This is a genomic window from Pseudomonas sp. SMN11 (assembly GCF_052041945.1).
Classification (GTDB): domain Bacteria; phylum Pseudomonadota; class Gammaproteobacteria; order Pseudomonadales; family Pseudomonadaceae; genus Aquipseudomonas.
Map to the genome: position 1 here is coordinate 1 of NZ_JBKGGW010000004.1, position 55757 is coordinate 55757.

Sequence of the window (55757 nt, forward strand, 5' to 3'; positions counted from 1 at the left end):
CCGTTTCTTTCCCCCCCCCCCCCCCCCCCCCCCCCAGGCCCTTACAGGCTCCTGAAGCATCAGAACTGATGTCCACCCGTGATTGTTTAGGTAGTCAATTGCTACTTTCTCCGCGTATGCGCGACATCTCACGATCGCTGGGGGTGGTTGAGCTCATCTTGTTTTGCCTGGGGTTACCTACGTTGACAATAGTAAAATCTTTGTCATTGGATACCGAGAGAGGTGCAACATTACTGGAACCATGTTTAGGTGAGCTTTCAGGTGATACCGAAGGGGCGCTAACGCTCATCTGCACACTTGGTGTTGAAATTACGGAGATGTTCTCTTGTTGGTGAGCCGCAAGTGTTTCGGGTGTAGGGGCTTTCAAACTCCCCAAACGGTTCCGTAAATTAGTAATTGCTCTTTGGGCAAATTTGGCGGCAGCAGGTCCTACCATAGTTACGTATCCAGCAGCCGCCATGGTGCTGTTTCCAGTCAAGTGGCCGGCGGTCGCCAAGCCGACACCACCCAACGCCACGACCGTGCCTGTTGCGTTCGCTACATTTTTAAGCGTCGCAAATTTAAAAAAAGAGTGCCCGGTGGGATCAATCCTGTTTACCGGATCACCTCCACAATACGCATAAGCATTAAGCCCTCCTGCCCCAAAGGGGCTTGAATTATCTGGGCTGCAGAATCTCTGTAAAACGGGGCTAAACAGGCGATAGTGACCGAGCATGTAACAGCCAGTTACCGAGTCTAATTGCTCGCCGTTGAATGCCAAGGGGTTAATCGATTCGCTCCGTGCCGGGTGTCCAGCATAAGGGGTGTAGGTAAAATGGGCCTTGCTGGCATTCCCCAGCTCGGTCATGACGGTGTTGGTGTTGTTCACCGTCATGATTGAGCGTGATGCCTCAGCACTTGACCTACATTGCGCCAGCAGGTCACCTGCATGCCGAAAGGTGGAGCGTGTCAGGGATTTGCTGAGCTCGGTGGCAACACGGCCGCTGTGGTAGAACCGAATTGTTTTTTCTGCTCTGTCCATGAAACCTTCCTGTCGTTCGAGGTTAAGCAGGCCAGATACCTGGTCATCGGTGTGGTGATGAAAATCAACATGAGAACAAACAATGCAGCCTACGCAAGCGCCTGGATACTGGCAGAACTAACAGGTCCCCGATGGATCAGCCGTGCTGAGTCTGCTGTGTATCGCATAGGCGGCATGTCTCCCTTCGGCACCTTGCCAGTGATGTTTATCGAACCCTGAACTACGCTGACAGTCGCATCCCACAAATCATTTGTGCGCAAGCAAGGAGCCTGCATGACGTTGATGCGTCCGCTGTCGGTCGTTTGCCTGGGGCTGCTGTATCTGCTCACTGGTTGTAGCAAGGAAGAGGTCCCCGAGACCCTGCCTCGGGTGGGTGTGCAACAGGTTCAGCCCACCGATTTCGCTGCCAGGGTCACCCTGACTGGCGACGTGCAGGCGCGGGTGCAGACCGACCTGTCGTTCCGCGTCGGCGGCAAGATCATTTCCCGTAGCGTTGATGTGGGCGACCACGTCAAGGCTAACCAGGTCCTGGCGCGGCTGGACCCGAAAGACCTGCAGAACAATGTCGACTCGGCCAAGGCCGAGGTGTTCGCTGCCCAAGCACGGGTCACCCAGACCAGCGCCGCCTTCGTGCGCCAGCAAAAGCTGCTACCCAAGGGCTATACCAGCCAGAGCGAATACGATTCCGCCGAGGCCGCGCTGCGCAGCGACCAGAGCGCGCTCAAGGCTGCCCAGGCGGAACTGGCCGATGCCAAAGAGCAACTGGGCTACACCGCGCTGGTGTCTGAAGCCGATGGCGTGATCACCGCGCGCCAGGCCGAGGTCGGTCAGGTGGTGCAGGCGACCATGCCGATCTTCAGCCTGGCCCGCGACGGCGACCGTGATGCGGTGTTCAACGTGTACGAATCACTGTTGGTGGCGCCGCCGAGTGATGTCGGTGTCATCGTAAGCTTGCTGGACGACCCCAAGGTCCAGGCTCACGGCTTTGTTCGCGAAATCACCCCTACCGTGTCGGCACAAAGCGGCACCGTGCAGGTCAAGGTGGGGCTCAAGGACGTGCCGCCGGGCATGCAGCTGGGCGCGCCGGTCACGGCCAGCACCAATGCGGTGGGGCGGCCCAGCATCGAGCTGCCGTGGTCGGCGTTGACCAAGGCGCTGCATGAGCCGGCAGTCTGGGTGGTGGGCGAGGGCGACAAGGTCGAATTGCGCAAGGTTGAAGTCAGCCGCTACCTGACCGGCAAGATCGTGGTCGCCAGCGGCCTGAAGGCCGGCGAGACCGTGGTGGTGACCGGTAGCCAGCTGCTGCACCCCGGTATGCAGGTGCAGAAGGTCGATGCCAAGGCTAAGGGGGGGGTGCTATGAAGCGCCTGCTGATGCTGTCGGCCGGCCTGCTGCTGGCTGCCTGCGGTAGCGAGGAAGAAGCGCCCGAGCCGATCCGGCCGGTGCTGTCGGTCAAGGTGGAGCCACAGGTGCAGTCGCAGCTTGGCCGCTTCGCTGGCGTTATCCAGGCGCGCTTCGAAAGCACCTTGGGCTTCCGGGTTGGCGGGCGCATTGCCCGGCGTTGGCTGGATGTGGGTGCCCAGGTGAAGCCGGGCGACACCCTGGCCACGCTCGACCCCACCGACCAGCAGAACCAGCTGCGCGCCGCCGAAGGCGATCTGGCCAAGGTGCAGGCGCAGTGGATCAATGCACAAGCCGATGCCCGCCGCCAGCAGCAGCTGTACGACCGAGGCGTTGGCGCCCAGGCCCAGCTGGACATTGCCCAGACCAACCTGAAAACCACCAGCGCAGCGCTGGAACAGGCGCGCTCTGCGCTTAGCCAGGCCCGTGACCAGCTCGACTACAGCACCTTGCGCACCGACCACGCCGCAGTGATCACGGCTTGGCAGGCCGAGGCCGGGCAAACCGTTACCGCAGGCCAGTCTGTGGTCACCCTGGCCCGACCGGACGTGAAAGAGGCCGTGATCGACTTGCCCATCAGCCTGGCCGAGCAGTTGAACAAAGACCTCACCTTCACCGTCGCCTCGCAACTCGACCCGACCATCAACACCACGGCCACCCTGCGCGAACTGGAGCCCCAGGCTGATGCCGCGACCCGTACCCGCCGCGCCCGGCTGACGCTGGCGTGCACACCGGCCGCCTTCCACCTGGGCACTGCGATCAGTGTGACCCTGAGCTCGCAAGTGTCCCCGCGCAGCGAGCTGCCGTTGAGTGCCTTGTTGGAGCGTGACGGCAAGACCCAGGTCTGGGTGATCGACACCCAGCAGAAGACCGTGGGCACCCGTGACGTCACCCTGATCGATCGTACTGCCGACAGCATCGTCCTGGCTTCGGGCGTGCAGCCTGGCGAGCGTGTGGTGACGGCGGGCGTGAACAGCCTCAAGCCTGGCCAGAAGGTCACCTTCGACGAGGATGCGCAATGAAAGGAAGCTTCAACCTGTCCGAATGGGCACTCAAGCATCAATCGTTCGTCTGGTACCTGATGTTCGTCGGCCTGCTGATGGGCATTTTCTCGTACTTCAACCTCGGCCGTGAGGAAGACCCGTCGTTCACCATCAAGACCATGGTGATCCAGACCCGCTGGCCGGGCGCGACCCAGGACGAAACCCTCTACCAGATCACCGACCGTATCGAAAAGAAGCTCGAAGAGCTGGACTCTCTCGACTACACCAAGAGCTACACCCGCCCGGGCGAATCCACGGTGTACGTGTACCTGCGTGACACCACCAAGGCCAAGGACATCCCGGAAATCTGGTACCAGGTGCGCAAGAAGATCCAGGACATCCGCGGCCAGTTCCCACAGGGCATCCAGGGCCCCGGGTTCAACGACGAATTCGGTGACGTGTTCGGTACGATCTACGCCTTCACCGCCGACGGCCTGACCCTGCGTCAGCTGCGGGACTACGTGGAACAGGCGCGGGCCGAAGTGCGCGATGTGCCCAACATCGGCAAGATCGAGTTTGTCGGCACCCAGGACGAAGTGCTGTACCTGAACTTCTCGACCCGCAAGCTGGCAGCCCTGGGCATCGACCAGCGCCAGGTCATGCAGGCCCTGCAACAGCAGAACGCGGTGACCCCGGCCGGGGTGATCGAAGCTGGCCCCGAGCGGATTTCGGTACGCACTACCGGGCAGTTCGCCTCGGAAAAGGACCTGCAGACCGTCAACCTGAAGATCAACGACCGCTTCTTCCGCCTGGCCGACATCGCCGACATCCAGCGCGGCTATGTCGACCCGCCGTCACCGATGTTCCGCTACAACGGCCAGACCGCCATCGGCCTGGCCATCGGCATGAAGGCCGGTGGCAACATGCAGGTGTTTGGCGCGGCGTTGAAAAAGCGCATGGACCGGGTGATCCAGGACCTGCCGGTGGGCGTTGGCGTGCACACCGTGTCGGACCAGGCTGTGGTGGTCAAGCAGGCGGTCGGTGGCTTCACCAGCGCGCTGTTCGAAGCGGTGGTGATCGTACTGGCGGTGAGCTTCGTCAGCCTGGGCATGCGCGCCGGCCTGGTGGTGGCCTGTTCGATTCCCCTGGTGCTGGCGATGGTGTTCGTGTTCATGGAATACAGCGGCATCACCATGCAGCGTATTTCGCTGGGGGCGCTGATCATCGCGCTTGGCTTGCTGGTGGACGATGCGATGATCACAGTGGAGGTGATGGTCACGCGGCTGGAGATGGGTGAAAGCAAGGAGCAGGCGGCGACCTTTGCTTATACCTCGACGGCATTCCCTATGCTGACCGGCACCCTGGTAACGGTGGCCGGCTTCGTGCCGATCGGCCTCAACGCCAGTTCTGCCGGCGAGTACACCTATACTCTGTTCGCGGTCATCGCCGTAGCCTTGTTGGTGTCGTGGATCGTGGCCGTGTTCTTTGCTCCAGTGCTGGGTGTGCACATTCTAAGCAGTAGCAAACTGAAAGCTCACGAAGCCGAGCCCGGGCGGGTCGGCAGGGCATTCGAAGGGGGGCTGGTGTGGTGCATGCGCCATCGCTGGCTGACGATCATCGGCACCATCCTGCTGTTTGCCCTGTCGCTGTTCAGCATGCGCTTCGTGCAGAACCAGTTTTTCCCCTCTTCGGACCGCCCGGAGATCCTGGTCGACCTGAACCTGCCGCAAAACGCCTCGATCGAGGAGACGCGCAAGGTGGTCGACCGCTTCGAGGCGCGCATCAAGGACGACCCCGACATGGTGCACTGGAGCACCTACATTGGCCAGGGCGCCATCCGCTTCTACCTGCCACTCGACCAGCAGCTGCAGAACCCGTATTACGCGCAGCTGGTGATCGTCAGCAAGGGCTTCGAAGAGCGCCAAGGCATGATGGAGCGCTTGCAGAAGATTCTGCATGAAGAGTTCGTTGGCATCGGCACCAACGTGCAATCGCTGGAAATGGGTCCGCCGGTGGGCCGGCCGATCCAGTACCGGGTCAGTGGGCCCAGTATCGACGAGGTGCGCAAGCATGCCATCGACCTGGCCACCCTGCTCAACCAGAACGAGCATATTGGCGAAATGATCTATGACTGGAACGAGCCGGGTAAGGTGCTGCGCGTGGAAATCGCCCAGGACAAGGCGCGCCAGTTGGGGCTGTCGTCGGAAGACGTGGCCAATGTGATGAACAGCATTGTCAGTGGGGTGAATATCACCCAGGTCAACGACAACATCTACCTGGTCAACGTGGTCGCCCGCGCCGAGGACAGCGAGCGCGGTTCGCCCGATACCCTGCAGAACCTGCAGATCCTCACCCCCAACGGCACCTCGATTCCACTGCTGTCGTTCGCCACCGTGCGTTACGAGCTGGAGCAACCGCTGGTGTGGCGCCGCGATCGCAAGCCGACCATCACCATCAAGGCCTCGGTCAACGGCGATATCCAGCCCACCGACCTGGTGGCCCAGCTGAAACCGAACATCGATGAGTTCGCCAGCAAGCTGCCAGTCGGTTACGAAGTGGCCACTGGCGGTACGGTGGAGGAAAGCGGCAAGGCCCAAGGGCCGATCGCCAAGGTCATCCCGTTGATGCTGTTCCTCATGGCGACCTTCCTGATGATCCAGTTGCACAGCGTGCAGAAGCTGTTCCTGGTGGTCAGCGTGGCACCGCTGGGTCTGATTGGCGTGGTGCTGGCGCTGGTGCCTACAGGTACGCCGATGGGCTTTGTGGCGATCCTCGGTATCCTGGCGTTGGCAGGCATCATCATTCGTAACTCGGTAATCCTGGTGACCCAGATCGACGAGTTCGAAGCGCAGGGCTACACCCCTTGGGACGCGGTCATGGAAGCCACCAACCATCGGCGCCGTCCCATCTTGCTGACGGCGGCGGCGGCGAGCCTGGGCATGATCCCGATTGCCCGCGAGGTGTTCTGGGGGCCGATGGCCTACGCGATGATTGGCGGCATCATCAGCGCAACGCTGCTGACGCTGCTGTTCCTGCCGGCGCTGTATGTGGCCTGGTACAAGATCCGCGAGCCACAGAAACAGGCCTGAAGCCCTGTACCAAACCCTGTGGGAGCGGGTTTACCCGCGAATGCAATGGTGGAGCTACCGCCGCATTTGCGGGTGAACCCGTTCCCACAGGGTTATTTTTTGTGTTCAGAATAGTTGTTTTAATTTGGTTATATAAACATTCTTAAACAGTATTTTTAAGAATAACCCTGCCTCACTACTATTGCCTTCAAGCCAGGCAATAACCCCCCTTCAGATCCCTGCCCGGCACCCTCACTCCAAGGAGAACGAGCATGAGTGCATCGCTGCGTAGCATCGACGGTCAGGACGAAGCCACCATTCTGCGGGAGATCCAGAGCGCCTTGCGCGACCTTCGTTTCGGTGCGGTGGAAATCACCGTGCACAACGCCCAGGTCGTTCAGATCGAACGCAAGGAGAAGTTCCGCCTGCAACAGCCCGGCAACAAGACCGGCTGATTCGCGCCACAACATCCAAAACTAGAAAAATGCCAATCGGGAGCTTCACCATGTCCATCCGCCGTTATGCGCTCGCCGCCCTGGCCAGTGCTGTTTTTGCCGGTTCCGCCATCGCCAAGGACTACGAACTGCTGAACGTGTCCTACGACCCGACCCGTGAGCTGTACCAGCAGTACAACGCCGAGTTCATCAAGCACTGGCAACAGGCCCATCCGGGCGACAAGGTGAAGATCCAGCAATCTCACGGCGGTTCGGGCAAGCAGGGACGTGCGGTGATCGACGGCCTGCGCGCCGACGTGGTGACACTGGCCCTGGCCGGTGACATCGACGAAATCGCCAAGCTCGGCAAGACCCTGCCGGACAACTGGCAGACCCGCCTGCCGGATGCCAGCACTCCGTACACCTCGACCATCGTGTTCCTGGTGCGCAAGGGCAACCCGAAAGGCATCAAGGACTGGGGCGACCTGATCAAGAAGGACGTCTCGGTCATCACCCCCAACCCGAAAACTTCCGGTGGCGCCCGCTGGAACTTCCTCGCCGCCTGGGCCTACGGCCTGAAGACCGGCGGTAGTGAAGAGAAGGCCAAGGCCTACGTGCAGGAGCTGTTCAAGCACGTGCCCGTGCTGGATACCGGCGCTCGCGGTTCGACCATCACCTTCGTCAACAACGGCCAGGGCGACGTGTTGCTGGCCTGGGAAAACGAAGCCTTCCTGGCGCTGAAGGAAGACGGTGGCTCCGACAAGTTCGACATCGTCGTGCCTTCGCTGTCGATCCTCGCCGAGCCACCAGTGGCAGTGGTCGACAAGAACGCCGAGAAGAAGGGCAATACCGAGATTGCCACCGAATACCTCAAGCACTTGTACAGCCCGGCCGGGCAGAAGATCGCCGCCGAGAACTTCTATCGCCCGCGTGACGAGAAAGTGGCTGCCGAATTTGGCAAGCAGTTCCCGAAACTGGACCTGGTGACCATCGACAAGGACTTCGGTGGCTGGAAGACTGCACAACCGAAGTTCTTCAATGATGGCGGTGTGTTCGACCAGATCTATCAGGCACAGTAAGGGCCAAGGGAAAGCGGGGGCTGCTGCGCAGTCCTTTCGCGACGCAAGGCCGCTCCTACAGGGAAACGCGATCCATGTAGGAGCGGCCTTGCGTCGCGAAAGGGGCGCAGAGCGGCCCCAGGATTCAGAAGCCTGCACCGGCCCGGCATTGCTCCGGGCCAGGTGCGTTCAACCAGGGATATTTATGTCACGTCGCATCTCCCCCGTCATACCCGGCTTCGGGCTGACGCTGGGCTACACCTTGGTGTACCTCAGCCTGATCGTGCTGATACCGCTGGCGGCCATGTTCATCCATGCCTCGCAGCTGACCTTCGAGCAGTTCTGGAACGTCATCAGCGCGCCGCGGGTGATCGCCGCGCTCAAGCTGAGTTTCGGCACCGCCCTGTTCGCCGCCATCATCAACGGTGTCATCGGCACCCTGCTGGCCTGGGTGCTGGTGCGCTACACCTTCCCCGGGCGCAAGGTCATCGACGCTATGATCGACCTGCCGTTCGCCCTGCCCACCGCCGTTGCCGGTATTGCCCTGACCGCCCTGTACGCGCCTGCGGGCTGGGTTGGCCAGTTCGCCACCGACCTCGGTTTCAAGATCGCCTACACGCCGCTGGGCATCACCCTTGCGCTGACCTTCGTCACCCTGCCGTTCGTGGTGCGCACGGTGCAACCGGTGCTGGCGGATATTCCGCGTGAAGTCGAAGAGGCCGCGGCATGCCTGGGCGCGAAACCGTTGCAGGTGTTCCGCCATATCCTCGCGCCAGCGCTGCTGCCTGCCTGGCTGACCGGTTTCGCCCTGGCCTTTGCCCGTGGCGTTGGCGAGTACGGATCGGTGATCTTCATCGCCGGCAACATGCCGATGAAGACCGAGATCCTGCCGCTGCTGATCATGGTCAAGCTCGACCAGTACGACTACACCGGCGCCACTGCCATCGGCGTGTTGATGCTGGTGGTTTCCTTCATCCTGCTGCTGCTGATCAACCTGCTGCAGCGCCGCATCGAAACCCCTTGAAGGAGGCCGCATGTCCAGTTCAACCCTGAGTGCAAGCGCCGCCGCCAACGCCGCCCGGTGTGGCAGCGCCACCTCGCGGCGCGTCCTGATCGGCCTTGGCTGGCTGGTGTTCGCGCTGTTCCTGCTGCTGCCGCTGGTGATCGTGGTGTCGCAGGCGCTGAAGAACGGCTTCGGCACCTTCTTCGAAGCGATCTTCGAGCCTGATGCCTTGTCGGCGCTCAAGCTCACCTTGCTCGCCGTGGTCATTTCGGTGCCGCTGAACCTGGTGTTCGGTGTCAGCGCCGCCTGGTGCGTGAGCAAGTACAGCTTCCGCGGCAAGAGCATCCTGGTGACCCTGATCGACCTGCCGTTTTCGGTGTCGCCGGTGATCGCCGGCCTGGTCTACGTGCTGATGTTCGGCGCGCAAGGCCTGTTCGGCCCGTGGCTGCAGGACCACGACATTCAGATCGTATTTGCCTTGCCGGGCATCGTCCTGGCGACCATCTTCGTCACCGTGCCGTTCGTGGCCCGCGAGCTGATCCCGCTGATGCAGGAGCAGGGCACGCAGGAGGAAGAAGCCGCGCGCTTGCTCGGCGCCAACGGCTGGCAGATGTTCTGGCACGTGACGCTGCCGAACATCAAATGGGGCCTGATCTACGGCGTGGTGCTGTGCACCGCGCGGGCCATGGGCGAGTTTGGCGCGGTGTCGGTGGTGTCGGGGCATATCCGTGGCGTGACCAACACCTTGCCGCTGCACGTGGAGATCCTCTACAACGAGTACAACCACGTCGCGGCCTTCAGCGTGGCCAGCCTGTTGCTGATCCTGGCGCTCTTCATCCTGCTGCTCAAGCAGTGGAGCGAGAACCGTATTAACCGCCTGCGCCACAGCGCCGCGGAGGAATGATTCATGTCGATCGAAGTTCGTAACGTCAGCAAGCGCTTCAACAGCTTCCAGGCCCTGAACGCCATCAACCTGGACATCAACAGCGGCGAGCTGGTGGCCCTGCTTGGCCCGTCCGGCTGCGGCAAGACCACACTTCTGCGCATCATCGCTGGCCTGGAAACCCCGGACCAGGGCAACATCGTGTTCCATGGCGAGGACGTGTCCGGCCATGACGTGCGTGATCGCAACGTCGGTTTCGTGTTTCAGCACTATGCGCTGTTCCGCCACATGAGCGTGTTCGACAACGTCGCCTTTGGCCTGCGCATGAAGCCCAAGGGCGAGCGCCCGAGCGAAAGCAAGATTGCCGAGAAGGTCCACGAACTGCTGAACATGGTGCAACTGGACTGGCTGTCCGACCGCTACCCCGAGCAGCTGTCCGGTGGCCAGCGCCAGCGTATCGCCCTGGCCCGCGCCCTGGCGGTGGAGCCCAAGGTGCTGCTGCTGGACGAGCCGTTCGGTGCGCTCGACGCCAAGGTGCGCAAGGAGCTGCGCCGCTGGCTGGCGCGGTTGCACGAGGACATCAACCTGACTTCGGTATTCGTCACCCACGACCAGGAAGAAGCCATGGAAGTGGCCGACCGTATCGTGGTGATGAACAAGGGCGTGATCGAGCAGATCGGCTCGCCAGGCGAGGTGTACGAAAAGCCGGCCAACGATTTCGTCTACCACTTCCTCGGCGACTCCAACCGCCTGGCCTTGAGCGAGGGGCACCATGTGCTGTTCCGCCCGCACGAGGTGTCGCTGTCGCGGCATGAGACCGAGGGGCACCATGCGGCCGAGGTGCGCGATATCCGGCCATTGGGTGCCACTACGCGGGTAACCTTGAAGGTGGAAGGGCAGAGCGAGCTGATCGAGGCCGAGGTGGTCAAGGATCACGACAGCCTGACCGGGCTGGCGCGTGGGGAGACACTGTTCTTCCGGCCGAAGGTCTGGCAGAAGGTGGCGGATATCTGAGTCGCTTTGAACAAGGAAAAGCCCGGGCATGGTCCCGGGTTTTTTATTGACCGCAAGATCGCTGGGGCTGCTTTGCAGCCCTTTCGCGACACGAGGCCGCTCCTACAGGACTGCGCGATCCCTTGTAGGAGCGGCCTTGTGTCGCGAAACGAGGGCGCAGCCCTCGCGGCAATCTGATGCCTTGCGCGAATATTTCATATGCCCGCAAAGCATCACATGGTCGCTCTTACCTCACACCCCACGAAACCCGCGGTCTAGAGCCAACCCTTCAAAACAGATATTCCTGAATGCTCTAACTTTAACTTGAAACATTACTTTCAGAGATAAGGCCCTGCCCCCGATGATTCAGCCACACACCTGAATCAAGAACCCCAGGAGTTTGATCAATGGGTAATGTCCAGTCGGCCGTCAGGGCCTACGACCAGCCATGGCGCCCGAGCCCGGGTGATCTGGTCGAGCTTGGACGGACGCTTCGCCTGCCACTGGGCCAGCTGCGCCTGCAACGCACCCCGGTCAGCGGCCTCAAGCGCCGTGACAAGCTGGCGCTGGGCCTGCTGGTGCTGGTCCTGCACGGTGCCGCCGCCTATTGGGTGAGCCAGGCCCCCACGCCCGCGCTGCCCGTGGTGCCGCCACAGATCCCGGCGATGACAATCGAGTTTGCCGCGCCTGCGCCGCCGGTGGTGCAACCACCACCGCCCGCCCCGGCACCGCCGGTGGTCGAGTCACCGCCTCCGGTGATCGACGAACTGGCCGCCAAGCCCAAGCCGAAACCGAAACCCGTGCCCAAGCCGGTCGCCAAGCAGTCGCCCAAGCCGCAGCCCAAACCGGTCGAGGCGCCGCCACCTGCTCCGGTGGCTGCCCCGGCACCGCCTGCGCCACCCGCACCGGCGCCGGTCACGCCGCCATCGGCCAACGCGGCGTACCTGAAGAACCCGGCACCGGAGTATCCGCAGATGGCTATGCGCCGTGGCTGGGAAGGCACCGTATTGCTGCGCGTCGAGGTACTGCCCAGTGGCAAGCCCGGGCAGATCCAGATCCAGCAGAGCAGCGGCCGCGATGCCCTCGACTCCGCCGCGCTGGCTGCGGTCAAGCGCTGGAGCTTCGTCCCCGCCAAGCAGGGCGACGTGGCCCAGGCCGGCTGGGTCAGCGTGCCGATCGATTTCAAGCTTCGCTAACTTTTTCGCAGAACACAGGAAGACATCATCATGAGCCTGCTGGCATCCCCCCTCGAGTCCGTTGAAAGTGCAGTCATCTGGCTGCTGGTCGGTTTTTCCGTCGTCACCTGGGGCCTTGCCCTGGTCAAGGTCGCGCAGTTCGTGCGGCTGAAGCACCAGGACAAGCGCTTCCACCAGCAATTCTGGGCCGCATCGAGCCTCGACTCGGCGGCGGAAATCAGCCACGAGCTGCCTGGCCCGGCTGCCCGCGTCGCTCAGTCCGGCTATGCCGCGATTGCGGTCGGTGACACCCACGCCAGTGACCTGAGCCACGCCATCAACCATCAGGACCGCCTTGAGCGTGCCCTGCGCCAGCAGATCGTGCGTGAACGCCGCTCGCTCGAAACCGGCCTGGCTGTGGTCGCCAGTATCGGCAGCACCTCGCCCTTCATCGGCCTGTTCGGCACCGTGTGGGGCATCATGGAAGCGCTCAAGGGCATCAGCGCAGCCGGTTCCGCCAGCCTGGAAACCGTGGCCGGGCCGATCGGCGCGGCGCTGGTTGCCACCGGTGTGGGTATCGCCGTCGCGGTGCCGGCGGTGCTGGTCTACAACTACTTCCTGCGCCGCCTCAAGCTGACCGCGGCCGACCTCGATGACTTCGCCCACGACTTCTACAGCCTGGCGCAGAAGAGTGCCTTCCGCGTACTGGTGCACCCGGCTGTGCACAAGGCCCAGAGTGGTTTCACCCAGCCGGTGAAGGAGGCGTCCTGACATGGCCTTTTCGACCCAGGACAGCGACGAAGTTCTCAGTGAAATCAACGTCACGCCGCTGGTGGACGTCATGCTGGTGCTGCTGGTGGTGTTCATCGTCACCGCGCCACTGCTGACAAACGCCATCCCGATCAACCTGCCCAAGACCGAGGCCGTGGCCCCGGTGGAGCAGAAAGACCCGCTGGTGGTGAGCATCGACGGTGGCGGCAAACTTTTCATCAACAAGGACGAGATCCAGCCGGACCTGCTGGAAAGCAACCTCAAGGCGGCCAAGGACAAGGACGCCGACGTGCGTGTGCAGTTGCAGGCGGACGATGGCGTGAACTATGGCGAAGTCGCGCGGGCCATGGCCGCGATCGAGCGCGCCGGGATCAGCAAACTGGCGGTAATAACTGCACGGTAATCTTCATCCTCTTCAGGCAAGTGCTTAGGGGCCACATCTCTTGGCAGGGGTTGGCCCTTTCTTTTGTCTGTCATCTTTGAGTGTTTTTGGTTATTAATAAATAGCTTCTTATTCCTTTACGAATATAACTGCCTCCCTATACTGGTCCCCAAGCACGCAAACTTACTGGAGGCGTCCCCATGCGCAATGAGTCGATTCGTTACCTGATTGTGCCGGGCTGGCAAGGATCGCCAGACAATCATTGGCAGAGTCACTGGCAGCGCACGCTGCCCAACAGCGCCCGGGTCGAACAGCGTGACTGGCTTACTCCACAGTGCCGCGATTGGGTGCAGGCGCTGGAGCAGGCGATTGTCGCCGAACGCTCGCCGGTGATTCTGATCGCGCACAGCCTGGGCTGCGTCACCGTCGCCCACTGGGCCGCACAGGCCAGCCCGGCGCTGCTGCGTCGGGTGCGCGGCGCGTTGCTGGTGGCCCCGGCGGATGTCGAGCGTCCCACCTGTGCGCCGGCCTTGCGCAACTTCGCGCCGATCCCGCTGCAGGCGCTGCCGTTCCCCAGCCAGGTGGTCAGCTCCGACAACGATCCGGCAGTGAGCGTGCCGCGTGCCTTGTACCTGGCCCAGGCCTGGGGTGCTGAAGCGGGCCTGCTGAGCAATGCCGGGCACATCAACGTGAAGTCCGGCCACGAGCGCTGGGAACAAGGCTTCGCCTACCTGTATCGCCTGCAAAGCCGGGTCGAGCAGCGCGCATTGCGCCGCGCCTGATCGGCCCCGACCGTTCACCGTTTGCCTGACGCCCGGCCACCCATGGCCTCGGGCGGGAGTTCGTCATGACTTTTCAAAGCCCGTTCGGCCAGCCGCTGCTGACCTTTCCTGAACTGGACAAGAGCCCCCTGAGCATCCGTGCCAAGGCGCTGGTGTTCATCGACCCGCGCTCGCAGCAGTTGCGCCAGACCCTGGAGCAGCTGGCGCCGCAACCGGTACCGGTGCTGATTCGCGGCGAGACCGGTACCGGCAAGGAACTGCTGGCACGGCAGATCCACCGGGCCAGCGACCGCCCCGGCCTGTTCGTCTCGGTCAACTGCGCGGCCATCAGCCCGACCTATGCCGACGCCGAGTTGTTCGGCTATAGCGCTGGCAGCCAGGGCGGCACGGCCAGCAGCCGCGCCGGCTGGTTCGGCTCGGCAAATGGCGGCACCTTGTACCTGGACGAGATCGCCGACTTGCCGTTGGCGATCCAGAGCAAGCTGCTGGCGGCCTTGGAAAACCGTGAGGTCACCCGTGTCGGCTCGCAGCAACCGCAGCCGGTGGACGTGCGCCTGGTGGCTGCGACCAGCATCGACCTGGCGCGGGTAGTGAAGGCTGGCCGCTTCAACGAGCGCCTGTACCAGTACCTGCGCGAGGGCGCGCTGGAGCTGCCGCCGCTGCGCGAGCGCCCGGGCGACATCCTGCCATTGGCCGAGTATTTCCTGGGCATCTACAGCGTACGCCTGCAGCGCCCGCTGGCACTGATCAGCGAGGCCGCGCAGCAGGTGCTGGAAGCGCATGCCTGGCCGGGCAACACCCGGGAACTGGAGAACGTGATCCACTTCGCGCTGTTGGTGAACGTCGGGGACGAGCTGCTGCCGGAGGACCTCGACCTGCTCAATCCCGCAGGCTAGAGGATTTAATAAGCAAACTGGATGGTGGCAGATTGTTTATGGAATAAGCAGCTAATTAAAAGATATTGTTACGGAATAAAAAATCTCGGTATCGTCCGCCTCACGCCCGCCAGTGAAACGGTTGGGCACCCGAATTCGCCATCCGTGATGGCTCAGATCCAGAATAAGGAACACCATGAAGAAGACCCTGCTGACCACTGCCCTGGCCGCCGCCCTGTCGTTCGCTGGCCTGGCCTCTGCCGCCGAGAAACTGGTGGTTGCCGCCACCCCGGTACCGCACGCCGAGATCCTTGAACTGATCAAGCCGACCCTGGCCAAGGAAGGTGTGGACCTGCAGATCAAGGTCTTCACCGATTACGTGCAGCCGAACGTGCAGGTTGACCAGAAGCGCCTGGACGCCAACTACTTCCAGACCCTGCCTTACCTGCAGAGCTTCAACGAAGGCAAGGGCACCCACCTGGAAACCGTGGTCGGCGTGCACGTAGAACCGTTCGGTGGCTACTCGAAGAAGGTCAAGAGCCTGAGCGAGCTGAAAGACGGAGCTACCGTTGCTATCCCGAACGAAGGTAGCAATAGCGGCCGCGCACTGATCCTGCTGCAGAAGGCCGGCCTGATCACCCTGAAGGACCCGAAGAACGCCCTGGCGACCCCGAAAGACATCGCCGAGAACCCGAAGAAGCTGAAGTTCCGCGAACTTGAGTCGGCCATGCTGCCGCGCGTGCTGGACCAGGTCGACCTGGACATGATCAACACCAACTACGCGCTGGAAGCCGGCCTGAACCCGGCCAAGGATGCGCTGGTGATCGAAGGCAGCGACTCGCCATACGTGAACTTCCTGGTTGCCCGCCCGGACAACAAGGACAGTGAGGCCATCCAGAAGCTGGCCAAGGCGCTGACCAGCCCTGAGGTGAAGGCATTCATTGCCAAGAAGTACCAGGGCGCGGTGCTGCCTGCGTTCTGATTGTTGATGGCTTCATGAAAACGCCGACGCATTTGCGTCGGCGTTTTTGTGTGTGGCTGGCAGCCGGTCAGCGCGGATTGCCCAGCGCCCGGCGCAGTGCCAGTAGCCACAGCAGTTGTTCGTTCGAATCAGGCGAGCAGGGGCTGTTCATCATTATCGTCCTTGTTGGTGATGGCCTTGCAAGTCACAGTCTGAAGCGCTTTGAGTCGCGCGTTGCAGGAAGGTTCAGGCGTTTCGTTTATCTCAGGGGTTGCGCGGTAGCCAGTCCCGCAGAAACGCGTTTACCACCTGCGGGTTCTCCAGGCTGGAGATATGCCCCGCAAACGGTATCTGCGCCGCCAGGCAGCCAATGATCCGCGACATCTCGTTGGACTCTTCAGGCGGCCGCGGAATGTCCTGGTCACCGCAGATCACGATGGTCTTGTCACCTTTCAGCTCGCCCAGCTGCCCTAGCAGGTCGGGCCGCCCGAAGATAACCCGCCCCATCGGGTCGAGGCTGTTGCGAATCACCTCGGCGCTGGTTGCCTTCAATGCCGCCCGAAAGCTTTCACGAATTTCGGGCACTGTCTGCCCGCCAGCATGGAAGAAGATCGGCACGATGATATCCAGCAGTGGGTCCGGGAAGAAACCTGCCTCGCTCGCCGCATCCAGCATGGCGAAGTACTTCAGCCGGGTCGCCTCCGGTTCGGCGCCGAGGTACGTATCCATCAGCACCAGGCGATCGACCCGTTCGGGGTTTTCGATAGCCAGCTGAGCACCCCACATGCCACCGACCGATAGGCCAACGAGGTGGCAGGTGGCGATGTCCAGCGCGTCCAGCAATGCCAGATGCTGACGGGCCAGTGCGCTCATGTCGGTGGTGGTGGCGGGTGGAGCATCGGAGTCGCCGTGGCCCCAGAGCTCGGGGACGATGACCCGGAAGTGCTGTGACAGGGCCTCGATCTGGGGCTGCCACATTTCGGCCGACCACAGGTAGCTGTGGCCGAGCAGCACCGGGAAGCCCTGGCCCTGCTCGACATAGCTCATGCGTGCGCCGTCGATTTCGATGAAGTGTTTTTGCATGGAAAAGTCTCTGCAGCAAGTTTCAAGGGTTTTCAAGGTTACTGACGGGTGCCGGGAACAAGCCTGAGGGTGCTCTGTGCCGGGATCATGGCCATCTGCGCTCGCTGGTACTTCCCTTCAACATACCCTTCGGCCTGGTCCGCAAAATGTCGGTCGAACGGCACGCCACTCTGCCCGACCGGGTTGCTGGTCAGCGCCTGCCCGGCATCGGTGAAGTCGATCAGGCGCCGGGTCGATGGCCCATAAGTCACAGGCCACGGCGCCGGGCCAATCTTCGCCGACAGATTGTTGGGAACCTCGTGGGTGCCGGGGGCGGCAAACGGGCCGACATTGAACAGCAGGTTCAGTGGCTTTTTCGCACCCAGTGGATGGTTGTGGGTCAGGGTGTGGGCCTTGCCCCATTGCCAGCTGGCCGGGTCCTTGCCGAGGGTCTCACGCAAGTGGTCAAGGCTCTTCTGCCAGGCCACGTGCACGATGGCAGTGCGGTCAGTGCGCTGGCTCGCGCCGCGGGTGTTCCACCAAGGCGAAGCGGCGTCGGCGGCCAGGCGCGGCAGTGCGGCATCGATGGCGCGGGTGCTGATCAGCACCGGGAACCAGGTGTCGCCCAGCTCGTCATGCAGCGCGGCATAGGCCAGTTCGTAGAGGAACTGGTTGAACAGGGTGGCGCTGGTGGAGTCCAGCGGATAGTCGCCGCGCCAGGCCGCCAGCTGTTCGACCAGTTCCTTTTCCTCGTCACCCTGGGCGATCTGGCGCAGGGTCGCCAACAAGGGCGCCAAGGTACGGGGACCGTAATCGCTTGCCGTATCGAGCTGCAACGCCTGGCTGTTCTGCAAGTCCCACTTCACCTCCGGGTTGGCCAGCTGGCGATCGAGCTGGCGGCCACGGTCTGGGAGGTTGTAGTAGCCGGGTATCGGCACCACGGTCGGTGGTTGGTAATTGGCCGAGACGATATAGCCGCTGGCCGGGTTTTCCTGCTGCGGGTTGACGCTGAACGGGTAGAAACCGGGTTTGTCGGCCTGGCTGCTGGCGCCATCGAGGATGAACGCCGGGTTCACACCGTCCGGGCGGATCGGCAACTTCGCCGCCGCCCACCAGCCAATATCGCCACGGGCATTGGCCCAGACGAAGTTCAGCCCCGGCGCCTGCACCTTGGCCGTCGCTTCGCGCATCTTGCCCAGGGTGTCGGCGCGATTGAGCTGGTAGAAGCCTTCGAGTATCGGGTTCTCGGTTTCGAGGAACGCCCACCACATGGCAATCGGCGTGGTCCCGGCCGTGGCGCCGAGGACTTCGTTGACGATCGGCCCGTGGGGTGAGCGGCGCAGGTTGATGGTGACCGGTTGCTCGCCTTTGACTGCAATCTGCTGCTCGGTCTTCTCCAGTGTGTGCCACTGGCCATCGACCATGACCTGGTCAGCGTTGGCAGGGTTGGTCTTTTCCGCGATCAGGTCGACGTCATCGTTCTGGAACATGGTCAGGCTCCAGCCGAAGTCACGGTTGTGCCCCAGCATCGCGAACGGGTTCAGCGCCTGGAAATAGCCATAAAGGTTGAAGCCGGGCGCCGAAAGTTCAGCCTCGTACCACACGGCGGGCACGGCAAAACTGATGTGCGGGTCGCCGGCCAGCAAGGGTTTGCCGCTGCGGGTGCGGCTGCCGGAAACGGCCCAGGCGTTGCTGCCCTCGAACTGCGGGATGCCGGCTTCCACCAAGGCCTCGTGGCCGGCGCGGGCCACGGCTTCGAGGCTTTGCCAGTCGGCGGCAGCCAGTGGCGTGCCCAGTGCGCCCTGCGGCTGCCAGTCGAGGTCGAAGATCTTCAGATATTGCGGGCCGAGTTGATCGCGGATGTAGGTCAGCGCAGGTTCGGTGCGGAAGGCGGCCGCGAAGCTGTAGGCCAGGTAGCCGGCGATGCTCAGGGTGTCTTCGGCAGTGAACGGCCGTGGCGTGATGCCGATCAGGTCGAACTCCATCGGCTTGGGGTGACTGGCCTGCCAGGCATTGACGCCCTCAAGGTAGGCCTGCAAGGCCTGCCATGCGGGTGACTGGTGGTCCTGGCGCTGAGCCATCAGCGCGGCCTGTTCGCGGATACGCAGGCTGCGGAACAGGGTATCGGTGGGCAACAGCTTGTCGCCCAGCACTTCGGCCAGCTCGCCACGGGCCAGGCGGCGCATGATCTCCATCTGGAACAATCGGTCCTGGGCATGCACATAGCCCAGGGCGCGGTACAGGTCCGTTTCGCTCTGCGCTTGCAGGTGGGGCACGCCACGGGCGTCGTAGCGCACGCTGACCGGCGCCTGCAGGCCGGCCATGGTCACTTCCCCCTCGCGCTGCGGCAACTTGCCGTGCACGTACCAGTAACCGGCACCAGCGGCCACGGCGACGACTACGGCCAACAGGGTCAGGCTGCGCTTCATCGAGACTCCTTGTGCATTCGAGCGGAAACTGTGGTCCGATCATCGACGGATTCGCGAACAGAGCATAGCCCCCTGGAAGGAGTTTCCATGTCCCTCAGCGAAAAACAGAAAATGCTCACAGGCCAGCTCTACCACGCCGGCTGCCCCGAGCTGCAGACCGAGCAGATCGCCAACAAGCACTGGATGCACCGCTACAACAACAGCGTCGAATTGCTCAATGACGCGCGCAACGGCCTGCTGGCCGAGCATTTCGGCCATGTCGGTGAAGGCGCGGTAATCCGCCCACCGTTCTACTGCGACTACGGCTACAACATCAGCGTTGGGCGCAATACGTTCATGAACTTCAACTGCGTGATACTCGACGTGGTGCCGGTACGCATCGGCGACGACTGCCAGATCGGCCCCAACGTGCAGATCTATACGGCTGACCACCCGCTCGACCCCGAGGTGCGCCGTAGTGGGCTGGAGAGCGGACGGCCGGTGACCATTGGCAATAACGTGTGGATCGGCGGGGCGGCGATCATCCTGCCGGGGGTGACCATTGGTGACAACGCCATCGTCGGTGCAGGCAGTGTGGTGACCCGTGATGTGCCGGCGGGGGCGACTGTAATGGGCAATCCGGCACGTGTGCGTCAGCCGGCCCAGGGGCAATAGCAGCCCACGGCCAGCGTATTGGAGGCGTTGACGGTGCGGCCAGCCAGCAGCGCCTTGATGATCGGCTCGATGAAACTGTTGCTGGCATTGCACACCGCGCCTTCGCTGTAAGGGCCGAAGTAGGCGAGGTTGCCCTGGCGGTCCCAGATGGCTACGGCGGGGGAGGCGGGCAGGTGTTCGCTGCCTGGCAAGTGGGTGATGGGTTGCAGGCTGCTCAGGTTGGCGGGTAGTTGGCCGTGGCTGCCAGCCTTCTGCACGACGTGGAAGGTCACGCCCTGGCCTGCGAACTGGGTAATCAGGTCGCCAAGGTGCTGCTGATTGCCGACGTTGCATGGGCAGGCCGGGTCCCAGAAGTGCACCACGCGGATCGGACCGGGGCCGGCCAGTTCGGGGGGCAGTTGCAGCTGGCTGCCGTCGAACAGCGTGGTCTGGTTGTCGAATGGGCGCAGGTAGCGGGACTGGAAGGTGGAGTAGGCCTGCCAGAGCATAATGGCGCAGAGCACGAGCACGAACACCATCAGTGTCCGTTTGATACGGTTCGACATGAGTTATCCACAGTGTCGGAGGGGCTCATCGCCGGCAATGCATCTGCCTGATGAAAAAGTGCCCAAGCTTGCCACGATGCGGCCAACAGCTGAATATCCCAGATCAATACTCGCTCCGCCTTGGATGTACCCGATGCCCGCTGCCTTTCACCCCGATACCCTGCGTGCCAGCCTCGCCCCTTTGGTCAAACGCCAACCGTTGTCCACGCAGGCGCAGGACTATCAGCGCTTCTATGGCCTGAACCTGTCGACGCAGAGCTGGCTGGGCGGCTTCCAGGCGGCGGGGTTCGAGCTGGTCGGGCAGGTCTGGCTACCGGAAAAGCCAGTTGCGACGCTGTTCCTGCTGCACGGCTACTACGACCACATGGGCCTCTATCGGCATGTGATCGAGTGGGCGTTGAGGCTCGGTTATGCAGTGATCAGCTGTGACTTGCCAGGCCACGGACTGTCCAGTGGCGAGCGCGCCAGCATCAGTGATTTCGCCGTGTACCAGCAAGTGCTGGAAGCCTTGTTCGAACAGGCGCGTGGCCTTGAACTGCCACGCCCCTGGCACCTCTGCGGGCAGAGCACCGGTGGCGCCATCGCCGTGGACCATTTGCTGCACCAGGGTGACCGCAGCCCAATCAATGGCGAGGTGATCCTGCTGGCGCCGCTGGTGCGGCCGCGCTCGTGGCGCTGGTCGAAGTTCAGCTATCGGGTGCTGCGCCACTTCGTCAACGGCATCGAGCGGCGCTTCAGCGAGAACACCAACGACCCGACGTTCCTGCCCTTCCTCGAAGCCGACCCGCTGCAACCGCGGCGGCTGCCCACGGCCTGGGTCGGCGCGTTGATCGCCTGGGTCAAGCGCATCGAGGCGGCGCCGCACTGCGCGCGGCGGCCCTTGATCGTGCAGGGGGAAGCGGATGGTACGGTGGACTGGCCGCACAACCTCGAAGTGCTCAAGGCCAAGTTCAACGAGCCGCAGATCCTGATGCTACCCGAAGCTCGCCATCACCTGGCCAACGAGCTGCCGGACATTCGTCGGCGCTACTTCGACTTCATCAAGCAGCGCCTGGGCTGATCACTTGAGGTCGGCGCTGTTCTGGCCCACCGCCAGGCCGGCACGCACCGCAGCCACGGCGGCCTGGTAATAGGCCTTGCCGTCCGGCGACTCGGCGAAGGTGGCAAACTCTTCCAGTTCGTCGTCAGACAGGTCGCGGTAGACGTAGAGCAGAGTGTTGTTCAGGTCTTCGCCGATCTGCCCCATGAGACGCTGGCGCTGGCCGTCGAGCAGGCCTTGGGCCTGGCTGGCGCCGAACAGGCCGGGGATCATCGAACTCAGGCTGTCGGCGGCCACCCCGGCGATCGCCAGGCTGACTTCGGCACCGGCTTCGCGGGCCGGCAGGGCCTGGGCCAGGTGGCCGATGACCAGCATGCGGTTGTCGCTGGCCTGCATCTTCGGCAGGCCCTTGGCGTTCTTGGCCAGCTGGTCCTTGCGCGTAGCCAGCAGTTCGGCGGCGACAATCTTGCGCCCCAGCGGCGACTGGAAGAAGGCCAGTGCCGGCGCCGGGTTCGCCAACGTGCTGCGCAGTTTGGCCAAGGCGCGGTTGTCCATTGCCTGGGCCTGGAAGCGCTGGTTGCTGTTGTTGACCAGCGCCTGGTAAACCGCAGGCGGCAGGCTATTGCGGTAGCGCTGTTGGGCGGCGCTCACGGCATCGGAAAAATGGGCGCGCTGGTCGGGCCAGCCGGCGGCCTTGTACAGTTGATCGAGGCTGTCTGCCCAGACAGGCATGGTGCAGATCATCAGCAGAAGCATGGAAAACAGACGGTGCATTCAGGACTCCTGTCGGCAGGTGGCTATTGTCCTAGTCCCGGCGCCATTTTGTCGAGCAATCCGAACGCTTCTCAGCCAAGTGGCGCTGTGCGCCGACAAGGTGAATGGATATGATGCGCGCCATGCACATCTCCCCTGAAAACCCGATGCTTGCGGCCGTCGTCGACGATCTGGCCACCCATGGCTGGTCGCAGCAGGCGCTCTTTCTGCCTGCCGACCTGGTGCGCGCGCTGGCGGCCGAATGCCGGCGCCGTGATGCCGAGGGCGAACTCAACCCGGCAGGGGTTGGACGCGGTGATGCCCAGGAGGTGCGCGAGAGCATTCGCGGCGACCAGATCCAGTGGATCGACCCCGGCCAAGCCGAGGCCTGCGACCAGTACCTGGCGGCCATGGACCAGTTGCGTCAGGCCATCAACCAGGGCCTGTTCCTGGGCCTGGAAGATTTCGAATGCCACTTCGCCCTGTACCCGCCGGGGGCGTTCTATCGCCGGCACCTGGACCGCTTCCGTGATGATGACCGGCGCATGGTGTCGGCGGTAATTTACCTCAACGAAGACTGGCAGCCAGAAGACGGTGGGCAACTGCGCATGTTCCTGGCGGATGATGTCGAGCACGATGTGCAGCCGGTGGCGGGCTGTCTGGCCATCTTTCTGTCCGGTGAGGTGCCGCACGAGGTGCTGCCGGCCAGGCGCGAGCGCCTGTCGTTGACCGGTTGGTTTCGGCGCCGTGGCAATGACCCGTTCTGATCTGCCCAAGGTCTTGGTGAGCGCCTGCCTGCTGGGGCAGCCGGTGCGTTATGACGGCCGGGCCAGTGGGCATCCCGATTTGTTGCAGCAGTGGCAGGCCGAAGGGCGTGTGGTGCCACTGTGCCCCGAGGTGGCTGGCGGCTTGCCGACACCGCGCCCGCCAGCGGAGATCCCCGGTGGCCAGGGCGCGCAAGTGCTAGATGGCGGGGCGCAGGTGCTGACGGTGGCTGGTGAGGACGTCACTGCCGAGTTTCTGGCCGGGGCGCAGCAGGCGCTGGCGCTGGTGCGGCGCCATGGCATTCGGGTGGCGGTGCTGAAGGCGGGTAGCCCTTCGTGCGGCAACCGGTTGGTCTACGATGGCACCTTCAGTGGGAAGAAAGTGCCAGGCGAAGGGGTTGCCGCAGCCCTGCTGCGGCGTGCAGGGGTACAGGTGTTCAGTGAGTTGGAGTTGGAACAAGCGCAGCAGGCGTTGGCTGATCTGCCTGCAGGTTGCTGAACCACTTCTGTTCCAGCTCCGCCGTACGGCCACTGTTCTTCAGGCGATCAAGTGCATTGTTCACTGCGCTTTCGAACGCCGGGTTGTCCTTCTGGAACGGAATCACCAGCTTCTTCTCGCCAAATGCCTGGCTCACGTCGAACGGGCCATCGGCCTTGGGCGACTCGCTCGACGGCATCAGCGAGACGTCATACTTGCCACTTTCCACACCCGGCAATACTTCCGCTGGCGTCGCCTCGACAAACTCGGCGCGCAGGTCCAGTTCACGGGCCAGGTCCTGGCCGAATTCGATTTCGAAGCCGGTCAGGCGGTCGTTTTCCTTGAACGAGTAAGGCGCGTTATCGGCCTGTACGGCAATGCGCAATTCGCCCCGGTCGGCAATTTCGTCTATCAGCTCGGCCTGAGCCAATGGAATGATCAGTACTGCCAGCAGTACGCCTATGGTCGAACGCATGTAGTGCCCCTTTTTCTTAAGCAGATGAATAACTTTCGCCGCGACTTTCTTCCTCGTCGCGGTCGAGCGCAGCCTATGACCTTGAAGCCTTGGCGAGGTTTAACCCTAACTGAAATATTTCTCTTTGTGGGCTATCGTGAACTACCGCCGCCGTTCGTTTTACTGGCAGCGGTCAATAAGTGAATCACAGGAGAAGTGAATGAACAGCCTATTTTCGCGTGCTGCCGTTGCCGGTCTGCTGATGGGTGTCTCGGTGCTCGCCAGCGCCGCAGATGCCCTGAAGAGCCAGGAGCCGCCCGCGGGTGCCAAGGTTTCCATCCTTTCCCCCAAAGATGGCGAGCAGGTCGCCGCGACCTTCACCGTCAAGTTCGGCATCGAGGGCATGGAGCTAAAGCCTGCGGGAGACCAGACCCCGCATACTGGCCACCACCACTTGCTGGTGGATGTGGACAAGGAACCTGCGGCCGACATGCCGCTGCCGACCAGCCTGATGCCCGCAGCGGGTACCGCGTTGCCCGCCGGCCCGCAAGTGCTGCACTTCGGCAAGGCGCAAACCGAAACGACCATCACCCTGACGCCGGGCAAGCACACCCTGCAACTGGTGCTGGGTGACCAGTATCATGTGCCGTTCAAGCCGAGTGTCGAATCGAAGAAGATCACGGTTGAAGTGAAATAAAAAAAGGGAGGCCACCAGGGCCTCCCTTTTTCATACCGCCAGCGACCTTAGAACAGGACGCGCGAACGGATGGTGCCTTTTACCTGTTGCAGTTTCTCCTGCGCCAGGTCGGAGTACTCGGCGTCAACGTCGATTACCACGTAACCGACTTTCTCGTTGGTCTGCAGGAACTGACCAGAGATGTTGATGCTGTTTTCGGCGAAGACTTTGTTGATCTCGCTGAGCACGCCCGGGATGTTCTCGTGGATGTGCAGCAGGCGGTGCTTGCCTGGGTGCGCCGGCAGGGCAACTTCCGGGAAGTTGACCGACGATACCGAAGTACCGTTGTCGCTGTACTTAACCAGCTTTTCGGCCACTTCCAGGCCGATGTTGGCCTGGGCTTCGGCAGTGGAACCACCGATGTGCGGGGTCAGGATCACGTTGTCCAGGCCACGCAGCGGGCTTTCGAACTCTTCGTCGTTGGAGCGCGGCTCGACCGGGAACACGTCGATGGCGGCGCCGATCAGGTGCTTGTCCTTGATCGCTGCGGCCAGGTGGTCCAGTTCGACCACGGTGCCACGAGCGGCGTTGATCAGGATCGAGCCCTTCTTCATCGCACGGATTTCTTTCTCGCCGATCATCCACTGGGTGGATGGCAGCTCAGGCACGTGCAGCGAAACGATGTCGGCCAGGCCCAGCAGTTCGTTGAGGCTGGTGACCTGTACGGCGTTGCCCAGCGGCAGCTTGGTCAGCGGGTCGTAGAAGTACACCTGCATGCCGAGGTTTTCTGCCAGGACCGACAGTTGGGTACCGATCGAGCCGTAGCCGACGATGCCCAGCTTCTTGCCGCGGATCTCGAACGAGTTGGCCGCGCTCTTGATCCAGCCGCCACGGTGGCAGGAAGCGTTCTTCTCAGGGATGCCGCGCAGCAGCAGGATGGCCTCGGCCAGCACCAGCTCGGCCACCGAACGGGTGTTGGAGTACGGGGCGTTGAAGACGGCGATACCACGCTCGCGAGCAGCAGCCAGGTCGACCTGGTTGGTGCCGATGCAGAAGCAGCCGACGGCGACCAGCTTCTTGGCGCAGTCGAAGATTTCTTCGGTCAGTTGGGTGCGCGAGCGGATGCCGATGAAGTGGGCGTCGGCGATCTTTTCTTTCAGCTCGGCATCCGGCAATGAACCGGTGAGGTATTCGATGTTGGTGTAGCCGGCAGCCTTGAGGGTATCGACTGCGTTCTGGTGCACACCTTCAAGAAGAAGGAACCGGATCTTGCTCTTGTCGAGAGAAGTCTTGCTCATCTGCGTAAACCTGTATCCCGGAGAAAAAATGGCGAGGACTGATGCCAGGCGCTAGGGCAGCCTTAGCATGAACAGCGGGAGGGCTATGCTAGCATACGCGACACAATCTGAGCTTATCCCGACAGGTGAAGAGTGCTCAGGGTGACTATGAATAAGTCGAGAGTTCCAGCGATGACCCACCCCGCTGTAATTGAAGAACTGATGACCCTTGTCGACCCTGGCAAGGTCCTGACCGACCCCGCTTCCCTGGAGGCCTACGGCAAGGACTGGACCAAGCATTACCCGCCTGCGCCCACGGCCATCGTGTTACCCAAGACGGTAGAGCAGGTGCAGGCCATCGTGCGCTGGGCTAACCAGCACCAGGTCGCGCTGGTGCCGTCTGGCGGGCGCACCGGGCTTTCCGCCGGGGCCGTGGCGGCCAATGGGGAAGTCGTGGTCGCCTTCGACTACATGAACCAGATTGTCGATTTCAATGCCTTCGATCGCACCGTGGTGTGCCAGCCGGGGGTGATCACCCGCCAGCTGCAAACTTTTGCCGAAGAGCATGGCCTTTATTACCCGGTGGATTTCGCCTCCAGCGGCTCCAGCCAGATTGGCGGCAACATCGGCACTAATGCTGGTGGTATCAAGGTCATCCGTTACGGCATGACCCGCAACTGGGTGGCCGGCCTGAAAGTGGTCACCGGCAAGGGCGAGCTGCTGGAGCTGAACAAGGACCTGATCAAGAACGCCACCGGTTACGACCTGCGCCAGCTGTTCATTGGCGCTGAGGGCACCCTGGGTTTCGTGGTCGAAGCGACCATGCGCCTGGACCGCGCCCCGCGCAACCTCACCGCCATGGTGCTGGGCACGCCGGACTTCGACTCGATCATGCCGGTGTTGCATGCCTTCCAGGGCAAGCTCGACCTGACCGCCTTCGAGTTCTTCTCCGACAAGGGCCTGGTCAAGATCATGGCCCGTGGCGATGTACCGGCCCCGTTCGAGACCGACTGCCCGTTCTATGCCTTGCTGGAGTTCGAAGCCAGCACCGAGGAGGTGGCCAATGAAGCGCTGGCCACCTTCGAACACTGCGTCGAGCAGGGCTGGGTGCTGGATGGGGTGATGAGCCAGAGCGAAACACAGCTGAAGAACCTGTGGAAGCTGCGTGAATACTTGTCCGAAACCATCTCCCACTGGACGCCGTACAAGAACGACATTTCCGTCACCGTTTCCAAGGTACCGGCGTTTCTGCGCGATATCGATGCCATCGTCAGCGAGCATTACCCGGACTATGAAGTGGTCTGGTACGGCCACATTGGCGACGGTAACCTGCACCTGAACATCCTCAAGCCCGAGCACATGAGCAAGGATGACTTCTTCGCCTCGTGCACCAAGGTCAACAAGTGGGTGTTCGAAATCGTCAAACGCTACAACGGCTCGATCTCGGCCGAGCATGGCGTGGGCATGACCAAGCGCGACTACCTGGGCTACAGCCGTTCGCCTGAGGAAATTGCCTGCATGAAGGCAATTAAGGCCGTCTTCGACCCTAACGGCATCATGAATCCGGGTAAGATCTTCGCTCCTGAACAAAAGCAGTAATCATAGGAGTCGGCCATGAGTTACCAGCACCAGTACGTAGACGGCACGCGCATTCATTTCCCGCTGGGCAAGGTGGTGTGCATCGGCCGCAACTACGCCGAACATGCCAAGGAACTGGACAACCCCATTCCTTCCGAGCCGCTGCTGTTCATCAAGCCGGGTAGCTGCGTGGTGCCGCTGGAAGGCGGGTTCAAGATCCCGACCGACCGTGGCTCGGTGCACTACGAGGCCGAGATTGCCGTGCTGCTGGGCAAGCCGCTGTCGTCCACTGCGTCCGAGGAAGAAGTACTGGACGCCATCTCCGGTTACGCCCCAGCGCTGGACCTGACCCTGCGCGACGTGCAGGCCAAGCTCAAGGAAAAGGGCCTGCCGTGGGAGCTGTGCAAGAGCTTTGACGGCGCTTGCGTGCTGCCACCGTTCGTTTCCGCAGCATCCTTTGAGGATGTGACCGATATTCCGGTGCGCCTGACCATCAATGGTGAAGTGCGCCAGGACGGCAACAGCGCGATGATGCTCAACCCGATCGTGCCGATCATCCAGTACATGGCGGCGCACTTCTCGCTGCAGGCGGGGGATGTGATCCTGACCGGCACCCCGGCGGGCGTCGGGCCGTTCAATGTCGGTGACGAGCTGGTGCTGGAACTGCCGGGTGTGTGCCGCTTCGAGAGCCGGGTGCTCTGACTCCGAGCTTGGCGCGACCCTTGTAGGAGCGGCCTTGTGTCGCGAAAGGGCCGCGGAGCGGCCCCAGGGTTTGAGCGTCTTGGCCAAAATTGCTGGGGCCGCTTTGCGGCCCATTCGCGACACAAGGCCGCTCCTACAAACAAGCGAGCCTTGGCGACATTTACCGATTTTTCACACCCCATCCGGATAATGCGCGGATCTTTGCCCATATCCCCAGGAATCTCGCATGCCAGCATCCTCCAGCGCATCCGCATCCCCCAAGCGCCGCTTCTACCTGCGCTGGCCCTTCGGCTTGGCCGTTGCGGCGGTGATCGGCTACGGCGTGGCCGTAGTCATGCACTGGGATGACCGCGGCATGCTGTGGGTCAAGGAAGGCTTCGAGACCAGCGCCGAGCGCAGTGAGAGCGTGTGGCTCCCGGACTATCAGGTCGACATCGACGCCAAGGTGCTGCCGGGCATGGAAGAGGACGAAGCCTCGGACGTCGCCTTCAACCCACATACCCGCACGCTGTTCGCGGTGATGGGCAAAAACCCGTTCCTGGTCGAACTCAGCCTCGACGGCGACGTGCTGCGCAAGATTCCGCTGGTAGGCTGGAGCAACCCTGAGGGCGTCGCGGTGCTGGAGGATGGGCATCTGGCGATCACCGATGAACGGCTGCACGGCCTGACGCTGGTCAAGGTGGATGCGCAGACCAAGACCTTGAATCATGCCGACTTCCAGAGCCATGACCTGGGCGAGTCGGTGAAGAGTAACAAAGGCTTCGAAGCCGTGGCCTGGGACCCTATGCGCCAGCGTCTGGTGATAGGCGAAGAGCGGCCGCCGAAGCTGTACACCTGGAGCACCGACGGGCGCAGCCCGCTCATGGGTGACAAACAGGCACTGGCCAGCGACGAACTTGACCTGCGCAACCTGTCGGCGCTGGGGGTCGATCCGCGCACGGGTCACCTGCTGGTGTTGTCGGCCGATTCCAACCTGTTGCTTGAGCTTGACGAGCAAGGCCAGCAGGTCAGCTTCATGACCTTGCTGGGCGGCTTCAACGGTCTGGAGCACACCATCCCGCGTGCCGAGGGCGTTGCCATGGACGATCAAGGCAACCTTTACATGGTCAGCGAGCCGAACCTGTTCTATCGCTTCAAGAAAAGTCAGTAGCCATATCAGCACTTTCAGACATTAAGTTTCACTTCAGTCGACCATGGTTAGCTTCGCTTCCTACATGTCGGGTCTGTTGTCATGCGTCGCTTTATTCGTCTGCTTGTGCTCCTTGTCTTCGCCGGGCTGCTGTTGCTGGGCCTGGCCGCTCAAGAGTTTCGCCTGTTCGAGCGGGGCTGGTTCAACTTGAAGACGTGGTGGCAGCCCGCCGAGCAGGGCATTGGCCTCGATCGTTACCGTGTAGTGGTCTAGGCGCAGCCGGTCGAAGGGCTGGACGATGACCTTTCCGCTCTGACCTACGACCCCGATCGCAAAACCCTGTTCACCGTCACCAATGCCCGCTCGGAACTGATCGAGCTGTCGCTGGAAGGGCGCATTCTGCGTCGTGTGCCGCTGACCGGTTTTGGCGACCCGGAGGCCGTGGAATACGTTGGGCCCAACACCTACGTGATCACCGATGAGCGCCAACAGCGGCTGATCCGCATACGCCTGGACGATGACACATTGTTCCTCGACACCGCAGATGCCGAGCAGTTGAGCCTGGGTATCGGCCTCAACGGCAACAAGGGCTTTGAAGGCTTGGCCTACGACTCGGCGGGCCAGCGTCTGTTCGTGGCCAAGGAGCGCGACCCGATGTTGATCTACGAAGTTCGTGGCTTCCCCCATCAGAATCCGGAGCAGCCTTACGCGGTGCATGTGGTGCAGGACCGCAAGCGTGATTCACGGTTGTTCGTGCGGGACCTGTCGAGCTTGCAGTTCGATGAGCGCAGTGCGCATCTGCTGGCGCTTTCGGATGAATCGCGGCTGGTGCTGGAGCTGGATGTAGAGGGGCGGCCGCTGAGTACCTTGTCGTTGCGCAAGGGGTATCAGGGGTTGACGGCGACAGTGCCACAGGCGGAGGGGATTGCGATGGATGAGGCGGGGACCATTTACCTGGTCAGTGAGCCGAACCTGTTCTATGTGTTCAAACAGCCGGCAAATTGAGTGTTTGCAGGCCCGTTCGCGGGGCAAGTCGGGTCGCCGCACCGCCGCTCCTACACGGTTCCTGTAGGAGCGGCGGTGCGGCGACCCGACTTGTCCCGCGAAGAAGTTTACTCGGCCTTCAGCGTCTTCACGCCTTCCGAGGTACCCAGTAGCAGCAGGTCTGCCGGACGCGCCGCGAACAGGCCGTTGGTCACCACGCCGACGATGGCGTTGATCTGTGCTTCCAGCTCCACCGGGTTGGTGATCTGCAGGTTGTGCACATCCAGGATCACGTTGCCGTTGTCGGTCACCACGCCTTCACGGTACACCGGGTCGCCGCCCAGCTTGACCAGTTGACGTGCCACGTGGCTGCGGGCCATCGGAATGACCTCGACCGGCAGCGGGAAGGCGCCCAGCACCGGCACCAGCTTGCTGCCGTCGGCGATGCAGATGAAGGTCTTGGCCACGGCCGCGACGATCTTCTCGCGGGTCAGGGCCGCGCCGCCGCCTTTGATCAGGTTCAGGTGCGCATCGCTTTCGTCGGCGCCGTCGACGTAGAACTCCAGTTCGCTGACGCTGTTCAGCTCGTAGACCGGGATGCCATGGCCCTTCAGACGCTGGGCGGTGGCCTCGGAGCTGGCGACTGCGCCATCGAAGGCGGTCTTGTGCTGGGCCAGGGCGTCAATGAAGAAGTTGGCAGTCGAACCAGTGCCGACGCCGACGACGCTTTTTACATCCAGCTTCGGCAGAATGAAGTCGACAGCGGCCTGGGCGACGGCCTGTTTGAGTTGGTCCTGGGTCATGCGGGCTCCGGAAAGGGGCAGGGCGGTAGTGAAAGGAGCCTAGTATAACGGCTCGGGCGGCTTTGCTGTGGTCGCCCGACGTAGCGCTGGGGTAGACTCGCAGCCCTTGTCCCGCGGCCAGTGATGCTTTCCCGATGCTCGAACAGTACGTCAAGAAGATCCTCACCTCGCGCGTCTACGACGTCGCTGTCGAAACCCCGTTGCAGAGCGCCGGGCAACTGAGCAAGCGCCTGGGCAACCAGATTCTGCTCAAGCGCGAAGACTTGCAGCCGGTGTTCTCGTTCAAGATCCGCGGGGCGTACAACAAGCTGGCGCAGCTGACCCCGGAAGAACTGGCCCGCGGCGTGGTGACTGCCTCGGCCGGCAATCATGCCCAGGGTGTGGCCCTGGCGGCCCGCGAGCTGGGCATCAAGGCCACCATCGTGATGCCCAAGACCACCCCTGAGATCAAGGTCGAAGGCGTGCGCTCGCGCGGCGGCAAAGTGGTGTTGCATGGCGACTCGTTCCCCGAAGCGTTGGCCTACTCGCTGAAGCTGGTCGACGAGAAAGGCTTCGTCTACATCCACCCCTACGACGACCCGCACACCATTGCCGGCCAGGGCACCGTGGCGATGGAAATCCTCCGTCAGCACCCGGGGCAGCTGGATGCGATCTTCGTCCCGGTGGGCGGCGGTGGCCTGATTGCCGGCATCGCGGCCTATGTGAAATATCTGCGCCCGGAAATCAAGGTGATCGGCGTCGAACCGGACGACTCGAACTGCCTGCAGGCCGCGATGGCGGCTGGCGAGCGCGTGGTGCTGCCGCAGGTCGGGCTGTTCGCCGACGGTGTGGCGGTGGCCCAGATCGGCCAGCACACCTTCGATATCTGCCGCCACCATGTGGATGAGGTGGTGACGGTCAGCACCGACGAAATCTGTGCTGCGATCAAGGATATCTACGACGATACCCGCTCGATCACCGAACCTGCTGGCGCGTTGGGCGTGGCGGGCATCAAGAAGTATGTCGAGCTCAAAGGTGTGACCGGGCAGACCCTGGTGGCCATCGACTCGGGCGCCAACGTCAACTTCGACCGCCTGCGCCACGTCGCCGAGCGTGCCGAGCTGGGCGAGAAGCGCGAAGCCATCATCGCCGTGACCATCCCCGAACGCCCGGGCAGCTTCAAAGCCTTCTGCGAGGCCATTGGCAAGCGTCAGATCACCGAGTTCAACTACCGCAAGCACACCTCCGATGAGGCGCACATCTTCGTCGGCGTGCAGACCCACCCGGAAAACGACCCACGGGCCGCGCTGGTGCAGAACCTGATCGATCAGGGTTTCCCGGTGACCGACCTGACCGACAACGAACTGGCCAAGCTGCACATCCGCCATATGGTCGGTGGCCATTCGGCCGGTGCCAGCGACGAGATCGTGCTGCGTTTCGAGTTCCCCGAGCGGCCGGGGGCGCTGTTCAACTTCCTCACCAAGCTGGGCGGGCGCTGGAATATCTCGATGTTCCACTACCGCAATCACGGCGCGGCTGACGGGCGTGTGGTGGCAGGCTTGCAAGTGCCTGAGGACGAGCGCCACCTGGTGCCGGCGGCGCTGGCCAAGATCGGCTACCCGTACTGGGACGAGACCGATAACCCGGCGTACAAGCTGTTCCTGGGTTGAGCGGCTAAGCTTGGCCTATCGCTCAAGGATGTGAAGACATGGAACACCTGACCACCCTCAAGGCCCTGCACATCATCGCCACCGCGCTGTTGCTGCTGGGCGCCCTGGGCCTGGCGGCCTGGACTGTGCGGGCCCGCCGCCAGGGCGATGCCGAAGCCTATGCCAAGCTGCTGCGCCGGCCACTGGTGTTCGTCTGGCTGGTGATGGGCGTGTGCCTGGTGAGCATGCCGTTCACCGGCTGGTGGCTGGTGCATCTGGTGGGTTGGCCGCTGGGGCAGACCTGGGTGCTGGCTTCCAGTGTCATTTATACGCTGGGTGTGTTTGCCGGGTGGTGGCTGCTGGTGCGGCTGAACCGGCTGCGCAAGGCTGAAGTGGTGGGGTTGCGCTTTACCCTGGTGCTGGCGGTGTTCAGCGGGGTGTGCTTCCTGTCCATCGCCGGGCTGATGGGCGCCAAGCCGGTCTGAGGCCAGGGGAGGGCTTCGCCCTCCATCGCGACACAAGGCCGCTCCTACAGGAAACGCATTCCCCTGTAGGAGCGGCCTTGTGTCGCGAAAGGGCTGCAAAGCAGCCCCGACATTCTCAATCCCTTAGAGAGATCAGCGGCCAACCACGCTTCAGGGCCTCGGCCCGCAGGTTCGGGTCCGGATCCACCGCCACCGCATGGGTTACCCGCTCCAGCAACGGCAGGTCATTCATCGAGTCACTATAGAAATAGCTGTTCTCCAGGTCGAACCCGTTCTCCAGCATCCAGCGCTCCAGCCGCGTCACCTTGCCTTCACGGAAACACGCTATATCGGTACTACGCCCGGTATAGCGGCCGTCGTGCGTCTCGCATTCGGTTGCCAGCAGCACGCGCACACCCAGGCGGCGAGCAATCGGTGCAGTGACGAAGCGGTTGGTGGCGGTGATGATCACCAGCTGGTCGCCGGCCTCGCGGTGTTGCTGCAGCAAGGCCAGGGCCTTGGGCAGGATGATCGGCTCGATGCAGTCACGCATGAACTCGCGGTGCCATTGGTCGAGCTGGGCCGGCTCGGTGGCTGCGAGGATTTCCATGGAAAAGGCCAGGTAAGCCTGCAGGTCCAAGGTGCCGTTCAGGTAGTCCTGGTAGAAAGCGTCGTTGCGATTCTTGTACGCGACAGGGTCGAGAATGCCCCGCTCGCACAGGTAGTCACCCCAGGCGTGGTCACTGTCGCCACCGAGGAGGGTATTGTCGAGGTCGAATAAAGCCAGGCGCATCGCGGTCACTCGTGTCAGCCACAGGGTCGGCTCGCAGAATACGGAGTTTTCACCGCGCTGCACATAAGCTTGGCGGGCGCGTTGCTGCGCTCGCAAGCTTTGTGGAACAATGCGGTGACATGCGTTTGCGAGGTTGCTGCCGTGATCGACCCGGATGGTTTTCGCCCCAATGTCGGGATCATTCTCACGAATGATGCCGGGCAGGTGCTATGGGCTCGGCGGATCAACCAGGATGCCTGGCAATTCCCGCAGGGAGGTATCAACCCTGACGAGACGCCAGAAGATGCCCTGTACCGCGAGCTGAACGAAGAAGTTGGCCTTGAACGCGACGATGTGGAAATTCTTGCCTGCACCCGCGGCTGGTTGCGTTATCGTTTACCCCAGCGGCTGGTCCGCACCCACAGCCAACCGCTGTGCATCGGCCAGAAGCAAAAGTGGTTTTTGCTGCGCCTGGTGAGCAATGAACAACGGGTGCGGATGGACCTGACCGGCAAGCCGGAGTTCGACGGCTGGCGCTGGGTCAGCTATTGGTATCCGCTGGGCCAGGTGGTGACATTCAAGCGTGAAGTCTACCGCCGTGCCCTGAAAGAGCTTGCACCGCGTCTGCTGACGCGCGACTGACGACGGAGTTCGACCCCGAGCCATGCTCAATACGCTGCGCAAGATCGTTCAGGAAGTGAACTCCGCCAAAGATCTCAAGACGGCGTTGGGGATCATTGTCTTGCGCGTCAAGGAGGCCATGGGCAGCCAGGTCTGCTCGGTGTACTTGCTCGACCCGGAAACCAATCGCTTCGTGCTGATGGCTTCCGAAGGCCTGAACAAGCGCTCCATCGGCAAGGTCAGCATGGCCCCCAACGAAGGCCTGGTTGGCCTGGTCGGTACCCGGGAAGAACCGCTGAACCTGGAAAACGCCGCCGATCACCCGCGTTATCGCTACTTCGCCGAAACCGGCGAAGAGAAATTCGCCTCCTTCCTCGGTGCGCCGATCATCCACCACCGCCGTGTGGTGGGTGTACTGGTCATCCAGCAGAAGGAACGCCGCCAGTTTGATGAAGGTGAAGAAGCCTTCCTCGTGACCATGAGTGCGCAGCTCGCCGGGGTTATCGCCCACGCCGAAGCCACTGGTTCGATCCGGGGCTTGGGCCGCCAGGGCAAAGGCATCCAGGAGGCACGTTTCGTCGGCGTGCCGGGCTCGCCAGGCGCCGCTGTCGGGCGTGCCGTGGTCATGCTGCCACCGGCCGATCTGGAAGTGGTGCCGGACAAAGCCGTCGATGACATCGACGCCGAACTGAAACTCTTCAACAACGCACTTGAAGGCGTACGCGCCGACATGCGCAAGCTGTCAGCCAAGCTGGCGACCCAGCTGCGTCCGGAAGAGCGCGCACTGTTCGACGTGTACTTGATGATGCTCGAAGACGCTGCCCTCGGCGGCGAGGTGGTCGAGGTCATCAAGACCGGCCAATGGGCCCAGGGCGCGTTGCGCCAGGTGGTTGGCGAGCACGTCAACCGCTTCGAGCTGATGGACGACGACTACCTGCGCGAGCGCGCCTCGGATGTGAAAGACCTTGGCCGGCGTCTGCTGGCTTACCTGCAGGAAGCCCGCTCGCAGTCGCTGGTGTATGCCGACAACACCATCCTGGTCAGTGAAGAGCTGACCCCGGCGATGCTCGGCGAAGTGCCGGAAGGCAAGCTGGTTGGCCTGGTCTCGGTGCTGGGGTCGGGCAACTCTCACGTCGCCATCCTCGCCCGGGCCATGGGTATCCCGACGGTGATGGGCCTGGTCGATCTGCCGTACTCCAAGGTCGATGGCATCGAAATGATCGTCGACGGCTACAAGGGCGAGGTGTTCACCAACCCCAGCGAGGTACTGCGCAAGCAGTACAGCGACGTGGTCGAAGAGGAACGCCAGCTGGCCCAGGGCCTCGACGCCCTGCGCGAACTGCCGTGCGTCACCCCCGATGGCCACCGCATGCCGCTGTGGGTCAACACCGGCCTGCTTGCCGATGTGGCCCGTGCCCAGCAGCGTGGCGCCGAAGGCGTCGGCCTGTACCGCACCGAAGTACCGTTCATGATCAACCAGCGCTTCCCAAGCGAGAAAGAGCAGCTGGCGATCTACCGCGAGCAGCTGGCGGCTTTCCACCCGCTACCGGTGACCATGCGTACTCTCGACATTGGTGGTGACAAGGCGCTGTCGTACTTCCCGATCAAGGAAGAAAACCCGTTCCTCGGCTGGCGCGGCATTCGCGTCACCCTCGATCACCCGGAAATCTTCCTGGTGCAGACCCGCGCCATGCTCAAGGCCAGCGAGGGCCTGAACAACCTGCGCATCCTGCTGCCGATGATTTCCGGCATTCACGAATTGGAAGAGGCGCTGCACCTCATCCACCGTGCCTGGGGCGAGGTGCGCGACGAAGGCACCGACGTGCCGATGCCGCCGGTGGGTGTGATGGTGGAAATCCCTGCGGCGGTGTACCAGACCAAGGAGCTGGCGCGCCAGGTAGACTTCCTCTCGGTCGGTTCCAACGACCTGACCCAGTATCTGTTGGCGGTGGACCGCAACAACCCGCGGGTCGCCGATCTTTACGACTACCTGCACCCGGCGGTGCTGCAGGCACTCAATACCGTGGTGCGTGACGCCCATGGCGAAGGCAAGCCGGTGAGTATCTGCGGCGAGATGGCCGGTGACCCGGCAGCGGCGATCCTGTTGATGGCCATGGGCTTCGACAGCCTGTCGATGAACGCCACCAACCTGCCGAAAGTGAAGTGGATGCTGCGCCAGGTGAACATGAGCAAGGCCAAGGAGTTGCTGGTCGAAGCCTTGAGCCATGACAACCCGCAAGTTATCCACAGCTCGCTGCAGCTGGCCCTGAAAAACCTTGGCCTGGCGCGGATGATCGGGCCTGGGGCCAATAAAACCCTCTGAATTTGAGGGTGCCTGTACCGGCCTCTTCGCGGGTATGCCGGGAAGAGACCGGTGAATTCAACATCACACTTCCAGGCTGACTTCCCCCAGATGCCCGCCAAAGGGCCCGAAACTACGCTCAACCAGCCGCCTTCTGCCCTGATCATCAACAATCAGCACGGTACTTGCCCGAGTGCCATAGTTCTGGCTGGCAATAAACACGCTCGACAGCAACTTCTCGGTCGCCACCCCCACGCCAGTCTCCGGTAGCTCACCGTCGGCCGCCTGCTCGTTATCCGCCAACAACGCCAGCAATCGCTGTGGATCGGCCGTGTCCAGTAGCCCTTGCAACCCTGAGCGTGCTTTCACCAGCTTCGGCCACGGCGTATCCAGCCCGGCATTGGATAGCCCGTACACGCCGGCCTCCAGCAAACGTGGCGCCACGTCCCGGGCATGCAAGTAGCCCAGCTGGTGGCCATCACCCACGAGCAGATTGAACCCCGAATACTGTCCACTGCGGCTGGCGACCTGGTCGAGGTAGGTCTCCACACCCAGTTCACCCTGCAAATACGCCGCCACCAGCTCGCCCCGCGAGCGTGGCCCCAGCACCTGCCTTGGGTCGCGAATATTGGTCAGCGCCGCGAAGCGCCCCTGCGGGCCGACGCCCAGCCAGGTGCCGCCGGCTTCAAGATCGCGCCCGGCATGTACCCCAGGCGCATCTTCCCAGGCTGCCAGGGCCTGGGTCGGGCGGGCATAGAACTCGTCACGGTTGGCCGCGAGGATCAGCGGCAGGGCATGCCCTGGCCGCCAGGCAAATACGATCAGGCACATAGGTTGGGCCTCTGTGTTTTTGCCCACTGTACCCACTGCACAGGTGTCGATCCATCCTGTCACAGAGTTCACTAGAGCCACGTGCCCGGCTTCCGTTACCATGCCGGATTGTTTTCTCGGGGAAGACGAATGGAATTCGTGCTCTATCTGCTGTTGGGCGCCTGCGCCGGCGTGCTGGCCGGGCTGTTCGGCGTGGGTGGCGGCATCATCATCGTGCCGGTGCTGGTGTTCAGCTTCACCTTGCAGGGCTTCGACGCGTCGGTGCTGACTCACCTGGCAGTCGGCACCTCACTGGCGACCATCGTCTTCACCTCGATCAACGCCGTGCTCGAGCACCATCGCAAGGGCGCGGTGCAATGGCCGATCTTTGCCTGGATGACCCTCGGTATCCTCATTGGCGCCGGTATCGGCGCCAAGACCGCCTCGCTGATCCAGGGCCCGCAGCTGCAGAAAATCATCGGCGTGTTTGCCCTGATCATCGCCGCGCAGATGGCCCTGGACCTCAAGCCCAAGGCCAGCCATGGCATCCCGGGCAAACCGGCCTTGATCGGCGCTGGCGGGGTGATTGGCTGGGCGTCGGCGATCTTCGGCATCGGCGGCGGCTCGCTGACCGTGCCGTTCCTGACCTGGCGCGGCCTGCCGATGCAAAAGGCCGTGGCGACGTCCTCGGCCTGCGGCTTGCCGATTGCCCTGGCCAGTGCCCTGAGCTTCATGTTGCTGGGCTGGCACGAGGAACACTTGCCGCCCCACAGCATTGGTTTCGTCTACCTGCCGGCGCTGGTCGGCATTGCCGTGACCAGCATGTTTTTCGCGCGCTTTGGCGCGCGTCTGGCGCACAAGCTGTCGCCACGCCTGTTGAAACGCCTGTTCGCAGCCTTGCTGTTCTGCGTCGGCCTCAGCTTTCTGATTTGAATCGAGAGGAAGTTCCATGCTGCCTTACCCGCAGATAGACCCCGTGGCCGTAGCCCTTGGGCCACTGAAAATCCACTGGTACGGCCTGATGTATCTGGTCGGCATCGGCGGTGCCTGGCTGTTGGCCTCGCGCCGGCTCAACCGCTTCGACCCGACCTGGACCCGCGAGAAGCTCTCCGACCTGGTGTTCTGGTTGTCGATGGGGGTGATCGTCGGCGGGCGCCTGGGCTATGTGCTGTTCTACGACCTGCACGCCTACCTGGCCAACCCGACGCTGATCTTCGAGGTGTGGAAGGGCGGCATGTCGTTCCACGGCGGCTTCATCGGCGTGATGCTGGCCGCGCTGTGGTTTGGCAAGCGCAACAACAAGTCGTTCTTCGAGCTGATGGACTTCGTCGCGCCGCTGGTGCCGATCGGTCTGGGCGCCGGGCGTATCGGCAACTTCATCAACGCCGAGCTGTGGGGCAAACCTACCGATGTGCCATGGGCGATGATCTTCCCGCCGTTCAGCGACCCGGCCCAGCTGCCGCGCCACCCGTCGCAGCTGTACCAGTTCGCCCTGGAAGGCGTGGCGCTGTTCGTCATCCTCTGGCTGTTCTCGCGCAAGCCGCGGCCAACCATGGCGGTTTCCGGCATGTTTGCGCTGTTCTACGGCATCTTCCGCTTCATCGTGGAGTTCGTCCGTGTGCCTGACGCGCAGCTCGGCTATATCGCCTGGGGCTGGCTGACCATGGGTCAGATTCTCTGCGTGCCGATGATCCTGGCTGGCCTTGGCCTGATCTGGTGGGCTTATAATCGCAAACCCACGGCGAAACCCGCCTGATTATTCCCACGGCAGGGGTGATCCCCCTGCCGTTCTTGTTACAGGTAAGCCATGAAACAGTATCTGGACCTGGTCCGCGACGTCATCGAGAACGGCACGCTGCAGGGCAACCGCACCGGCATCCGCACCATCAGCCTGCCGGGCGCCATGCTGCGTTTCGACCTGCAAAAAGGCTTCCCGGCCATCACCACGCGCAAGCTGGCGTTCAAGTCGGCAATCGGCGAGATGGTCGGCTTCCTGCGTGGCGTGAAGAACGCCGGTGAGTTCCGCGAGCTGGGCTGCAAGGTCTGGGACCAGAACGCCAACGAGAACGCCCAGTGGCTGGCCAACCCGTTCCGCCAGGGGCATGACGACCTCGGCGAGATCTACGGCGTGCAATGGCGCCAGTGGCCGGGTTACAAGCGCATCCCGCTAAGCAACCCGGCAGCCATCGAAATGGCCGAGCAGGCGGGCTTCCGTCGCATCGCCCAGGACGAAGAGGACGGTGTGGCGTTCGTCATCCTGTACAAGGCCATCGACCAGGTGCGCCAGTGCCTGGACACCATCGCCAACGACCCGGGCAGCCGGCGCATCCTGTTCCACGGCTGGAACTGCGCCCAGCTCGACGAAATGGCCCTGCCGCCGTGCCACCTGCTGTACCAGTTCCACCCGAATGTCGAGACCAAGGAAATTTCCCTGACCCTCTACATCCGCTCCAACGACCTGGGCCTGGGCACGCCGTTCAACCTCACCGAAGGCGCGGCGCTGCTGTCGCTGTTCGGCCGACTGACCGGTTACACCCCGCGCTGGTTCACCTACTTCATCGGCGATGCCCATGTGTATGAGAACCACCTGGACATGCTCAACGAGCAGCTCAAGCGCGAGCCGCTGGAAGCGCCGAAGCTGGTGATCAGTGACCGCGTGCCGGAGTTTGCCAAGACCGGCAAGTACGAGCCGGAGTGGCTGGAGAAGATCGAGCCTAGCGACTTCAGCCTGGAAGGGTATGAGCATCATGCGCCGATGACGGCGCCGATGGCGGTGTAATTCTCTGGATTGCCGGGGCTGAAAAGCCCCAGCAATCTCAATGCCCGTGGCTACGCCCCACATGCGAATGCTCGGTATCCGGCACCGATACTGCCCCGTTCGTCTCCAGCTGCTGCAAGATCGCGCATTCCGCCCCCTGCGCATTGCAGCGTCGCCGCAGCTCCACCAGCTGCTCCTGCAACGCCACCAAACCATCGATCCGCGCCTGCACATGCTCGATATGCTCGTCGATCAGCGCATTGACGCTGCCGCACGAATTATCGGGGCTGTCTCGCAGGCTTAGCAGGCTCCGGATCTCGTCCAGGGTCATGTCCAGCGTTCGGCAGTTGCGGATAAAGGTCAGCCGCTCGACATGGGCCTGGGTGTACTGCCGGTAGTTGCCCTCGGTACGCGCCGGCTCCGGCAGCAATTGTTCACGCTCGTAATAGCGGATGGTTTCCACGGCGCAGTCGGTGGCTTTGGCCAGTTCTCCGATCTTCATGGCGAAATCTCTAACAAGTGGCTTGACCCTATAGTGGCTACAGGGTGTTCACTTGGCAACAGGCTCAATTTAAGGATGACCCCATGAACCAGCCTGTCAGCCACGAACACAAGCATCCACACGATCATGCCCATGGCGAAGAAGACCATGGCCATGCCGCTCACGCCCACACCTGCTGTGGCGCCAGCGCCGCGCCTGCTTTGGTGCAACTGAGCGAGAAGGCCAGCAGCCATGCGCAGCTCAGCCGTTTTCGCATCGACGCCATGGACTGCCCCACCGAGCAGACCCTGATCCAGGACAAGCTGGGCAAGCTGGCGGGCATCGAGCAGCTCGAATTCAACCTGATCAATCGCGTGCTCGGTGTGCGCCATACCTTGAGCGGTACCGGCGAGATCGAGCGCGCCATCGACAGCCTGGGGATGAAGGCCGAGCCGCTGACCGCTGAAGACGACGGCAGCACCCCTGCAGCGCAGCCGCACAAGAGCCGCTGGTGGCCGCTGGCGCTGTCGGGGATTGCCGCAATCGCCGCAGAAGTCGTGCATTTCGCCAGCCTCGCCCCGGAATGGCTGGTTGCCGCGCTCGCGCTGGCGGCAATCCTCGGCTGTGGCCTGGGCACCTACAAGAAGGGCTGGATCGCCCTGAAGAACCGCAACCTCAACATCAATGCGCTGATGAGCATCGCCGTGACCGGCGCCGTGCTGATTGGCCAGTGGCCGGAAGCGGCCATGGTCATGGTGCTGTTCACCGTCGCCGAGCTGATCGAGGCGCGCTCGCTGGACCGGGCGCGCAATGCCATTGGCGGGCTGATGCAGCTGGCCCCGGACATGGCCACGGTGCAGCAGGCCGATGGCCAGTGGCGCGAGGTAGAGGTGCGTGAGGTGGCTATCGGTGCCATGGTGCGGGTGCGACCGGGCGAACGCATCGGTCTGGATGGCAAAGTGCTCAGCGGGCAATCCAGTGTCGATCAGGCGCCGATCACCGGCGAAAGCCTGCCTGTGGAAAAGGCCGCGGGCGACAAGCTGTTCGCCGGTACCATCAACCAGGCCGGCGCCCTGGAGTACCGGGTGACGGCGGCCGCAGGGCAGTCAACCCTGGCGCGCATCATCAAGGCTGTCGAAGAGGCACAGGGTGCGCGTGCGCCTACCCAGCGTTTCGTCGACCAGTTCTCGCGCATCTACACCCCGGTGGTGTTCGCCGTGGCCCTGGCAGTGGCAGTGATCCCGCCACTGTTCATGGCCGGCGCCTGGTTCGACTGGGTGTACCGCGCGCTGGTACTGCTGGTGGTGGCTTGCCCGTGTGCGCTGGTCATTTCTACCCCGGTGACCATCGTCAGTGGCCTGGCCGCAGCGGCGCGCAAGGGCATCCTGATCAAGGGCGGGGTCTACCTGGAAGGCGGTCGCAAGCTGGACTTCCTGGCCCTGGACAAGACCGGCACCATCACCCACGGCAAACCGGTGCAAACCGATGCCAAGGTACTTGAACCCCTGTTCGAGGGGCGTGCCCAGGCATTGGCGGCGAGCCTGGCCGACCGTTCCGATCACCCGGTGTCGGGCGCCATCGCCCAGTTCGCCAAGGCGCAGAACCTGCCGCTGAGCGAGGTCAGCGAATTCGCCGCCCTGGCCGGCCGCGGCGTGCGTGGTGATATCGACGGCGAAACCTACCACCTGGGCAACCACCGGTTGGTCGAGGAGCTGGGCCTTTGCTCGCCGGCGCTGGAAGCCCAACTGGATACGCTGGAGCGCCAGGGCAAGACCGTAGTCCTGCTGCTCGACCGTTCCGGGCCGTTGGCACTGTTCGCCGTGGCCGACACGGTCAAGGACAGCAGCCGCCAGGCCATCGCCGAACTGCACGCGCTGGGCATCAAGACCGTCATGCTGACTGGCGATAATCCGCACACTGCCCAGGCCATCGCCGCCCAGGTGGGTATCGACCGTGCCGAGGGCAACCTGCTGCCGTCCGACAAGCTGCACAGCATCGAGCAGTTGTACGCCGAAGGGCACCGGGTCGGCATGGTGGGCGATGGCATCAACGATGCGCCAGCCCTGGCCCGTGCCGAAATTGGCTTCGCCATGGCAGCGGCGGGTACCGACACGGCGATCGAAACCGCCGACGTGGCGCTGATGGACGACGACTTGCGCAAAATCCCGGCGTTCGTCAGGCTGTCGCGCCAAAGTGCGGCGATCCTGACGCAGAACATCGTTCTGGCGCTGGGCATCAAGGCGATTTTCCTGGCGATCACCTTTGCCGGCCTGGCCACCATGTGGATGGCGGTGTTCGCCGACATGGGCGTGAGCCTGCTGGTGGTGTTCAACGGTCTGCGCCTGCTGCGCAAATGAGGTCCTGCAATGCTGAGTGCCGAACTCAAAGCCTTCTACATGGTGGCCCGCCTGGGCAGCATCACCCTGGCGGCGAAGAAGCTCGGGCTCAGCCAGCCGACGGTGACCACGCAGATCCGCAACCTGGAAAGCCATTATGCGGTGGAGCTGTTCTACCGCGGAGGCCGGCGTCTGGTGCTGAGCGAAGAGGGCGTGCGCCTGCTGCCGATGGTCAAGGCGCTGCTGCAGCAGGAGGCCGACATCGAGTTCGAGCTGCGCAACAGCGGTCAGGCCCAGGGCAGCCTGCGCATTGCTGCCACCGCGCCTTACTACATCCTCGACCTGGTGAAGATTTTCCGCGAACGCCTGCCCCAGGTCGAGGTGACGGTGGAGATCGGCAATTCGCAGCAGGTGCTGGAGATGCTCGAGGATTACCGGGTGGACATCGCAGCCTCGTCACAGCTGGTGGAGGATGCGCGGCTGGTGCGAAGGGTGCTGGGCACCGATCCGCTGGTGGTGGCGGTGCACCGCAATCATCCGTTGGCCCATCGGCAGGCGGTATCCATCGAGGGGGTGGCGGGGCATTGCCTGCTGATGCGCGAGAAGGGCTCGACCACGCGCAAGCTGACCGAGCAGATGATGCTGGATGCCGGGGTCAAGGCCGGGGCGTTGCTGGAGATCGGCAGCCGCGAGTCGATCCGCGAGGCGGTGCTGCGCAATATCGGCATCAGCGTGATTGCCCGGCACGAGGTGCCGCACAACCCGGAACTGCGGGTGCTGGCGCTGGAGAATGCGCCGGTGATGCATGAATACCTGTATTGCCTGAAGGAGCGGCGCCAGGCCAGGTTGCCAGCGACCTTCCTCGGCGTGGCGCAGGAAGTGCTGGGCTCGCACTTGTAGGAGCGGCCTTGTGTCGCGAAAGGGTCGCGCAGCAACCCCAGGATTTCTGCAGTTAGGCAGATATTGCTGGGGCCGCTCTGCGGCCCTTTCGCGACACAAGGCCGCTCCTACAGGTCGTGCACCGGCATGTCCGGCCATTACAAAATCTGCCTATACCACTATCACCGGCTTTTGCCCAAAAGCCACAGAACCTTCGCACAGCCTTCCTAGCATGGCCTCACTTGTTCGATGAGGCCTTGCCATGAACCACGCCACCCCGGGCGCACAGATGAAAGTGCGCGGTATCCACAAGCGTTTCGGTGCCTTCACGGCGCTCAACGAAGTGTCCCTGGACATCGCTGCTGGCGAGCTGGTCTGCCTGCTCGGACCGTCCGGTTGCGGCAAGACCACCCTGCTGCGCTGTATCGCCGGCCTCGAACGGCAGGACCGCGGGGCGCTGTACATCGGTGAGCGCGACATCTCCGAACTGCCACCCCAGGCCCGGGACTACGGCATCCTGTTCCAGTCCTACGCGCTGTTCCCCAACCTGACCGTCGAAGCCAACATCGCCTACGGCCTGACCGGCAACAGTCGCGACCAGAGCCGTCAGCGTGTGGCAGAAATGCTTGAGCTGGTCGGCCTGAGCGGCAGCGAGAAAAAGTATCCAGGCCAGCTTTCCGGTGGCCAGCAGCAACGTGTGGCCCTGGCCCGAGCGCTGGCGCCATCACCTTCGCTGCTGCTGCTCGACGAACCGATGTCGGCACTGGATGCCCGGGTACGTGAGCATCTGTGCACTGAACTGCGCCAGTTGCAGCGCCAGCTGGGCATCACGACGTTGATGGTCACCCACAACCAGGACGAAGCCATGCTCATGGCCGACCGCATCGCGGTGATGAACAACGGCCAGGTCGAGCAGTACGCGACCCCACAGGAGATCTACGACCAGCCGGCCACGCCGTTCGTCGCCGAGTTCGTCGGCCAGGGCAACTGGCTGCCGTTCCAGCGCAGTAGTGAGAGCCACGCCCAGGTCGGCGCCATGAGCATGCGCCTGGCGACCAACGCAGGTTCCGCCCGCAGTGGCCGGCTGTTCTGCCGCCCAGAAGCAATCACCGTGAACCCGGTGGTGCATGAGGAAAACCTGTTCCCGGCCAAGGTCCGCGAAATCACCTTCCTCGGCAACCGCTGCCGCATGAGCTTCGAACTCAAGGCCCTGCCGGGCCATGCGCTGCTCGCCGAACTGGCGCCGGAAGCCATGCCGCGCCTGGGCTCGCAGGATATCTGGGTGGCCTTGCCACCGCAAAGCCTGCAGGTGTTTGCCTGAGATGGTCGCGCCAATGTCCCTGCCATTGACCCAAGCCAAGGATGCGCGACGCGGCGAGGTCGCTCTGGGTGACCGCCTGTTCGTCATCGGTGGCAAGAGCCTGCTGCTAGTCCTTCTGCTGCTGGCCGTGGTGATGCCGCTGCTGGCCATTTTCTGGAAAGGCTTCAGCGGTGAAGCCGGCCAAGGCGGTGGCCTACTGGCCGCCCGCGAACTGTTCGCCAGCGAAAACTTCCACTGGTTGCTCGGCAACAGTCTGTCGGTGGCTTTCACCGTAGCGGCGATCGTGGTGCCGCTGGCCTACCTGTACGCCTATGCCCTGCAGCGCACGCTGATCCCGGCCAAGGGCCTGTGGCGCGGCATTTCGCTGCTGCCGCTGCTGGCGCCGTCGATGTTGCCGGCGATTGCCCTGGTCTACCTGTTCGGAAACCAGGGCCTGCTGCGCGGCCTGATCAGCGACAACATCTACGGCTTCTGGGGCATTGTCCTCGGCGAGGCCATCTACACCTTCCCCCATGCGCTGATGATCCTGCTCTCGGCCCTGTCACTGGCCGACGCCCGGCTGTTCGATGCGGCGTCGAGCATGGGCGCCGGGCCGTGGCGGGCATTCTGCAGCATCACCTGGCCAGCCACGCGTCAGGCGGTGTTCGCTGCGTTCTGCCTGGTGTTCACCCTGACCATCACCGACTTCGGTGTGCCGGTGGTGGTCGGCGGCGACTATCAGGTGCTGGCGCTGGAAGCCTACAAGGCGGTGGTTGGCCAGCAGCAGTTCGGCCGTGGCGCGTTGATCGGCATGGTCCTGCTGCTGCCAGCGCTGCTCAGCTTCGGCGTCGATGCCTGGTTGCGCCGGCGCCAGGGCGAAGCCATGAGCGGTCGTGCCCAGGTGTTCGAGCCCAAGCCGTCGCGCTGCCGTGATGCCTGCTTCCTGGCCATCGTGCTGCTGGTCTTCGCGGCACTGCTGGTGGTGATCGGCATGGCGGTGTACTCGTCGCTGGTGACCTTCTGGCCATACAACCTGACCCTGTCGTTCAAGCACTACATGTTCGACGACACTGCCGGAGGCGGTTGGCTGGCCTATCGCAACAGCGTGACCATGGCCCTGTGCACCGCACTGATCGGCAGCCTGGTGATCTTCAGCGGCGCCTACCTGATGGAGAAAACCCAGGGCCAGCGCCTGCTCAACCAGGCCCTGCGCCTGCTCAGCTTCATCCCCATGGCGGTGCCTGGGTTGGTACTTGGCCTGGGTTACGTGTTCTTCTTCAACCTCAACGGCAACCCGCTGCACGTGTTCTATGGCGGCATGGCGCTGCTGGTGCTGTGCACCATCGCCCACTACCTGACCACCGCGCAGATGACGGCCGCCACCGCACTGCGCCAGCTCGACGGCGAGTTCGAGGCTGCCGCGCTGTCGCTCAAGGCGCCGCTCTACAAGCACTTCGTGCGGGTCACCGTGCCGATGTGCCTGCCGGCGCTGCTGGACATCATCCGCTACCTGTTCGTCTCGGCGATGACTACCGTGTCGGCAGCGATCTTCCTCTACAGCCCCGACACCATCCTCGCCGCCGTCGCCGTGTTGAACATGGATGATGCCGGCAACGTCGGCGGCGCCGCCGCCATGTCGACCCTGATTCTGCTGACCAGCGCTGCTGCTTCCCTGCTGCTGGCTGGTGCTTCCCGCGGCCTGCTGCGCCGCTCCCAGGCCTGGCGCCAGCGCGCGCTTAGGCCTTGACCGACTGCCCACACTGATAGGAAACGCATCATGTTCAAGCCCCTTGCACTTGCCGCTGCCGTATCCGCCGTCTTCAGCCTGCAGGCTTCGGCCGCAGCCACCCAGTTGACCGTCTACACCGCCCTGGAAGCCGAGCAGCTCAAGAGCTACAAGCAGGCCTTCGAAAAGGCCAACCCGGACATCGAAATCAAATGGGTGCGTGACTCCACTGGCATCATCACCGCCAAGCTGCTGGCCGAGAAAGACCGCCCGCAAGCGGACGCGGTCTGGGGCCTTGCCGCTTCCAGCCTGGCAATCCTCGACCAAAACGGCATGCTCGAAGCCTACGCGCCGAAAGACCTGGGCAAGATCTCCGCGAACTACCGCGATGCGGCCAACCCGCCCGCCTGGGTCGGCATGGACGTGTGGGCCGCGACCATCTGCTTCAATACCGTCGAAGCCGAGAAACAGGGCCTGAGCAAACCGGTGAGCTGGCAGGACCTGACCAAGCCGGAATACAAAGGCAAGATCGTCATGCCTAACCCGGCTTCCTCCGGCACCGGCTTCCTCGACGTCAGCGCCTGGCTGCAGACCTTCGGCGAGCCACAGGGCTGGGCCTACATGGACGCCCTGCACCAGAACATCGGCCAGTACGTGCACTCCGGCTCCAAGCCGTGCAAGCTGGCGGCGGCGGGCGAGTTCCCGATCGGTATCTCGTTCGAGTATCCGGCCGTGCAGCTCAAGCGCCAGGGCGCGCCGCTGGATATCGTGCTGCCGAAGGAAGGCCTGGGCTGGGAGATCGAGGCGACCGCCGTGATCAAGGGCTCGCCGAAGGCTGACGCGGCCAAGCGCCTGGCTGATTTCTCGGCAAGCCCTGCCGCCATGGAGCTGTACAAGGACAACTTTGCCGTACTGGCCGCGCCAGGCATTGCCAAGCCGCAGACCGAGCTGCCAGCCGACTATGAACAGCGCCTGATCAACAACGACTTTGCCTGGGCCTCGAAGAACCGCGACGAGATCCTCACTGAATGGCGCAAGCGCTATGACGGCAAGTCGGAGAAAGTGGCGCAACAATAAGAAAAAGCCCAGGAGTGAAGCCAATGCTTACGCCAGCCCAGACCATCGACAAGCTTTTCAACTTGTATGAGCAGCATGGCAGCGACGACTACATCGGCGAAGCCATCAACCAGCTCGAACACATGTCCCAGGCTGCGCAGCAGGCCATGGCTGAAGGTTACGACGATGAAGTGGTGCTGGCGGCGTTCTTCCACGACATTGGCCACCTGTGCGGCGGCGAAGCCAGCATGGGGGGCTATGGCGTGGTCAGCCATGAGCGCATTGGTGCCGAGTACCTGCGCCGCTGCGGCTTTGGCGAGCGCATGGCGCGGCTGGTGCAGTATCACGTGGAGGCCAAGCGTTACCTGACCTTGCGCCAGCCGGGGTATTACGACCGGTTGAGCGAGGCAAGCCGGCGGACACTTGAATACCAGGGTGGCGTGATGAGCGTGGTCGAGGCAGATGCGTTCGAGCGGGATCCGCTGTTCAAGGTGAGCTTGCGGATGCGCGAATGGGACGAGATGGCCAAGGAGGTCGGGGTGCCGGTGATGGATCTGGTGGTGCTGAAGGACAAGGCATTGGCATTGCTCTGATTAACGCCTGTACCGGCCTCTTCGCGGGTAAACCCGCTCCTATAGGGGAACATGTTCTCTGTAGGAGCGGGCTTGTCCCGCAAAGAGGCCAGACCTGCTGAGTCAGATCTGTGAAACCAATGCCTCCAACTGTTCCTGCCGCTCAGCCTGATTGAGCTTCGCCCCAGGGTTGAGCGTCGACCACTGCGGATGCGCCCGCGCCTTGCTCAAGGCCTCCGGCAGCCTCCCCTCACGCCAGGCCTTCTCATCCAGCTCGCCCAAGCGAATGCTGTCCTGTGCCGCATGCCCCCGGCCTTCCAGCGCCACCATCAACTGCTGCTGACGCAACGCCAGCAGCCGCAGCACTGTGTCGTCCACCGTCAGTTCGCGCTGGCCCTTCAGCTTGCCCATCAGCCGCGACCCATAGTTGCGCGCCGTCTGCAGCGCGCCACCGGCAATCGCGCCCGCGAGCGCCGCGGCTCCTAGTGTCAGCCCCCCAACCAACAAGTCAACGCTGGCACCCGCTGCTGCCCCGGCCGCAACGCCGCTGCCCAGGCGCACACCCAACAACTTCAGAGTTTCGGGATTGAACAGGTCATCGCCCCAGCGCCCATCCAGCAACGGCAAATCACCGGCATTGGCATCCTCAGGGCGGAAGGCATACAGCTTGAGCATTGCCTCCACGCAACGCTGCTCGCGCTGGCGTACATCCTGGCGCAAGGCCTCGATAGCCCGGGCTTCAGCTGCCGGCTCGGCCTCGACACTGCGCCGGCAGGCGGCACAGTCGAGCAACAGTTCGGCGATCAGCCGCTTGCCGCTGTGCTGACGCGCCAGCCGCTGGGCTTGCTGGTCGTCGATCAGCCGTTGCAGGGCGGGCCGGGCGTCCTCCAGCAGCAGTGCGAGGCTTTCGTAGAGGCGGCGTTCACCATCCTCTGGCGGCGCAACGCTATCGAACCGCACCAATGCGTGAAGCCCAAGCCGGGCAAGGGCTTCACGCCATTCCGGCTCGCGGTGCTGGCTGCTGGCGACGAAGTTGAGCACCGGCAGCAGCGGCTTGCCGCAGCTGGCCAGTACTTCCAGTTCGTCGCGGTACTTGGCCAGCACCGGCTCGCGGGCGTCGATCACATATAAGCCGGCATTGCTTGCCAGCAACTGGCGCAGCACCTTGGCTTCCTGCTCGAAGCGCTGGCGTGCCTCGCTGCCCTGCAGGAAGCGTTCGAGGCGGGCCGGGCCGTCCAGGCGTTCGCCGGGGCGTTCGAGGCGCTCGAGGTAATCGAGCAGGGCGATGGCGTCTTCCAGGCCCGGGGTGTCGTAGAGCTCAAGCAGCGGTTCGCCATCCACCGACAGCCGCGCGCCCTCGACATGGCGGGTGGTGCTGGGGCGGTGCGATACCTCGCCGAAGCCGACGTCGCGAGTGAGCGTGCGCAGCAGCGAAGTCTTGCCGACGTTGGTGTGGCCGACCACGGCCAGTTTTAGCGGCTCAGTCATGGCCGTGCTCCAGCCAGGTCAGGGGCGATGTGTCGGCGTGGGGCAGGCCGAGGCGGTCGAGGGCGTCGTGCCAGTCGCCCAGGCGTTCGGCGTCAAGGGCCTGGCCGGGTGCAGCCTGAAGCAACCAGATGCGGGTGGCGCCGGCATTGCGTGCCAGCTCCGCGAGCAACGCCAGGCTGCCACGGTCGGGTGAGCGGCGTGGGTCGCAGGCGATGGCCAGGCGTGCCGGAGGGAAACGGCTGAGCTGTTCGAGCAGCTTGTTGCGCGATTCGCGGCTGTCGAGCACACCGGCGTCGGTTACCGCCTTGGGCAGGGCGGGCGGCCAGGGGCGTTGGTCGTCGAGTTCGAGGCCTACCAGCAAGGCACCGCTGCTGCCGCTTTCCAGCTGGCCGGCCTGAAACTGCGGCAGGGCATCGGGAGCGGCGTCCTGTACGCCGATGCGTTCGCTGCGCGGCATCAGTGTATCGCGCAATTGCGCGTAGCCGGGCAGGCTGAGGTCCAGCGCCAGTTGGGCACGGCCCTGGCGCCAGCGCCACAGGCACAGCCCGGCCAGCAGCAGGCGCGGCAGCAGGCCGTACACCAGCACCACACCGAGCAGCCAGCTGGCCCAGGCCTGGCGAGCGGCATCCAGGGCGGGGAAGGTATCGCCACTGGCGCGGATCATCGCTTCGTCCGGCACGGCGAAACCGAGCAGCGAGGGTAGGGCGCCGAGGGCCTGGGTGAGGTGGATGAACGGGTCGGCAGCCAGCAGCGTGGTTTCCCAGACAAAGCCGTAACGGCGTGTTGCCAGCAACGTCAGCAGCATGCTCAGGGCGGCGACCATCGCCAGTAGCCACAGGCCGTGCACCAGCACGCCGAGCAGCCAGCGATTCAGGCGTTGGCGTTGCAGCAGCACCAGCAGTGCTGGCGCCAGGTGGGCGGCCTTGGCGTCACGGGCGAAGCGCTCACTCAGCCACAACCACAGGCGACCGAGGCTGGCGCCGTGCTCGCCGCTCAAGGCGAAGCCCACGGCCCAGCCCAGCAACAGCAGCAGGTTCAGCCCGAGCAGGCTGCCCAGGGCCCAGAACACGTTGACTGGGCGCTGTCCGTCGCCCAAGGCGGCGAAGGCCAAGCCTGCGCCGCTGAAAACGGCCAGTAGCATCAAAGCCAGCAACGCCAGGCGGGCGCCCTGCTTCCAGTGGCGCAGGGCTGAGGTGATGCCGTCGCGTTCGGCGAGGAAGAGTGCGCGGGTTTCGATTCGCGCTGCCAGGTCGCCGCCTTGCTGGCGGGCATGGCGGTTGGCCTCCTGATCGTCCAGAAGGCCGGCGTGTTCCTCGCGCAGGCGTACCGCTTCGGTGAGCCAGCGCTTGTCCAGTGGAGTCGGTGCAGTCACAAGGTCTTCCATTGCGTGGTTCAGGGCAGAAGCATAACCCACACGCCCGGTGCTATCCTCGCTGGCATGAATACATCACTCCCCCTCAGCCTGATCGCGGCTCACGCCGAGAACCGCGTGATCGGCATCGACAATTCCATGCCCTGGCACCTGCCGGGGGACTTCAAGTACTTCAAGGCCACGACCCTGGGCAAGCCGATCATCATGGGGCGCAAGACCTGGGACTCGCTGGGTCGGCCGTTGCCGGGGCGTTTGAACATTGTGGTCAGCCGGCAGGCGGGCCTGGAGTTGGCCGGGGCCGAGGTGTTCACCTCGCTGGAGGACGCAGTGGCGCGGGCCGAGCAGTGGGCGCGTGAGCAGGGCGTTGGCGAGCTGATGCTGATTGGCGGGGCGCAGCTGTATGGCCAGGCGCTGGAGAAGGGGCTGGTGAGCCGGATGTACCTGACGCGGGTCGAGTTGGCGCCGGAAGGGGATGCCTGGTTCCCGGAGTTTGATCAGGGAGAGTGGGAATTGGTATCGAGCGAGGCTCAGGCTGAAGAAGGCAAGCCGGCTTACCACTTCGAGGTTTGGAACAAGATTTGAGATTGCTGGGGCTGCTTTGCAGCCCTTTCCGACCGGTCCGGTGCCCCGGCAAGGCCGCTCCCACATTGATCGGCGTACGCAGGACCTTGTGGGAGCGGCCTTGCCGGGGCACCGGACCGGGCGGATAGGGGCGCAAAGCGCCCCCGGCGATTTATCAGGAGTGGCTTAGCTCGGCATGCTCATCACCGGCCAGCACGTCCTTGTCGGTCTCTTTCAGCATCTGGCTGGTCACCACACCCGCCGTCATCGAGCCATTCACGTTCAACGCCGTGCGGCCCATGTCGATCAGCGGCTCCACCGAAATCAGCAGTGCCACCAGCTCGACCGGCAAGCCCATGGCCGGCAGCACGATAAGTGCAGCGAAGGTCGCACCGCCACCGACCCCAGCCACGCCCGCCGAACTCAGCGTCACGATCGCCACCAGGGTCGCGATCCACAGCGGGTCGAAGGTATCGATACCCACCGCAGGCGCCACCATCACCGCCAACATGGCCGGATAGAGGCCGGCGCAGCCGTTCTGGCCAATGGTGGTACCGAACGATGCACTGAAGCTGGCAATCGACTGCGGCACGCCCAGGCGGCGGGTTTGCGCCTCGATGTTCAGCGGGATGCTGGCGGCGCTGGAGCGGCTGGTGAAGGCAAAGGTCAGAACGGGCCAGACCTTGCGGAAGAAGCGCAGCGGGCTCACGCCAGTGGCGGCCAGAATGATGCCGTGGACCACGAACATCAGCGCCAGGCCCAGGTACGACACCAACACGAAGCTGCCGAGCTTGAGGATGTCTTCCAGGTTCGAGCTGGCCACCACCTTGGTCATCAGCGCCAGTACGCCGTAAGGGGTGAGCTTCATCACCACGCGTACCAGGCGCATCACCCAGGCCTGCAGGGTATCGATGGCCGACAGGGCTCGCGCGCCCTTCTCGGCGTCGTCCTTGATCAGCTGCAGCGCGGCCAGGCCGACGAACACGGCGAAGATCACCACGCTGATGATCGAGGTCGGCTTGGCCCGGGCCAGGTCGCCGACCGGGTTGCTCGGGATGAACGACAACAGCAGCTGCGGGATGTTCAGGTCGGCAACCTTGCCTGCGTAGTCACTGTGGATAACCTGCATGCGCGCGCTTTCCTGGGCGCCGGCCACCAGGCCTTCGGCGCTCAGGCCGAACAGGTTGGTCAGGACAATGCCGATCAGTGCGGCAATGGCGGTGGTCAGCAGCAGGGTCCCGATGCTCAGCACGCTGATGCGGCCCAGCGACGAGGCGTTGTGCAGGCGGGCCACGGCGCTAAGGATCGAAGCGAAGATCAGCGGCATGACGATCATCTGCAGCAGGCCGACGTAGCCGTTGCCGACCAGGTCCAGCCAGCCGATGGTGGCCTTGAGTACCGGGTGGCCGGCGCCATAAATGGTGTGCAGGGCCAGGCCGAACGCGACGCCCAGCGCCAGGCCCAGCAGGACCTTCTTGGCCAGGCTCCATTCGGTGCGGCTGGTTTGTGCCAGGCCTAGCAGCAGGGCCAGGAACGCCAGCAGGTTGAGGGACAACGGCAGGTTCATTGAAGCTCCAGGAAAAAGCAGAAGAGGCATCGCCTCTGGTGAGCGATTGCGAACGGAAATGCTAACAGCCTGAAAAGAAACGAATTTATACCCAAAAGTAATTTGCTTAGTCGTTTATGGAATAACAGGTTGTCGCGGATAGCAATGCACGCGACGTTTACAGTTTTGTGAAGGTCGTTGTGAGGGGCCGGAATCGGCGAATGTTGCACTAGTTTTTCCGGGTCATTTCAGGAGATTCGCACATGAAGTTCGCTCCGAAAGCCCTCGCCCTGGGTTTGTCCCTGCTGTTCAGTGTCGAAAGCTTCGCCACCGAGCTCAAGCACTGGCCCATCGAAGCAGCCAAACAACTCGACGCCATGATTACCGCCAATGCCCACAAAGGTAACTACGCAGTCTTTGACATGGACAACACCAGCTACCGCTACGACCTCGAAGAAGCGTTGCTGCCGTTCATGGAAAACAAGGGCCTGCTGACCCGCGACAAGCTCGACCCGTCGCTCAAGCTGATCCCGTTCAAGGACACCGCCGAGCACAATGAAAGCCTGTTCAGCTACTACTACCGCCTGTGCGAGATCGACGACATGGTCTGCTACCCGTGGGTGGCGCAGGTGTTTGCCGGCTTCACCCTCAAGGAACTCAAGGCTCAGGTCGATGAGCTGATGGCCTCGGACAAGCCGATCCCCAGTACCTATTTCGAAGGCGACCAGGTCAAGGCCATCGAGGTGCAGCCGCCAAAGGTCTTCACCGGCCAGGCCGAGCTGTACAACAAGCTGATGGAGAATGGCATCGAGGTCTATGTGATTTCGGCGGCGTCCGAAGAGCTGGTGCGCATGGTCGCTTCCGATCCCAAGTACGGCTACAACGTCAAACCGCAGAACGTGATTGGTGTCAGCCTGTTGCTCAAGGATCGCACCAATGGCCAACTGACCACGGCGCGCAAGCAGATCAGCGCCGGGCAGTATGACGCTAAGGCCAACGAAGGGCTGGAGCTGACGCCCTACTTGTGGACCCCAGCCACCTGGATGGCAGGCAAGCAGGCGGCGATCCTGACCTACATCGATGAGTGGAAGAAGCCGGTGCTGGTTGGGGGTGATACGCCAACCAGCGATGGCTACATGCAGTTCCATGGCGTGGATGTGGACAAGGGCGGTATCCACCTGTGGATTAACCGCAAGGCCAAGTACATGGACCAGCTGAACGGGATGATCGCGAAGAACGCGGCGGCGCAGGCCAAGGAAGGGTTGCCGGTGACGGCGGACAAGAACTGGGTAATTGTGACGCCGGAGCAGATTCAGTAGTTGATGTGTCAACTCTACTGGCCTCTTCGCGGGCACGCCCGCTCCCACAGGTATTGCACAGCTTTCCAGTATTGTGCGATCCCTGTGGGAGCGGGCGTGCCCGCGAAAGGGCCGGTACAGGCATAAAAAAACCGGCGCTCAGGGCGCCGGTTTCTCTTTCACACGGTCAGAGCCTCACAGCCCTTCCAGCATCGCCTTGTTACGCACAGCACCTTTGTCGGCACTGGTCGCCAGCAGGGCGTAGGCCTTCAGCGCGGTGGTCACCTTGCGTGGGCGGACTTCAGCAGGTTTCCAGCCTTTCTTGTCCTGCTCGATGCGGCGGTGAGCCAGTTCTTCGTCGCTGACCAGCAAGTTGATCGAACGGTTGGGGATGTCGATCAGTACCTTGTCGCCGTCGCGCACCAGGCCGATGGCGCCGCCAGCGGCAGCTTCCGGCGAGGCGTGGCCGATCGACAGGCCCGAGGTACCGCCCGAGAAGCGACCGTCGGTGAGCAGGGCGCAGGCCTTGCCCAGGCCCTTGGACTTCAGGTACGAAGTCGGGTAGAGCATCTCTTGCATGCCCGGGCCGCCTTTCGGGCCTTCGTAACGAATGATCACGATATCACCGGCCTTCACTTCGTCGGCGAGGATGCCGCGCACGGCGCTGTCC

Annotated in this window: 52 protein-coding genes and 1 pseudogene (1 of these 53 running past the window's edge); 38 read left to right on the plus strand and 15 right to left on the minus strand. The window is 63.1% G+C overall.

Annotated features, from left to right (window positions below; translation table 11 throughout):
• Positions 1-94 precede the first annotated feature (94 nt).
• On the minus strand, positions 95-1021 hold the full coding sequence (locus ACLEJU_RS05730) for an RHS repeat-associated core domain-containing protein (protein WP_435424935.1): 927 nt from the start codon (positions 1019-1021) through the stop codon (positions 95-97).
• A 273-nt stretch (positions 1022-1294) separates the two neighbouring features.
• On the opposite strand from ACLEJU_RS05730, the gene ACLEJU_RS05735 reads away from it, so the two are divergent.
• The 14 genes from ACLEJU_RS05735 (at position 1295) to ACLEJU_RS05800 (ending at position 15811) form a co-directional block, all read left to right on the plus strand.
• Positions 1295-2383, plus strand: a complete 1089-nt coding sequence (locus ACLEJU_RS05735; protein WP_435424936.1) for an efflux RND transporter periplasmic adaptor subunit — start codon at positions 1295-1297, stop codon at positions 2381-2383.
• The gene (locus tag ACLEJU_RS05740; protein ID WP_435424937.1) at positions 2380-3444 is read left to right on the plus strand and encodes an efflux RND transporter periplasmic adaptor subunit; all 1065 of its coding nucleotides are present in this window, start codon (positions 2380-2382) and stop codon (positions 3442-3444) included. The genes ACLEJU_RS05735 and ACLEJU_RS05740 overlap by 4 nt, the downstream gene beginning before the upstream one ends.
• Positions 3441-6494, plus strand: coding sequence for an efflux RND transporter permease subunit (locus tag ACLEJU_RS05745; protein WP_435424938.1), 3054 nt, complete (start codon positions 3441-3443; stop codon positions 6492-6494). Before ACLEJU_RS05740 ends, ACLEJU_RS05745 begins: the two co-directional genes overlap by 4 nt.
• Positions 6495-6745: 251 nt before the next feature.
• Positions 6746-6928 (plus strand): sulfur starvation response protein OscA, encoded by a 183-nt coding sequence (gene oscA, locus ACLEJU_RS05750; protein WP_003258557.1) that lies wholly within the window; start codon positions 6746-6748, stop codon positions 6926-6928.
• 50 nt (positions 6929-6978) lie between these two features.
• Positions 6979-7986: a sulfate ABC transporter substrate-binding protein gene (locus ACLEJU_RS05755; RefSeq protein WP_435424939.1), complete on the plus strand. Its 1008-nt coding sequence runs from the start codon at positions 6979-6981 to the stop codon at positions 7984-7986.
• A gap of 184 nt (positions 7987-8170) precedes the next feature.
• Positions 8171-8989 carry a sulfate ABC transporter permease subunit CysT gene (gene cysT, locus ACLEJU_RS05760; protein WP_103446160.1) on the plus strand — a complete coding sequence of 273 codons (819 nt, stop codon included), beginning with the start codon at positions 8171-8173 and terminating at the stop codon, positions 8987-8989.
• Between the two features lie 10 nt (positions 8990-8999).
• Positions 9000-9872 (plus strand): sulfate ABC transporter permease subunit CysW, encoded by an 873-nt coding sequence (gene cysW / locus ACLEJU_RS05765; protein WP_435424940.1) that lies wholly within the window; start codon positions 9000-9002, stop codon positions 9870-9872.
• 3 nt (positions 9873-9875) lie between these two features.
• Positions 9876-10865 (plus strand): sulfate/molybdate ABC transporter ATP-binding protein, encoded by a 990-nt coding sequence (locus ACLEJU_RS05770; protein ID WP_054885475.1) that lies wholly within the window; start codon positions 9876-9878, stop codon positions 10863-10865.
• Between the two features lie 386 nt (positions 10866-11251).
• On the plus strand, positions 11252-12040 hold the full coding sequence (locus ACLEJU_RS05775; protein ID WP_435424941.1) for an energy transducer TonB: 789 nt from the start codon (positions 11252-11254) through the stop codon (positions 12038-12040).
• A gap of 30 nt (positions 12041-12070) precedes the next feature.
• Positions 12071-12790, plus strand: a complete 720-nt coding sequence (locus tag ACLEJU_RS05780) for a MotA/TolQ/ExbB proton channel family protein (RefSeq protein WP_435424942.1) — start codon at positions 12071-12073, stop codon at positions 12788-12790.
• A gap of 1 nt (position 12791) precedes the next feature.
• Positions 12792-13193 (plus strand): ExbD/TolR family protein, encoded by a 402-nt coding sequence (locus ACLEJU_RS05785; protein ID WP_054885478.1) that lies wholly within the window; start codon positions 12792-12794, stop codon positions 13191-13193.
• Between the two features lie 179 nt (positions 13194-13372).
• On the plus strand, positions 13373-13954 hold the full coding sequence (locus ACLEJU_RS05790) for an alpha/beta hydrolase (protein WP_435424943.1): 582 nt from the start codon (positions 13373-13375) through the stop codon (positions 13952-13954).
• Between the two features lie 65 nt (positions 13955-14019).
• A complete protein-coding gene (locus ACLEJU_RS05795; RefSeq protein WP_435424944.1) occupies positions 14020-14850 on the plus strand; it encodes a sigma 54-interacting transcriptional regulator in 831 nt (276 codons plus the stop codon).
• A 175-nt stretch (positions 14851-15025) separates the two neighbouring features.
• The gene (locus tag ACLEJU_RS05800) at positions 15026-15811 is read left to right on the plus strand and encodes a MetQ/NlpA family ABC transporter substrate-binding protein (RefSeq protein WP_435424945.1); all 786 of its coding nucleotides are present in this window, start codon (positions 15026-15028) and stop codon (positions 15809-15811) included.
• 243 nt (positions 15812-16054) lie between these two features.
• Here the strand turns inward: ACLEJU_RS05800 and ACLEJU_RS05805 are convergent, their stop codons facing one another.
• On the minus strand, positions 16055-16873 hold the full coding sequence (locus ACLEJU_RS05805) for an alpha/beta fold hydrolase (RefSeq protein WP_435424946.1): 819 nt from the start codon (positions 16871-16873) through the stop codon (positions 16055-16057).
• Positions 16874-16911: 38 nt separating this feature from the next.
• Entirely contained in the window at positions 16912-19281 is a 2370-nt protein-coding gene (locus ACLEJU_RS05810; protein ID WP_435424947.1) for a penicillin acylase family protein, read from the minus strand.
• 87 nt (positions 19282-19368) lie between these two features.
• Here ACLEJU_RS05810 and ACLEJU_RS05815 point away from each other — a divergent pair, with 87 nt between their 5' ends.
• Complete coding sequence (locus tag ACLEJU_RS05815; RefSeq protein WP_435424948.1) at positions 19369-19935, plus strand: sugar O-acetyltransferase; 567 nt, start codon at positions 19369-19371, stop codon at positions 19933-19935.
• Here ACLEJU_RS05815 and ACLEJU_RS05820 read toward each other — a convergent pair.
• The gene (locus ACLEJU_RS05820; protein WP_435424949.1) at positions 19914-20480 is read right to left on the minus strand and encodes a DUF6436 domain-containing protein; all 567 of its coding nucleotides are present in this window, start codon (positions 20478-20480) and stop codon (positions 19914-19916) included. The two genes, ACLEJU_RS05815 and ACLEJU_RS05820, sit on opposite strands and share 22 nt — an antisense overlap.
• A gap of 133 nt (positions 20481-20613) precedes the next feature.
• Here ACLEJU_RS05820 and ACLEJU_RS05825 point away from each other — a divergent pair, with 133 nt between their 5' ends.
• Entirely contained in the window at positions 20614-21540 is a 927-nt protein-coding gene (locus ACLEJU_RS05825) for an alpha/beta hydrolase (protein ID WP_435424950.1), read from the plus strand.
• On the opposite strand, the gene ACLEJU_RS05830 is transcribed toward ACLEJU_RS05825, so the two are convergent.
• Positions 21541-22293 (minus strand): DUF2059 domain-containing protein, encoded by a 753-nt coding sequence (locus ACLEJU_RS05830; RefSeq protein ID WP_435424951.1) that lies wholly within the window; start codon positions 22291-22293, stop codon positions 21541-21543.
• A 113-nt stretch (positions 22294-22406) separates the two neighbouring features.
• Between ACLEJU_RS05830 and ACLEJU_RS05835 the strand changes: the two genes are divergently transcribed.
• Positions 22407-23039: a 2OG-Fe(II) oxygenase gene (locus ACLEJU_RS05835; protein WP_435424957.1), complete on the plus strand. Its 633-nt coding sequence runs from the start codon at positions 22407-22409 to the stop codon at positions 23037-23039.
• A complete protein-coding gene (locus tag ACLEJU_RS05840) occupies positions 23026-23535 on the plus strand; it encodes a DUF523 domain-containing protein (protein ID WP_435424952.1) in 510 nt (169 codons plus the stop codon). The genes ACLEJU_RS05835 and ACLEJU_RS05840 overlap by 14 nt, the downstream gene beginning before the upstream one ends.
• On the opposite strand, the gene ACLEJU_RS05845 is transcribed toward ACLEJU_RS05840, so the two are convergent.
• Positions 23474-23989 carry a transporter substrate-binding domain-containing protein gene (locus tag ACLEJU_RS05845; RefSeq protein ID WP_435424953.1) on the minus strand — a complete coding sequence of 172 codons (516 nt, stop codon included), beginning with the start codon at positions 23987-23989 and terminating at the stop codon, positions 23474-23476. The two genes, ACLEJU_RS05840 and ACLEJU_RS05845, sit on opposite strands and share 62 nt — an antisense overlap.
• Before the next feature lie 199 nt (positions 23990-24188).
• On the opposite strand from ACLEJU_RS05845, the gene ACLEJU_RS05850 reads away from it, so the two are divergent.
• Positions 24189-24665: a DUF4399 domain-containing protein gene (locus tag ACLEJU_RS05850; protein WP_435424954.1), complete on the plus strand. Its 477-nt coding sequence runs from the start codon at positions 24189-24191 to the stop codon at positions 24663-24665.
• A 47-nt stretch (positions 24666-24712) separates the two neighbouring features.
• On the opposite strand, the gene serA is transcribed toward ACLEJU_RS05850, so the two are convergent.
• Entirely contained in the window at positions 24713-25942 is a 1230-nt protein-coding gene (gene serA / locus ACLEJU_RS05855) for a phosphoglycerate dehydrogenase (RefSeq protein WP_110632814.1), read from the minus strand.
• 171 nt (positions 25943-26113) lie between these two features.
• Between serA and ACLEJU_RS05860 the strand changes: the two genes are divergently transcribed.
• The 4 genes and pseudogenes from ACLEJU_RS05860 to ACLEJU_RS05875 all read left to right on the plus strand — a co-directional run bounded on the left by ACLEJU_RS05860 (position 26114) and on the right by ACLEJU_RS05875 (position 30335).
• Entirely contained in the window at positions 26114-27520 is a 1407-nt protein-coding gene (locus ACLEJU_RS05860; protein ID WP_435424955.1) for an FAD-binding oxidoreductase, read from the plus strand.
• Positions 27521-27535: 15 nt separating this feature from the next.
• Entirely contained in the window at positions 27536-28201 is a 666-nt protein-coding gene (locus ACLEJU_RS05865) for a fumarylacetoacetate hydrolase family protein (RefSeq protein WP_435424956.1), read from the plus strand.
• 226 nt (positions 28202-28427) lie between these two features.
• Positions 28428-29351, plus strand: a complete 924-nt coding sequence (locus tag ACLEJU_RS05870) for an SdiA-regulated domain-containing protein (protein WP_435422314.1) — start codon at positions 28428-28430, stop codon at positions 29349-29351.
• A gap of 81 nt (positions 29352-29432) precedes the next feature.
• Positions 29433-30335, plus strand: a pseudogene (locus ACLEJU_RS05875) (SdiA-regulated domain-containing protein).
• A gap of 107 nt (positions 30336-30442) precedes the next feature.
• On the opposite strand, the gene rpiA reads toward ACLEJU_RS05875, so the two are convergent.
• Positions 30443-31117: a ribose-5-phosphate isomerase RpiA gene (gene rpiA / locus ACLEJU_RS05880; RefSeq protein ID WP_435422315.1), complete on the minus strand. Its 675-nt coding sequence runs from the start codon at positions 31115-31117 to the stop codon at positions 30443-30445.
• 134 nt (positions 31118-31251) lie between these two features.
• Here rpiA and ilvA point away from each other — a divergent pair, with 134 nt between their 5' ends.
• On the plus strand, positions 31252-32766 hold the full coding sequence (gene ilvA, locus ACLEJU_RS05885; protein WP_103446138.1) for a threonine ammonia-lyase, biosynthetic: 1515 nt from the start codon (positions 31252-31254) through the stop codon (positions 32764-32766).
• 38 nt (positions 32767-32804) lie between these two features.
• Positions 32805-33230 carry a DUF2269 domain-containing protein gene (locus ACLEJU_RS05890; RefSeq protein WP_435422316.1) on the plus strand — a complete coding sequence of 142 codons (426 nt, stop codon included), beginning with the start codon at positions 32805-32807 and terminating at the stop codon, positions 33228-33230.
• 115 nt (positions 33231-33345) lie between these two features.
• Here the strand turns inward: ACLEJU_RS05890 and ACLEJU_RS05895 are convergent, their stop codons facing one another.
• Complete coding sequence (locus tag ACLEJU_RS05895; RefSeq protein WP_435422317.1) at positions 33346-34002, minus strand: HAD family hydrolase; 657 nt, start codon at positions 34000-34002, stop codon at positions 33346-33348.
• 141 nt (positions 34003-34143) lie between these two features.
• Here ACLEJU_RS05895 and ACLEJU_RS05900 point away from each other — a divergent pair, with 141 nt between their 5' ends.
• Both ACLEJU_RS05900 and ptsP read left to right on the plus strand, forming a co-directional pair.
• Positions 34144-34623 carry an RNA pyrophosphohydrolase gene (locus ACLEJU_RS05900; RefSeq protein ID WP_003249017.1) on the plus strand — a complete coding sequence of 160 codons (480 nt, stop codon included), beginning with the start codon at positions 34144-34146 and terminating at the stop codon, positions 34621-34623.
• A gap of 22 nt (positions 34624-34645) precedes the next feature.
• On the plus strand, positions 34646-36925 hold the full coding sequence (ptsP, locus tag ACLEJU_RS05905; protein WP_435422318.1) for a phosphoenolpyruvate--protein phosphotransferase: 2280 nt from the start codon (positions 34646-34648) through the stop codon (positions 36923-36925).
• A gap of 63 nt (positions 36926-36988) precedes the next feature.
• Here the strand turns inward: ptsP and ACLEJU_RS05910 are convergent, their stop codons facing one another.
• Positions 36989-37735 carry an NRDE family protein gene (locus ACLEJU_RS05910; RefSeq protein WP_435422319.1) on the minus strand — a complete coding sequence of 249 codons (747 nt, stop codon included), beginning with the start codon at positions 37733-37735 and terminating at the stop codon, positions 36989-36991.
• Positions 37736-37864: 129 nt separating this feature from the next.
• On the opposite strand from ACLEJU_RS05910, the gene ACLEJU_RS05915 reads away from it, so the two are divergent.
• The 3 genes from ACLEJU_RS05915 to ACLEJU_RS05925 are packed head-to-tail and all read left to right on the plus strand — an operon-like array spanning position 37865 to position 40493.
• On the plus strand, positions 37865-38647 hold the full coding sequence (locus tag ACLEJU_RS05915; protein ID WP_435422320.1) for a sulfite exporter TauE/SafE family protein: 783 nt from the start codon (positions 37865-37867) through the stop codon (positions 38645-38647).
• A gap of 16 nt (positions 38648-38663) precedes the next feature.
• Positions 38664-39470 carry a prolipoprotein diacylglyceryl transferase gene (lgt, locus tag ACLEJU_RS05920; RefSeq protein WP_079230092.1) on the plus strand — a complete coding sequence of 269 codons (807 nt, stop codon included), beginning with the start codon at positions 38664-38666 and terminating at the stop codon, positions 39468-39470.
• 51 nt (positions 39471-39521) lie between these two features.
• Entirely contained in the window at positions 39522-40493 is a 972-nt protein-coding gene (locus tag ACLEJU_RS05925; protein WP_060509960.1) for a thymidylate synthase, read from the plus strand.
• Between the two features lie 37 nt (positions 40494-40530).
• Here the strand turns inward: ACLEJU_RS05925 and cadR are convergent, their stop codons facing one another.
• Entirely contained in the window at positions 40531-40974 is a 444-nt protein-coding gene (gene cadR, locus ACLEJU_RS05930; protein WP_435422321.1) for a cadmium resistance transcriptional regulator CadR, read from the minus strand.
• A gap of 83 nt (positions 40975-41057) precedes the next feature.
• Between cadR and ACLEJU_RS05935 the strand changes: the two genes are divergently transcribed.
• From ACLEJU_RS05935 to ACLEJU_RS05960, 6 genes are all read left to right on the plus strand, one after another.
• Complete coding sequence (locus ACLEJU_RS05935; protein ID WP_435422322.1) at positions 41058-43310, plus strand: heavy metal translocating P-type ATPase; 2253 nt, start codon at positions 41058-41060, stop codon at positions 43308-43310.
• A gap of 9 nt (positions 43311-43319) precedes the next feature.
• Positions 43320-44189 carry a LysR family transcriptional regulator gene (locus tag ACLEJU_RS05940; protein ID WP_435422323.1) on the plus strand — a complete coding sequence of 290 codons (870 nt, stop codon included), beginning with the start codon at positions 43320-43322 and terminating at the stop codon, positions 44187-44189.
• Between the two features lie 241 nt (positions 44190-44430).
• On the plus strand, positions 44431-45489 hold the full coding sequence (locus ACLEJU_RS05945) for a putative 2-aminoethylphosphonate ABC transporter ATP-binding protein (protein ID WP_435422324.1): 1059 nt from the start codon (positions 44431-44433) through the stop codon (positions 45487-45489).
• A 1-nt stretch (position 45490) separates the two neighbouring features.
• Entirely contained in the window at positions 45491-47215 is a 1725-nt protein-coding gene (locus ACLEJU_RS05950; RefSeq protein WP_435422325.1) for a putative 2-aminoethylphosphonate ABC transporter permease subunit, read from the plus strand.
• 30 nt (positions 47216-47245) lie between these two features.
• Positions 47246-48271 (plus strand): putative 2-aminoethylphosphonate ABC transporter substrate-binding protein, encoded by a 1026-nt coding sequence (locus ACLEJU_RS05955; protein ID WP_435422326.1) that lies wholly within the window; start codon positions 47246-47248, stop codon positions 48269-48271.
• A 23-nt stretch (positions 48272-48294) separates the two neighbouring features.
• On the plus strand, positions 48295-48843 hold the full coding sequence (locus tag ACLEJU_RS05960; RefSeq protein WP_435422327.1) for a phosphonate degradation HD-domain oxygenase: 549 nt from the start codon (positions 48295-48297) through the stop codon (positions 48841-48843).
• A gap of 102 nt (positions 48844-48945) precedes the next feature.
• Here ACLEJU_RS05960 and ACLEJU_RS05965 read toward each other — a convergent pair whose 3' ends face one another.
• Together ACLEJU_RS05965 and ACLEJU_RS05970 are read right to left on the minus strand one after the other, a co-directional pair.
• A complete protein-coding gene (locus ACLEJU_RS05965) occupies positions 48946-50310 on the minus strand; it encodes a GTPase/DUF3482 domain-containing protein (RefSeq protein WP_435422328.1) in 1365 nt (454 codons plus the stop codon).
• Positions 50303-51694: a DUF2868 domain-containing protein gene (locus tag ACLEJU_RS05970; protein ID WP_435422329.1), complete on the minus strand. Its 1392-nt coding sequence runs from the start codon at positions 51692-51694 to the stop codon at positions 50303-50305. The genes ACLEJU_RS05965 and ACLEJU_RS05970 overlap by 8 nt, the downstream gene beginning before the upstream one ends.
• 54 nt (positions 51695-51748) lie before the next feature.
• Between ACLEJU_RS05970 and ACLEJU_RS05975 the strand changes: the two genes are divergently transcribed.
• Positions 51749-52264 carry a dihydrofolate reductase gene (locus ACLEJU_RS05975; protein ID WP_435422330.1) on the plus strand — a complete coding sequence of 172 codons (516 nt, stop codon included), beginning with the start codon at positions 51749-51751 and terminating at the stop codon, positions 52262-52264.
• 154 nt (positions 52265-52418) lie between these two features.
• On the opposite strand, the gene ACLEJU_RS05980 is transcribed toward ACLEJU_RS05975, so the two are convergent.
• On the minus strand, positions 52419-53810 hold the full coding sequence (locus tag ACLEJU_RS05980) for an L-cystine transporter (protein ID WP_435422331.1): 1392 nt from the start codon (positions 53808-53810) through the stop codon (positions 52419-52421).
• Between the two features lie 242 nt (positions 53811-54052).
• Here ACLEJU_RS05980 and ACLEJU_RS05985 point away from each other — a divergent pair, with 242 nt between their 5' ends.
• Entirely contained in the window at positions 54053-55108 is a 1056-nt protein-coding gene (locus tag ACLEJU_RS05985; protein WP_435422332.1) for a haloacid dehalogenase-like hydrolase, read from the plus strand.
• Positions 55109-55282: 174 nt separating this feature from the next.
• Here ACLEJU_RS05985 and ilvD read toward each other — a convergent pair whose 3' ends face one another.
• Positions 55283-55757, minus strand: the end of a protein-coding gene (gene ilvD / locus ACLEJU_RS05990; RefSeq protein WP_054885517.1) for a dihydroxy-acid dehydratase. Its footprint extends 1367 nt past the window's final position; the window shows 475 of its 1842 coding nt (coding positions 1368-1842); its start codon lies beyond the right edge, outside the window; it ends in the stop codon at positions 55283-55285.

Bases quoted from the DNA above. Each gene is read 5' to 3' on its own strand.
- ACLEJU_RS05730 (WP_435424935.1), bottom strand. From the start codon at position 1,021: ATGGACAGAGCAGAAAAAACAATTCGGTTCTACCACAGCGGCCGTGTT.
- ACLEJU_RS05735 (WP_435424936.1), top strand. From the start codon at position 1,295: ATGACGTTGATGCGTCCGCTGTCGGTCGTTTGCCTGGGGCTGCTGTAT.
- ACLEJU_RS05740 (WP_435424937.1), top strand. From the start codon at position 2,380: ATGAAGCGCCTGCTGATGCTGTCGGCCGGCCTGCTGCTGGCTGCCTGC.
- ACLEJU_RS05745 (WP_435424938.1), top strand. From the start codon at position 3,441: ATGAAAGGAAGCTTCAACCTGTCCGAATGGGCACTCAAGCATCAATCG.
- oscA (WP_003258557.1), top strand. From the start codon at position 6,746: ATGAGTGCATCGCTGCGTAGCATCGACGGTCAGGACGAAGCCACCATT.
- ACLEJU_RS05755 (WP_435424939.1), top strand. From the start codon at position 6,979: ATGTCCATCCGCCGTTATGCGCTCGCCGCCCTGGCCAGTGCTGTTTTT.
- cysT (WP_103446160.1), top strand. From the start codon at position 8,171: ATGTCACGTCGCATCTCCCCCGTCATACCCGGCTTCGGGCTGACGCTG.
- cysW (WP_435424940.1), top strand. From the start codon at position 9,000: ATGTCCAGTTCAACCCTGAGTGCAAGCGCCGCCGCCAACGCCGCCCGG.
- ACLEJU_RS05770 (WP_054885475.1), top strand. From the start codon at position 9,876: ATGTCGATCGAAGTTCGTAACGTCAGCAAGCGCTTCAACAGCTTCCAG.
- ACLEJU_RS05775 (WP_435424941.1), top strand. From the start codon at position 11,252: ATGGGTAATGTCCAGTCGGCCGTCAGGGCCTACGACCAGCCATGGCGC.
- ACLEJU_RS05780 (WP_435424942.1), top strand. From the start codon at position 12,071: ATGAGCCTGCTGGCATCCCCCCTCGAGTCCGTTGAAAGTGCAGTCATC.
- ACLEJU_RS05785 (WP_054885478.1), top strand. From the start codon at position 12,792: ATGGCCTTTTCGACCCAGGACAGCGACGAAGTTCTCAGTGAAATCAAC.
- ACLEJU_RS05790 (WP_435424943.1), top strand. From the start codon at position 13,373: ATGCGCAATGAGTCGATTCGTTACCTGATTGTGCCGGGCTGGCAAGGA.
- ACLEJU_RS05795 (WP_435424944.1), top strand. From the start codon at position 14,020: ATGACTTTTCAAAGCCCGTTCGGCCAGCCGCTGCTGACCTTTCCTGAA.
- ACLEJU_RS05800 (WP_435424945.1), top strand. From the start codon at position 15,026: ATGAAGAAGACCCTGCTGACCACTGCCCTGGCCGCCGCCCTGTCGTTC.
- ACLEJU_RS05805 (WP_435424946.1), bottom strand. From the start codon at position 16,873: ATGCAAAAACACTTCATCGAAATCGACGGCGCACGCATGAGCTATGTC.
- ACLEJU_RS05810 (WP_435424947.1), bottom strand. From the start codon at position 19,281: ATGAAGCGCAGCCTGACCCTGTTGGCCGTAGTCGTCGCCGTGGCCGCT.
- ACLEJU_RS05815 (WP_435424948.1), top strand. From the start codon at position 19,369: ATGTCCCTCAGCGAAAAACAGAAAATGCTCACAGGCCAGCTCTACCAC.
- ACLEJU_RS05820 (WP_435424949.1), bottom strand. From the start codon at position 20,480: ATGTCGAACCGTATCAAACGGACACTGATGGTGTTCGTGCTCGTGCTC.
- ACLEJU_RS05825 (WP_435424950.1), top strand. From the start codon at position 20,614: ATGCCCGCTGCCTTTCACCCCGATACCCTGCGTGCCAGCCTCGCCCCT.
- ACLEJU_RS05830 (WP_435424951.1), bottom strand. From the start codon at position 22,293: ATGCACCGTCTGTTTTCCATGCTTCTGCTGATGATCTGCACCATGCCT.
- ACLEJU_RS05835 (WP_435424957.1), top strand. From the start codon at position 22,407: ATGCGCGCCATGCACATCTCCCCTGAAAACCCGATGCTTGCGGCCGTC.
- ACLEJU_RS05840 (WP_435424952.1), top strand. From the start codon at position 23,026: ATGACCCGTTCTGATCTGCCCAAGGTCTTGGTGAGCGCCTGCCTGCTG.
- ACLEJU_RS05845 (WP_435424953.1), bottom strand. From the start codon at position 23,989: ATGCGTTCGACCATAGGCGTACTGCTGGCAGTACTGATCATTCCATTG.
- ACLEJU_RS05850 (WP_435424954.1), top strand. From the start codon at position 24,189: ATGAACAGCCTATTTTCGCGTGCTGCCGTTGCCGGTCTGCTGATGGGT.
- serA (WP_110632814.1), bottom strand. From the start codon at position 25,942: ATGAGCAAGACTTCTCTCGACAAGAGCAAGATCCGGTTCCTTCTTCTT.
- ACLEJU_RS05860 (WP_435424955.1), top strand. From the start codon at position 26,114: ATGACCCACCCCGCTGTAATTGAAGAACTGATGACCCTTGTCGACCCT.
- ACLEJU_RS05865 (WP_435424956.1), top strand. From the start codon at position 27,536: ATGAGTTACCAGCACCAGTACGTAGACGGCACGCGCATTCATTTCCCG.
- ACLEJU_RS05870 (WP_435422314.1), top strand. From the start codon at position 28,428: ATGCCAGCATCCTCCAGCGCATCCGCATCCCCCAAGCGCCGCTTCTAC.
- rpiA (WP_435422315.1), bottom strand. From the start codon at position 31,117: ATGACCCAGGACCAACTCAAACAGGCCGTCGCCCAGGCCGCTGTCGAC.
- ilvA (WP_103446138.1), top strand. From the start codon at position 31,252: ATGCTCGAACAGTACGTCAAGAAGATCCTCACCTCGCGCGTCTACGAC.
- ACLEJU_RS05890 (WP_435422316.1), top strand. From the start codon at position 32,805: ATGGAACACCTGACCACCCTCAAGGCCCTGCACATCATCGCCACCGCG.
- ACLEJU_RS05895 (WP_435422317.1), bottom strand. From the start codon at position 34,002: ATGCGCCTGGCTTTATTCGACCTCGACAATACCCTCCTCGGTGGCGAC.
- ptsP (WP_435422318.1), top strand. From the start codon at position 34,646: ATGCTCAATACGCTGCGCAAGATCGTTCAGGAAGTGAACTCCGCCAAA.
- ACLEJU_RS05910 (WP_435422319.1), bottom strand. From the start codon at position 37,735: ATGTGCCTGATCGTATTTGCCTGGCGGCCAGGGCATGCCCTGCCGCTG.
- ACLEJU_RS05915 (WP_435422320.1), top strand. From the start codon at position 37,865: ATGGAATTCGTGCTCTATCTGCTGTTGGGCGCCTGCGCCGGCGTGCTG.
- lgt (WP_079230092.1), top strand. From the start codon at position 38,664: ATGCTGCCTTACCCGCAGATAGACCCCGTGGCCGTAGCCCTTGGGCCA.
- ACLEJU_RS05925 (WP_060509960.1), top strand. From the start codon at position 39,522: ATGAAACAGTATCTGGACCTGGTCCGCGACGTCATCGAGAACGGCACG.
- cadR (WP_435422321.1), bottom strand. From the start codon at position 40,974: ATGAAGATCGGAGAACTGGCCAAAGCCACCGACTGCGCCGTGGAAACC.
- ACLEJU_RS05935 (WP_435422322.1), top strand. From the start codon at position 41,058: ATGAACCAGCCTGTCAGCCACGAACACAAGCATCCACACGATCATGCC.
- ACLEJU_RS05940 (WP_435422323.1), top strand. From the start codon at position 43,320: ATGCTGAGTGCCGAACTCAAAGCCTTCTACATGGTGGCCCGCCTGGGC.
- ACLEJU_RS05945 (WP_435422324.1), top strand. From the start codon at position 44,431: ATGAACCACGCCACCCCGGGCGCACAGATGAAAGTGCGCGGTATCCAC.
- ACLEJU_RS05950 (WP_435422325.1), top strand. From the start codon at position 45,491: ATGGTCGCGCCAATGTCCCTGCCATTGACCCAAGCCAAGGATGCGCGA.
- ACLEJU_RS05955 (WP_435422326.1), top strand. From the start codon at position 47,246: ATGTTCAAGCCCCTTGCACTTGCCGCTGCCGTATCCGCCGTCTTCAGC.
- ACLEJU_RS05960 (WP_435422327.1), top strand. From the start codon at position 48,295: ATGCTTACGCCAGCCCAGACCATCGACAAGCTTTTCAACTTGTATGAG.
- ACLEJU_RS05965 (WP_435422328.1), bottom strand. From the start codon at position 50,310: ATGACTGAGCCGCTAAAACTGGCCGTGGTCGGCCACACCAACGTCGGC.
- ACLEJU_RS05970 (WP_435422329.1), bottom strand. From the start codon at position 51,694: ATGGAAGACCTTGTGACTGCACCGACTCCACTGGACAAGCGCTGGCTC.
- ACLEJU_RS05975 (WP_435422330.1), top strand. From the start codon at position 51,749: ATGAATACATCACTCCCCCTCAGCCTGATCGCGGCTCACGCCGAGAAC.
- ACLEJU_RS05980 (WP_435422331.1), bottom strand. From the start codon at position 53,810: ATGAACCTGCCGTTGTCCCTCAACCTGCTGGCGTTCCTGGCCCTGCTG.
- ACLEJU_RS05985 (WP_435422332.1), top strand. From the start codon at position 54,053: ATGAAGTTCGCTCCGAAAGCCCTCGCCCTGGGTTTGTCCCTGCTGTTC.